This window comes from Chryseobacterium sp. MHB01 (assembly GCF_034651565.1).
GTDB classification, from domain to species: domain Bacteria; phylum Bacteroidota; class Bacteroidia; order Flavobacteriales; family Weeksellaceae; genus Chryseobacterium; species Chryseobacterium nepalense.
The window spans coordinates 57,672-115,342 of sequence record NZ_JAYEDA010000011.1; the positions used below are offsets into that span (position 1 = coordinate 57,672).

Below are 57,671 nucleotides of genomic sequence, written 5' to 3' on the forward strand. Positions count from 1 at the left end.
TAAATTTATCGATATTGTTCTGGTATTCTTTTTCAATATTCCTGAAAAGATCAACGATGATTTTCTCTTCCTTATCTGATAGAAAAAGTGCTTCATTGATTTGGTAGCTGAAAAATTCGTACGATTTGATTTTTTTGATCAGGGAAGTTCCCCAAAGGAAATCAGGGTGAATGAGCAATAAATAGCCCGTCGGTTCCGCTACCACATCAGGTTTCATTTCCAGGCTCAGGAACTGAAGCGGCGAAACAAAACACAGTACACCGGAGTCAAAATCGTATTCCTGCTGTCCGTAATTGAATTTTGCATTCACGTTACGTTTCAGACCTACCGAGTAGAAATTCTGGATCCATTTCAGCTCCGTATCGTTTACCGGATACTGTACTTTGCTGTAATCAATAAGGCTGATCAGCGGATGTTCCGGATTCGGAAGATTACAAAACGCATGAAAATCTGAAATCGAATTAAATCTGAAAGTCTGTTTCATACCGCTAAATTATTAATTATTTTGAATCGTTAACCATCAGATATTTACCATATTTGAAAATCTAATGAAATTTTTAATAATAATATTTAAATCGATTATTTTTCAACCGACTATCAACCATCAAATATATTATCTTTCAGACAGGGCTTCGACAAGCTCAGCCTGACAATGTGTGCCTATAGCGAGTAGTATTAGCGATGTCATCCTGAGCCTGTTGAAGGATCTTCAATTACTTAACAAAATAAACTTTGTTTATACCTCGTCAAAAAATAATTAAAACAGCGTCGATCTAAAAAACTTAACTACTTAATGTTGTTTGCGTTTTTCCGGGAAAGTTTGTCGCAGGGGTGCAACAACCTTTCCCGGTTACCGGAAAAGCCTTTGCAGGGGTGTGTGGAGGTTTCCCGGTGTTCCGGAAAACTTCGCGCGAGGGTGCGGCAAACTTTCCTGAAGATTAGATGTTAAAAAAATGTTATTCAAATACTCATTTTTCAAAATCTAAAAATTTATCTTCATCAGTTCCCGCAAAAATTCTATTTTTAAACCACAAAAAACAGTTACCTGATGATTAGTAAGGCCCTCGAAATATGCTATGATTTCCCGTTTTTCTTACCGGAAGAACTTCTGGAAATATTCAATGCCCATGAGAAAATTACCTTCCATAAAGGAGATTTTATCCTGGAAGAAGGCAAAATAGCCAATGAATATTATATCGTGGAAAAAGGCCTCGCAAGATCATTTGTTACAGACTTCAACGGTAACGATGTTACGACTAATTTTTTTGTTGAAAACGAAATCATTATTGAGGTTTCATCACTTTTCCAGAGAATTCCTACGCAGGAAAACATCGTCTGCATTACCGACTGCGAATGCTGGAAGTTCGATTTTGAAACTTTTCAGGAGCTTTTTCATAAAATCCCGAATCTCAGGGAGTGGGGAAGGGCATGGATGTCGCAGCAATTGTTCATTTGCAAGCAGCGTTCCGTGGAAATGTTTACCCTGTCTGCCACCAGACGCTACCTTAATCTTCTGGAGCAGAAGCCTTACGTCATTCAATTTGCGCCACTCAAGCAGATCGCGTCTTATCTCGGCGTTACAGATACTTCTTTAAGCCGAATCCGCAAAGAATTGGTTTCACATCCCAGGAAAATATAAATCTTGCCTTATGACAAGTTGATTTTCACGGCAACTTGATAATTTTGGTTATAGGTTAAACAAAATAAAATCACACTATGAAAATCAATCAGATCTTTGTCAATCTTCCCGTAAAAGATATTCGGGAAACAAAAGAATTCTGGACGAACCTGGGTTTCTCCGTCAACGAGCAGATTTCCGATGAAAGAGCAGTCTGTATCATGATGAATGATACGATTTCCATCATGTTCTTAACGGAAGAATTTTTCGAAACCTTTTCAGAAAGACCTGTTCCGAAAGGCGATACTACCCAGGTATTGGTTGCCATCGGATTAGACAGCCGTGAAGAAGTAGACCAGGTTGTGAATGCGGCTGTCGCCAACGGCGCAACACAGCACGAAGAACCGCAGGATCATGGCTGGATGTATCAAAATTCTTTCTGGGACATCAATGGTCATGGATGGAATGTCATTTTTGCCGATCCTTCTCAGATCCCATCATAATTAATACATCAGAAACATAACATTATGGACACGCCAACATCAAAAAAATTAGAAATTATTATTCCTGCATTCCGTGGTCACAGTCAGAATTTCCTGATGGTGCTGGATGGAATTTCCGAGCAGGACGCTCTGAAAAGAGTAGAAGGCAAAACCAATCATATCATCTGGATGGCCGGAAACTTTTTGGATATGAGGTATGCTTTAGGATCGGTGCTCGGAATTCAGGAAGAATTTGAATTTAAAGATCTTTTTTTTCAGGGGAAAAGTTTAAATGAAAGTTTTGCCTACCCTTCTTTGGAGCAGTTAAAGGATACTTTTCACAAAATATCGCCTCTGGTGTATCAGAAATTACTGGAAGCTTCAGACGAAGAATTGGACAAAGCTTTTCCCATGGGAATGAATATCGAATTTTTTCCGGAAACCGTGCTGAATTTCATCGGAATGTGCATCGGTCGGGAAGATTATCTGTGCGGGCAAATCGGACTGATGCGGAGAATTCTCGGTTATGAAGGCTTAAAATATGAATTCGATAAAGATTTAAAATATTAAAAATGACTCCGGCTGAAAAAGGGTATCAGGAAATTAACGGAATTAAGATGTATTACGAAATCTACGGTTCCGGAAAACCTTTGGTGTTGATTCATGGCGGCGGAGGTTCCATTCTGTTTGATTATAAAGAAGTTATTGCAAGGCTTGAAAATAAGTTTCAGCTTATCGGCATTGATCTTCAGAATCACGGAAGGTCCGGTCATCGTGATATTGCGGAAACTTTTGAACAGGATGCGCATGATGTTGCTGCACTTCTGAAAAGTATCAACATAGAAAAAGCTTCATTCTGGGGATTCAGTAATGGTGGAAATACGGTAATGCAGGTTGCTCATCGGTATCCTGAAATGGTGGAAAAACTGATCGTTGCATCTGCATTCTACAAAAAAAACGGAATGCTGGACGGTTTCTTCGAAAGCATGAACAATGCTACTCTCGATTCAATGCCCGAACCGCTTAAAATTAATTTTTTGAGCCTGAATCCGGACTTTTCTGCCCTGGAAAATATGTTCGATAAAGACAGCAAAAGGATGCAGACTTTCGAAGACTGGAGTGAAGAAATTTTGAAAGGCATATCTTCTCCCGTATTATTTATTTCCGGGGATAAAGATGTAATGAAACCGGAACATACGGTGGAAATGTGGCGGCTTGTCGAAGATTCAAATCTCTTGATTCTTCCTGCAACCCACGGTTCCTACATGATGGCTGATTTTAATGGCAATACTGATGACAGGCTTATTGATTTTACTGTTAGCGAGGCAGAAAAGTTTTTAAATAATTAAAATTTTTCAAGATCGATAGCTCATTTAAATCTAACTCTCTTTGCTGAGTAGAACGCCTTTGCGAACTTAAAAAAGTATACTAGTAAAAAAATCTTTTGCGGTCTTTGCGTTAAAAAAAATAAACATTAAATAAAAAAATACTTAAATCAAGGCCAATTAAATTCTTAGAAACGATTGTTCATGTAACTCTTATGCTTTTGCTGAATAGAACGCCCTTGCGAACTTAAAAAAGTATAGTAGTAAAAAAATCTTTGCGGTCTTTGCGTTAAAAAAAATAAACATTAAATAAAAAAATACTTAAATCAAGACCAATTAAATTCTTAGAAACGATTGTTCATGTAACTCTTATCCTTTTGCAGAGTAGAACGCCCTTGCGAACTTAAAAAAGTATAGTAGTAAAAAAATCTTTGCGGTCCTTGCGTTAAAAAAATAAACATTAAAATAAAAAATCATGGCTAAATTAAATTCTTATTTAAACTTTGACGGGAAAGCAGAAGAAGCTTTCAACTTTTACAAATCTGTTTTCGGGGGAGAATTTCTGGGAGAGATTTACAGAATGGGAAATGCACCCGGAACCGAAAATTTATCGGACGAAGAAAAAAACAGGGTAATGCATATTGCGCTTCCTATCGGTAATGATCTTTTGATGGCTTCTGATATCGTTCCGAGTTTTGGGCAGACCCTCAAGGTAGGAAATAATAATTATGTCTCTATTTTTCCCGATTCCAGAGAAGAGGCGGAAAGACTTTTTAAAGGACTTTCTGAGGGCGGCAATATTGAAATGCCTCTTGAAGACCAGTTTTGGGGAGATTATTTCGGAAGTTTCCAGGATAAATATGGTATCCATTGGATGATCAATTATAATGAAGAATATATAAAATAGTGTACCTTAGTATTGAAAAGTGAAGAGCAATTATTTCAAAACACCAAATAGATATTGATATGGAACCAATAAAAATTGAAATTACAATTCTGGAGCCCGTTGAGAAAGTATGGACGTATTTCAACAGCCCTGAACACATTACCCAATGGAATTTTGCCAGCGATACATGGGAGTGTCCTTCTGCTGAAGTAGACTTAAAAGAAGGAGGACAATTTACCACAAGAATGCAGGCAAAGGATGGAAGTTTCGGGTTTGATCTTGTCGGAATTTATGACGAAATTATTCCTGAGAAAAGCATCACTTATCACATGGAAGATCAAAGAAAAGTAAAAGTGATTTTCGATAAAATTGATGAAAACACGACAAAAGTTACTGAGATATTCGATCCTGAAAAGCAAAATCCTGTTGAAATGCAGCGGGACGGCTGGTACGCAATTCTTAATAACTTTCATAAATATGTTGAAAATCATTAAGCAATACTTTTTTCGGTCATGATCAATTTGGTAATAATGGCAAAGTGCCTGAACTCAATTTGCGCCGTGAGCCATACTGTAACAAGCGATTTCCTGCAGGGAATTATTCCTATGCCGGCCAGAAGAGCTTTAGGAAAAGAAAAAATAGATTCCCTTGAAAAACTTTCGGAATATTCCGAGAAGGAAATCCTGCAAATGCATGGTTTCGGTAAAAATGCTCTGGAAAAACTGAAAATCTACATGACGGAAAATAATATGTATTTTAAAAATAGTGACGCCTAGCATCCGGTAAATAATAATTAAATAAATTCAGGAATATTTAATAGAATACCTGAAAAAATTTAAACCACTATCCTTTGCTGAATGAAATACCTTGCGCCTTTGCGTTAAAATAATACAGAACGATTAAGCTTATTATTTCAATATTAAATTAAAACAATGAACAATAATATCTTTCCGTGCCTCTGGTACGATGAAAACGCCAAAGAATCTGCCGAATTTTACTGTAAAATATTCGGCGGAAAAATTACCGCAGATACACCGGTGGTGATGAACATTGAACTTTTCGGCCAGAAAATAATGCTTCTCAATGGCGGTCCTCAGTTTAAAAAAAATGCTTCGGTTTCTTTTATGGTTATCTGTGAAACGGAAGATGAAGTGCAACAGTACTGGGATCAGCTGATGGAAGGCGGGATGGCCTTAATGCCACTGGATTCCTATTCATGGAGCAAAAAATACGGATGGCTGAAAGATCAATATGATGTTACCTGGCAAATATTCCTCGGAAATAAACAGGAATCACAAAAAATAATTCCTACCCTGATGTTTATGCATGAAAACAATGGCAAAGCAATGCAGGCTATGGAATTGTATACTTCAACATTTCCTGATTCTAAGATCGGCAGTATTTTGAAATACGGAGAGGGAAGCGAGGGACACCCAATTGCAGAACCGGGAGAAAATATTCAGCATGCGCATTTTGTGATTGATGGTTACAGCTTTTTCTGTATGGACAGCTCTTATAATCATCAGTTTGATTTTAACGAAGCAATTTCAATGGTGGTGATGACAGAAGATCAGGAACAGACCGATCACTATTGGAAAAGCCTGACCTCAGACGGAGGAAAGGAAAGCATGTGCGGATGGCTAAAAGATAAGTTCGGATTCAGCTGGCAGATTGTTCCTAAAAAATTAATAGAACTGATGAGTGATCCGGATCCTGCAAAAGCCCAGAAAGTAGTGCAGGCGATGATGAGAATGCAGAAAATCATTATAGAAGATCTGGAAAAAGCCTATCATTCTTAGAATCAATTTAAATGTTATGATTGTCCGTAATTTGTCATAATTGAAAAGCTTTGACTTTTTTGCTGAGTATAAACTGAAGGTTTACGAATGTAGTTCAGCCTTTGCGAAATTAAAAGCATTTAGTAATAAAGAAATCTTTGCGAACCTTTGCGTTCAATAGATCAAAAACTGCTCTGATTATTTTAAATAATCAATTTTATACATAATCTGAAAAACTAAAAATTAAAATGTAATTCATATTTATAAGATACCATATTTTCGGCTTCGGCTTGCTGTTTGATGCTGTAAAGGAAATATCTTTTATGAAAACACACAACAAGTCACAATCTAAATCAAAAGTACAGGAAGAAGGTATCCTGCCGGAGATTATCCGCGAGAGCTACAGAGGAAGCGAGAAACTGTTGGATAAAAAAGCGGTTATTTCAGGAGGGGACAGCGGAATAGGACAGGCTGTTGCCGTGCATTTTGCCCGCGAAGGAGCAGATGTTGCCATCATCTATAAAGAAAGTGATGACGATGCGGAAGAAACAAAAAAATTGGTAGAAAAGGAAGGCAGGAAATGCGTTTTGCTGAAAGGTGATATTTCAAAAAAGAATTTTCAGAAAAAATGCATTGAAAAAATAAAAAAAGATTGGGAGACCTTAGATATTCTCGTCAATAATGCAGGAATACAGTTCCCGAAAGATGATATTGAAAACATCACAGACGAACAGATTCATGAAACGTTCAATACCAATATCATCTCAATGATTTCATTTACCAGAGACTGCCTGCAGCTGATGAAAAACGGATCACGGATTATCTGTACCACTTCTGTAACAGCGTATCGCGGAAGTGATCACCTCATTGACTATTCGTCCACGAAAGGTGCAATAGCAACCTTTATCCGCTCTCTGGCAACCAATATTGCAGAAAAAAATATTCTGGTAAATGGCGTTGCGCCTGGTCCTATCTGGACACCTCTGGTTAAAGAAACCTTCGATGATGTATCAGATTTCGGGAAAGATAACCCAATGAAAAGAGCGGGGCAGCCATCGGAAGTTGCACCGGCCTACGTGTTTTTAGCATCACAGGATTCAAGTTTCATTACCGGCGAAATCATCCATATCAATGGCGGAGATTATGTCGGAGGATAAAATAATATAATACACAAATAACATAATAACAGCTACTTATACAATTTATGGAAATATTACATTTTGATATTCAGATTAATGCGGAAGCGGTAAAAGTCTGGACTGTACTTTGGGACGATTTCTCTTTCAGACAATGGACATCAGCTTTTACAGAAGGTTCTTTTTATCAGGGAAGTTTGGAAAAAGGAAATATTATAAAATTCCTAGACCCTAAAAATAACGGAATGTACAGTAAGATCGTTCAATTGATTCCCAGTGAGGAAATAACTTTTCTTCATCTTGGAGAAATTTATGAAGGAGTAGAAACACCACGCGATTTGGGAGAAGCTACAGAACGATACATCCTCAAGGAATATGAAAATACCACGCATCTTTACGTTGAAGTGGCAACCACAGAAGAGTTCAAATCATTCTTTGAAGAAAAATTTCCAGTTGCATTATCCAATGTTAAAAATCTTTCTGAAAATCAACTTTAAATAATAAGTCTGTTTAAACTTTTACCCGCAAAAGTCACAAAAATGAACTAAACTTTTATTTAAAGTTGATAGTTATAAACGAAAAAGTTCACAATAGTTTTTAAAAATCTTTGATTTTATTCTTTTGAGCACTTTGATTATTCTGGAAATTCGCTTTAACATTATCTTTTGTATCTTTTGCGGTTAATTCTGAAGTTATTTTAAACAAGTTAATACATAAAATTTCAGCTATGGAAACATTATCTTATGAAATCATCATCAGCGCTCCCAAACAAAAAGTCTGGGACGTACTGTGGAATGAAAAAACATATCGTGAATGGACAAAATTTTTCAATCCGGCTTCTGCATCTGTAATGAAATCAGACTGGCAAGTTGGCGGAAAAACATACTTCCTGAATAGTGAAGGTGAGGGAATGGTTTCAACCATAGACAATATGGAAGAACCGGATCAGATTATTTTCAAACATCTCGGGATGGTAAATAAAGAAGGAAATGAAGACACTGAAAGCATGGAAGTGAAGCAGTGGAGCGGATGTTTCGAGAAGTATTTTTTGATTGATTTTGAAGGAAGAACCAAACTTCATGCTGAGGTTCAGGTGGATAAAAACTGGGAAGAGCACATGAACAAAGGGTTCACACAGGGACTTGAAATAGTTAAAAATCTCGCGGAAGATACTTTAACACTTTAAGGGGAAATTATAGCAATATGAAACTATTAACAATTCTCTTTGCAACATTCTTTCTTGCTTTAGCAGGAACGAAAATTTTTGAGGGTGACTGGAACTTTTTGTTTTCCGGAAATCTTGGAATGGCTGTCTTCATTATATTTACGGGATTTTCACATTTTAAATTTCAGAAAGGAATGGCAATGATGATCCCGGAACTTATACCTGCCAAAATGTTTTGGGTATATATTACCGGAGTTATAGAAATTGCTGCAGGAATTGGTCTCATGATACCCTCCATTCGTGAGCTGACTGCTGTTTTACTGATAATTTTTTACGTATTGGTATTTATTGCCAACATCAATTCGTCAAAAAAAAATATCAATATTTTTAAAGCGGATTTTACTGGCCCGGGAATGAGTTACCTTTATAAAGAAAGAATTCCGATGCAGATTATTTTGATTGCCTGGACCTGGTATTTCGGGATTTATCTGAATTAATTTATTTAAATAAGATTTCTTTAAAACATATTTAGCATTTGATGTAACAATTCTTCAGGGTAGGGCGTCTTATTATATATTAGACATTTTTAACCAAACCATGAAATATGAATATCACTGCTAAAATTTTCGGGATATCACAAGTGGTAATAACCGCCCTCATGATGAATGCACAGACCAATACCGCGAAATTGCCGGGAGATCCTTCCCTGGTTTCTACAAAAACAACGTTCGACCAGCTTATTTCTTATGATAAAGGAAACTTCAAATATAAAGTGGAGGATTACTTTGCAAGGCCGAAAGCTTCACAATTTAAAATTTCGCCGGACGGCCAGTATCTTTCCTATAAGGAAAAAGACAAAGACAGCAAAAACCACGTCTATGTAAAAGACCTGAAAACAGGAAAAGTAACCAAAGCACTGGAAGAAAAAGACGATCTGATCAGAAGCTACGGCTGGCTGGATAAAAAACGCTTATTCTACACACAGGACCGTGGTGGAAACGAAAATCTGCATTTATATGCTGCAGATATTGATGGTAAAAATCTAAAAGATCTCACTCCTTTCGAAGGAATTACACTGGGAACCGTAAGGGTTATCAAAGATACTCCGTTTGTAGTAGTTACTATGAACAAAAACAACAAGCAGATTTTTGAGCCGTATAAGATCAATTTCAATACCGGGGAAATTACGCAGCTGTATGAGAACAAAGATGTTAAAAGCCCGATTGATGATTATATTTTTGATAAAGACGGAAACCTGCGCGGATATGTTGTTCTTGAAAACGGTCTCACTTCAAAGCTGTACTACAAAGACCTGCAGACTGGGAAATTCAATCTTCTGAAATCTACAGACTGGAAAAATACCTTCTACATCGTAAGTTTTAACGAAAATTCCAAAAATAAGGATGAAGCGTACATCGTAACTAATCTTGACGGTGACAAATCAAGAATTGTCCTGTACGATTTAAAAAAAGATGCAATCATTAAGGAAATATATTCAAATCCTGATTTTGATGTCAGTTCGATCAGTCTGGCAGGGAAAAACAGAAATTACGAACTCGATTACATCAGCTATAACGGAATTAAAAATGAAACGATTCCCGTAAGTAAATTCTATAAAGAAGTTCATGATAAACTGGCTTCTGAATTCGGAGACAAACAATTCTATGTTGTTTCTTCTGATGATAAAGATAATAAGCTGCTTGTCATTACAGACAGCGATAAGGTTTATGGAAAATATTATGAATACGATACCAAATCCAAAACCATCAAGCTTCTTTTTGATCTCATGCCTCAGCTGAAAGAACAAGATATGGCGGAAATGCGCCCAATTGAATTTAAAAGCAGTGACGGATTAACCATTCGTGGGTATATCACATTGCCAAAGGAAGCGCTGCAGGGTAAAAAAGTTCCTTTAATTGTTAATCCCCACGGCGGTCCGCAGGGAATTCGCGACGACTGGGGCTTTAATCCGGAAACACAATTATTTGCCAGCAGAGGATATGCGACATTACAGGTAAATTTCAGAATTTCCGGCGGATATGGCAAGGAATTCCAGCAGGCGGGTTATAAACAAATCGGAAGAAAAGCAATGGATGATGTGGAAGACGGCGTAAAATACGTCATTGAACAAGGCTGGATTGATAAAAATAAAGTTGCCATCTACGGCGGCAGCCACGGCGGATACGCCACTTTAATGGGATTGATTAAAACTCCGGATCTTTATTCCTGCGGAGTTGATTATGTCGGGGTATCCAATATCTTTACCTTTTTCGATTCCTTCCCGGAATACTGGAAGCCGTACAAAGAAATGGTGAAGCAGATCTGGTACGATCTTGATAATCCTGAAGAAGCCAAAATTGCCAAAGAAGTTTCGCCGGTTTTCCAGATTGATAAAATTAAAAAACCTTTGTTTGTGGTTCAGGGAGCGAATGACCCGAGAGTGAACATCAATGAATCTGACCAGATTGTAAAAGGTTTAAGGGCTAAAGGTTTTGAAGTTCCGTATATGGTAAAATATGATGAAGGCCACGGATTCGGAAAAGAACCCAACCGTATTGAATTTTACAAAACCATGATGGGCTTCTTTGCTAAAAATTTTAATCAGTAAATCCAATACATTTTTATAATTAAACTACGGAAAGTTCCTTGAGCTTTCCGTTTTTGTTTTTAATAACTACATTTTTACCGATAGACTATAGCCTAGCCCCGATAGAAACGGCATCCTTTTTTGTTTGCTGAAGCTTTGGAATGGAAAACAAAAAAGATACAGTGGATAGCGGGAAAAAGCTCCTAAAAAAAATGATACAAGTTCTACAAATAAAAACTATATCTAAAAAAATACGATTAATAAAAGAAAATCCTGAGTTCCCGAAAAATATTTTAAATTTATTAAAGTAAAACAAAAATTTCAATCGTCATAGCAATATGGAGGTTGTCGAAAAAATAACAATGCCACAGAAGGAGAAGGACAATATCATCTCGCAAACCGTTTCAAAGTACGGAGGAAAGCTGATGTCTTATATTCGTCCCAAAGTGAAAAATGCGGAAGATGCGGAAGATATTCTGCAGGAGGTGTGGTATCAGTTCAGTAGTCTTACGAATCTCTCTGAGATTGTAAACGTGGGTGGCTGGCTGTACAGGGTTACGGCCAATAAAATCACCGACAAATACCGGAAGAAAAAAACCGAAAACCTTGAAGATTTCGTGTATGAGGATGAAGACGGCGATTTCTCCATTAAAGATATTCTCCTGATGGATGAAAGCGCCGGTCCGGAAATAAAAATGTTTCAGGATGAAATCTGGAAAAAATTATTTGAAGCACTGGAAGAACTTCCTGAAAAACAAAGAATTGTCTATGTTGAAAACGAACTCAATGATAAAACCCTTCAGGAAATAGCCGATGAACACGGTGAAAATATCAAAACCATCATCAGCCGAAAAAATTACGCGGTAAAACACTTGAGAAACCGGTTGAGAAAATTATACGAAGATTTAAATAGTTAGTAAAAAGAAAAATATGAATCATAAACATAAAAAAGGCTGGATTTTTTTAATACTGTGTCCGCCATTGATTTTTTTAGGAGTTACCTGGATTGTGATGGCCCTCTGGAATCATCTTCTTCCCGAAATATTGGGCATAAAATCCATTACGTATTGGCAGGCCATGGGAATTCTTGTCTTAAGTAAGATTCTTTTCGGAGGCTTCCATTTCGGAAAAGGAATGAGAGATTTTAAGGAAAGAAAAATGAGAGAGAAAATGATGCATCTTTCTCCTGAAGAAAGAGAAAAATTTAAGGAAGTCTGGAAAAACAGATGCGAAAGCGGTTTTTTCGGAAGAAATAAAAAAACAAACGAATAATTGAAATTTAAGAAGTAGTAAAGTAAAGTTCAATACGATTCGTCTTTATAAAAAGAAGTAGTAAAATTTAAAATTTAAGAAAATGAAAAATTCAGTATTAAAAGGTGCTCTTGGAGCATTAGCTATTGCAGGTGTTGCCATGATCGTTAAAAAAGCAGCCCAAAGAAAAAGATTTGTCAAAGGTATTTTTGAGGAATACGGAATCAAGGAAAAATCACCTTTCGGACTAGCCGATAAAATCAGGGAAATGAATGACGAGCAATATCAGGAAATGAAGGGAAAGTTCAAAAAGGAATTCGCATCAAGATGCCACAGCAGATTTGAAAAGAAAGAAAATATTGCGGAAGCATAATAGAAAGTAACTAAATTGAGATTGTTTATTCCGGCTCGGGAAGCGAAGCTTCCCGAGCCGGAATTTTTATAGTCATTGCGTGAGCAAAGCGAAGAAGCAGTCTAAAAAAGTATCAATTCATGACAAGCTTTCCACTTGCGGCAATTTCTAATGAGCTTTTTCCAGCTTTCCGCACTCGCTATTTCTTTGTTTCCGGCTCGGCGGCTTTGCCGCCGAGCCGGAAACAAAGAAATGAGCTCAGACAATTGCTGCAATCTGGGCTAGGGTGGCAGTCGTTCCTTTCAATATTTAGAAATGTCGACAAAAGTTGCCATATTGAAAGCATAATGCAACTAACGCATTCAGTATTGCTAAGAGAAACGCCTTTGCCTCAATTTTATGATTTATTATTAGAATCGGCGAAACTTCGTTTTGCGAACAAAAAAATATTCTCAGCCACTTAAAAAAAATCTTCGTGTACTTCGCATTTAAAATGCTTGTTGAGATGCTTCAGCACGACAACATTAGATTGAATTAAAACTTTTATAAAAAAATCTTCGTAATCTGTGAAATCCGCGGGATAAATAAAACTCTGCATTTAATTTCACGAGCCTATTTACGAATTTTGCTGAGTGGAACGCCTTTGCGAACAAAAAAAATATTCTCAGCTATTTAAAAAAATCTTTGTGTCTTCGCGTTTAAAATGCTTTTTGAGATGCTTCCAGCATGACAACATTAGATTGAATTAAAACTTTTATAAAAATCTTCGTAATCTGTGAAATCCGCGGGATAAATAAAACCCTGCATTTAATTTCATGAGTCTATTTATGAACTTTGCTGATTGGAACGCCTTTGTGAACGAAACGATATTCTCAAGTATTAAAAAAAAATCTTTGTGTACTTCGCGTTTAAAATGCTTGTTGAGATGCTTCCAGCATGACAACATTAGATTAAATTAAAAACATTAAAAAAACTTCGCGAACCTCACGTTAAAAAGAATTTACCCTTTGCCCGCCAACACAAATTCCTTACTTTTGTATCATTCAATGAAAGATTATTACTATTTTCTAGGGATTCCGCACGATGCTTCAGAAGAAGACATCAAAAAAGCATATCGTAAACTTTCTTTAAAATACCATCCCGACAAAAATCAGAATGATGATTTCTTTGCAGACCGCTTCAGGGAAATACAGGAAGCTTATGAAACGCTGAGCGATAAAAGCAGGAGACATTCTTATGATCAGAATTTAGAAAGTCAGCAGAAAAGCTTTCGGTATACGGTTCCGCCATCCATCAAGACGTTTTCAGCCAATAAAATCCATGCAAAAAAAGGGGAGGAAATTATCGTGACCTGGCAGACACAAAATGCGGATGTAGTGAAGGTTTTGCCTTTCGGGCTGGAAAAAGCGTATGGAGAAAGAGTATTTAAAATTACGGAATTTAAAGACGGAAAATTTCAGATTTTGCTGCATGCTACCAATTCATTGCTGCATAAAACGGCGGTACAAGGCATTACCATTACCGAAGTTTTTGAAAGCGATACAGAAAAATTCAAAGAAAAAGCAGAAGAATTATTCAGATCGCAGCCGAGAACAGCTGCAAACCCGCACGGTCAGCCAAAAATCATGAAAATTATTGTGGCTGTTGGTTTACTTATCCTGGCCCTGTATTTTTTAATAAAAAGCTTCGGGCATTAGGCCATCTTCTTTCTTCCGGGGCATTTCTTGCACCGTTTTCCTTTTTTAAATTTCTTGCAGCAGGATTTCTTATCACCACAATACATTTCTTCAGAATTTGCAGAATATACAGGTGCTAAAGGCGGTACTTTAAATGGGAGAATCATGTTCATGATGCAAATATATTAATTTAGAATAAATACAGATAATAAAATTTCATGAAATTTATTAGGTTGAATAATAAATCGTTAGTGCATAAATGAAAAATTCATCCCTTGTAATAATTTTATAATAAAATTGTATTCATTTGTCCATGTTTTTAGGTTAGTTTTTAAAGAATTAAAAAAAATAAAGCCTGAAATAATTTATGCAAAATTGAGTATTTGCCTTATTTTTATTTCAAAATGACAATAAAAACCTCTTAATTTTGAATAGGATAATATACTTTTTGTAATTTCTGTACGTTCTTAATTTACTTGTACAATTTTCTAAAAAATCGTAATTTTACGAATCTTTTTTACAACAAAATCTAATAAATAAAAATGAATACAGAACAGTTTGTGAGCCGCCACATTTCAGTAAATGAAGCCGATAAACAGGCAATGCTGGAAAAAATTGGCGTTTCAAGTGTTGAAGAGCTCATCTCTCAAACCATTCCTTCTTCTATCCGCTTAGAGAAAGATCTTGACATTTCAGAACCGCTTTCAGAATACGAAATGCTGAATCATTCGAAAGAGCTGGCATCGAAAAATACGGATTACACCAGCTATATCGGTTTTGGATATCATAATACGCTGTTGCCTTCGGCTATTCAGAGAAATATCTTTGAAAACCCGAGCTGGTATACTGCATATACTCCTTATCAGGCGGAAATAGCACAGGGAAGGCTGGAAGCGCTTCTTAATTTCCAGACTGTTGTATGTGATCTTACAGGTTTTGCCCTGGCAAATGCATCATTGCTGGACGAATCCACCGCAGCAGCAGAAGCCATGCACATGTTCTTCAATAACAGAACAAAAGATCAGAAAAAGGCAGGAGCTAATAAATTCTTCGTTTCAGATCTTGTATTACCGCAGACTGTATCCGTTTTAAAAACAAAAGCAGAAGGACTGGAAATTGAAATCGTTGAAGGAGATCATGCTTCTCATGAATTCGACGGTTCTTACTTCGGTGTGTTATTGCAATATCCTGGTAAAAACGGAATCGTTTTAGACTATACTCAAAATATCGCTGAATATAAAAAATCAGATCTACAGGTAGTAGTTGCCTGCGATCCGATGGCTTTGGTTAAGCTAAAATCTCCTGCATCAATGGGTGCCGACTGTGCTGTAGGGACAACGCAGAGATTTGGTATTCCGTTGGGATACGGAGGACCTCACGCGGCATTCTTCTCTTGTAAGGAAGATTATAAAAGAGATATCCCGGGAAGAATTATCGGGGTTTCTCAGGATGCTTACGGAAAACGTGCCCTCAGAATGGCATTACAGACCAGAGAGCAGCACATTAAAAGAGAGAGAGCAACATCAAACATCTGTACAGCCCAGGTTCTTCTGGCAGTAATGGCTGGAATGTATGCTGTTTACCATGGTCCGAAAGGATTGAACTATATCGCAGATCAGATTCACTTTAAAGCAAATGCTCTTAAAAACGGGCTTAAAGCATTAGGATATGACATCGTTGAAGAACCGATTTTCGATACGGTAAAAATCAACCTTAGTGAAGATGAAAAAGGAAGACTGATGAGAATGATGCTTGATCATAAACTCAACCTGAATTATTTCACGGAAGGTGTGGTAAGTATTGCGATCAACGAAAGTACAACGTTGGATAAACTGAATTATCTGATGGCATCTTTTGCTCAGTTTAAAGATAAGCAAAGTTTCAAATTAGAAATAAAAGAAGGATACAGTATTCCTGATGAGAATTTAAGAAAAGACGAAATTCTTACGGAAGAAGTATTTAATAAATACCATACGGAAACAGAACTGATGCGTTACATCAAGCGCCTGGAAAGAAAAGATTTATCATTGACACACTCTATGATTTCTTTAGGTTCTTGTACAATGAAGCTTAACGCAGCAACGCAGATGCTACCGCTTTCATGGGAAAACTGGGGAGCAATTCACCCATTTGTACCGGTGAATCAGGCAGCAGGTTATCAGGAAATGATCAGCGAACTGGAAAAAGATTTAGCTGAAATCACAGGTTTTGCAGGAACTTCTTTACAGCCGAATTCCGGTGCACAGGGAGAATACGCAGGTTTAATGGTGATCAGAGAATATCATATCTCTAGAGGTGAAGGCCATAGAAATGTTGTTTTAATTCCGCAATCAGCGCATGGAACAAACCCGGCGTCTGCAGCAATGGCAGGAATGAAGATCGTGGTAGTGAAAAACCTTGAAAACGGTGAAATCGACTTCGATGATTTAAAAGCTAAAGCAGAACAGCATTCTGAAAATCTTTCCTGTGTAATGATCACATATCCTTCAACTTACGGATTCTTCGATGCCAACATTAAAGAAATTACTTCTTTGATCCATGAGCATGGCGGACAGGTATATATGGACGGAGCTAACATGAACGCACAGGTAGGATACACAAGTCCTGGGAATATCGGGGCAGACGTTTGTCACTTAAACTTACATAAAACTTTCGCAATTCCTCACGGTGGAGGAGGCCCTGGCGTTGGCCCGATCTGTGTGGCTAAACATTTGGTGCCTTTCTTACCTTCCAATGCGAACATTAAAATCGGTTCTAAAGAATCAATAGACGGTATTTCCGCAGCACCTTACGGTTCAGGATTAATTCTGAATATTTCTTATGCATACATCAAAATGTTGGGAACTTCAGGATTGAAAAAAGCAACAGAGCATGCTATTTTAAATGCTAATTACCTAAAAGAAATTTTAGCCGAGCATTTCCCGATCTTATATTCCAACGTAAACGGAAAAGTAGCACACGAATGTATCGTAGATTTCAGACAGTTCAAATCGTTAGGAATTGAAGTGGCAGATGTTGCGAAAAGACTTATGGATTACGGATTCCACGCGCCGACCGTTTCTTTCCCTGTGGCGGGAACATTGATGATTGAGCCTACAGAATCTGAAAGCAAAGCTGAAATCGATCGTTTTGCAGAAGCATTAATCGCGATCAAGCATGAAATTGATGAGATTGCAAACGGTGATGCAGATCCGGCAAACAACGTGTTGAAAAATGCACCTCACACGGAACAATTGGTAATCTCTGATTCATGGGATAAACCTTACAGCAGAGAGAAAGCAGCATATCCGCTGGAGTGGGTGAGAGATCATAAATTCTTTGCTTCTGTTTCAAGAGTAGACGAAGCCTACGGAGACAGAAACTTAGTATGTACTTGTGAGCCTATTGAAGCTTATATGTAATTAAACTTTTTTAAATACAAAATCCCTTTCAGTGATGAGAGGGATTTTTTTATAAGCCTAATAAACTATTGAAATGTAGTGAATTGTACTTGATTGCCCATTCGGAACGCTTGATTTCCTCTTCGTAACGGTTGGTTATTTATTCTAAGTGCTTGATTGCCTCTTCGAAGTTGTTGATTTCTCCTTCGTAACGGTTGATTGTTTATTCTAAGTGCTTGATTTCCTCTTCGGAATTGTTGATTTCCTCTTCGAAACGGTTGATTGTTTATTCTAAGTGCTTGACCGCCCATTTGAAGCCGTTGACCGCCTCTTTGAAATACCTGATCGCTTCATTGAAATGATTGATTACCTGTTCGAAACCCTTGAAGGAAACTATAAAAGCAATTGAATGATCTCTTATGATGCTTGCTGTAAGGATTTGATAAATTTTTCTCAGAATAATTAATTCTATTACATACTAATTTAATCCGCAATCATTTGATTTTTAGGTTTCAGCAGGACGCAACAGGATGCCTGTATTCACGTTTGTGTTTAGATTAGTTAACACAAAATTAATCATATGATAAAATCATTACTACCTAAACACACCCTTACGGCCTTACTGTTTTGCGGATTAACCTATTCTACATTTGACTTACAGGCACAGACATTAGCCTTTCCGGAAGCTACCGGTTTTGGAAGATTTACGACAGGAGCGAGAGGTGCTGCCAATCCCCAGGTTTATTTAGTTACCAACTTAAATGACAGTGGACCGGGCTCATTCCGTGATGCAGTGAGCCAGCCGGGAAGATTTGTCATCTTCAAAGTGGGAGGTATTGTGAATTTACAGTCCATTGTTGCTGTTGCAGCCAATACAACGATTGCCGGACAGACCGCTCCCGGAGAGGGAATTGTGTTTTTGGGACCGAGAGTTTCCTTTACAGGAGCCAATAATACCATTGCAAGATATCTCAGAATCCGTTACGGAGGTACTTCTCAAAACCAGGATGCCTCAGGAATTGCCAACGGAGCAAATATCATTTTAGATCACATGACTTTTACCTGGGGTACGGACGAAGTTTTCTCGGTGAACTGGGATAATAACGGCACAGCGCCTGATAATATAACGATTCAGAATTCTATTATCGGTCAGGGAATGCACCGTCACAATCATTCTGCCGGCGGACTGATGCAGCCTCCACCGGGAGGTAAAATAAGCCTGATCGGAAATTTATACATCTGCAACAAGACGCGTAATAATAAAATAAAAGGCATTAATGAGTTTGTAAACAATGTGGTGTACAACTGGGGCAATTACGGAAATACCTATGGGCATACCCAATCCGGAGAAGCTTACATCATGGGCGGGGATTCTGCGGGAAGTTCTTTCGCGAATATCATCAACAATTATTTTATTGGAGGACCTAACACAAGCAATACAGTGACTACCCCTTTCAGCGTCGGGAATGCTAATTTTAACCTCTATGGTTCCGGAAATTATTTCGATAATAATAAGAATGGATTACTCGATGGTTCCCTGGTTCCTCAGGATTTAACGGGCTATCCGGTCGGTGATCCTGCAGCGATATTAAGTGCTCCATATGATTATCCGGTGAAAAATCCTGCATTAAGTGCCCAGGAAGCATACGACAATATTGTTTCAAGAGTGGGAGCATCTTATCCAAGACGTGACCAGGTGGATAATTTAATGATTTCAGACTTGCAGTCGAAAGGAACTACCGCTACCTATGTTTATGTGCAGACTGATTTAGCCAACCAATTTGGTTTTACCAATGGAGGGGCAGGACACGTTTATGGTGCACCGGCTCCTTTGGATACCGATAATGACGGAATGCCAGATGCGTGGGAAGATGCCCATGGAACTGATAAAAATGTTTTCGACGCTCTGGAAGTAAGTGCTACCAATGCACCGTATCTGAATATTGAAGTTTACATTAACGGTTTACCCACTACAACGGCTCCGGATTTTATTATTCCGCCAACCAATCTGAATTTCACCAATGCAGTGACAACAGGAAATCCTGCTGTAAGCTCTCTAACGGTTAACTGGAATGATAATGCCACGAACGAAACAGGTTATGTTTTGGAACGTTCAGACAATGGGACAAATTTTTCGGTGATTGCGACATTAGGTGCGAATACGACAACATATAACGAAACTGGGTTAACCCCAGATACGCAGTATTACTACAGGGTAAAAGCAGTCAATGCTTCAGAGTCTTCTGTATACACTTCAAATGCTTCAGTAACAACACCGCCAATTCCTTCACCTCCGACAAAAGCAATCAATCCCGTTCCTGCAAATGGAAATACCGGTGCAGAATTAAACAGCGGAAATCTGCTTTTAAAATGGAATGGAAGCACAAATACAACAACATATTCCGTTTATTTCGGAACAGATCCGGGAAATTTAAGTAATATCGGAACGGTCTCTTACAGCGCTTCACCTTCTTATCAGTTAAACAACCTTAACCCTGCAACGAATTATTATTGGAGAGTAGATGCTACGAATACTTTGGGTACTGCGACAGGTGATGTATGGTCTTTTCGTGCATTAACACAGACACTGGTCGGAAGCTGGCCTTTTACAGAAGCACCTTCGTCAGGGACGCAGATTGCAGATGTGACATCTTTTGCCAATCATGGAACGTTAAATACTTCCTATGATAATGCCAATGTACGGGTTCCCGGAAAAGAAAATTATGCCCTGGATCTTGCTACAGCTCCAAACAATATCTACATTGCAAGCATTCCTCACCAGGATCAGATTTTATTTAATGCTAATTCTTTTACGGTTTCTTACTGGATGAAAGCACCGGCGAGCATGATACCGTCTTCTTCCTCTACAAGTTTATACGTTCTTTGCAAAGGTTCTATAACGGCTAATGCTTCTACAGGAGCTACCGGAAAACGCTTTAATGTAGAAATCAAAGGGGGCCAGCTCCGTTTTGCAATTGACGATAATGTGACTAAAAAAGAGATTACCTCACCCATCGCTAATTATTTTACCAATAATTGGGTGCATGTTGTGATCCAGCGTGATGTTATTGCTCATAAAATAAGAATTTATACCAATGGTGTTTTAAGTTCCGAAGGAGATGAAACGGCTGTTACAGGAATTGGTGAGTCTAGTGATTTTATCATCGGAAATATCGGCGAGCTGGAATTTCAGGTGACAGCCAATGCTTCTGCTCCATATAAAGGTGCCTTTGATGAGCTTAAAATGTACAACTATGCATTAACGGCGGCGGAAGTTTATTCACTTTATAACCAGGCTGTATTGAGTAATGATGAATTCAGCATTAGCAAGAATATGGGAACAGTATATCCGAATCCTGTAAAAGACCAGCTGTCCATCAAACTTCCTGAGTATAAGAAATCCAGCCTTACCGCGACCGTTGTTGATATGACGGGAAAAATCATCTTTAAAGAAAAGATTAATGCTAATGGAAATGGAATTTTTAGTCTGAATATTGCAGGCAGAAAGGTTGCAGGAAATTATATTCTGAACGTTTCCGGGGAGAACTTAAATAGCAATTTTAAAATTGTTGTTCAATAAAAAAGAACATACTTAGTTTATTCATATTATATTAGAAGAAGTCCCTTTCAGTGATGAAAGGGCTTTTTTTGTGGATTAACTTTGTGTTCGTCACTTTGAGTAGATTTTGAAAAAATCATATCGAAAAGTTACTCCTACAAGCCTTTTTCATTCGCTGGTTCTCGATACATTTTTCTACGCTTTGCTCCGAAAAAGACTCGAACTGACGGTGTAACAATTACTTAAAGTTTTGTATTTTCTCACCTTCAAGCTTTTTGATGAGGTTCCCTTTCACCACCGTAAAAGCATAATCCTTAGCTTCGGCAAAAGAAATATTGTACTTTCTAACAATATCTTGAAGATCTTCCGGGAATTTATCGAGAATATTATCATAAAACAGATCAAGATATTCTTCGGAAGGCATTTCATAATTAATTTTCAGCTGAAAGCGGCGAAGTAAAGCAGTGTCAATAATTTCAGGATGGTTGGTAGCGCAGATCAGCAATGCATTTTCCGGATAATAGTCGATCAACTGAATCAGGGTATTCACCAGTCTTCTCATTTCGCCTACGTCTTTGTCATCACTGCCTCTTGCTTTGCCGATCTGATCCAGCTCATCAAGAAACAGAACCGATCTTTCTCTTGCTGCCTTATCAAAAATCATTTTGATATTCTGTGAAGTTTCCCCGATTCTTGAAGAAACAATATTGCTTAAATTAAGAATAATAATGCTTTTACCCAATTCATGGGCAATCGCTTTTGCGGTCATGGTTTTTCCGCAGCCTGAACTTCCCTGAAGCAGTACTTTATTATTTACCGGAAGTCCGTACTCATGTAATTCCGGAGCATAGGTGTTTTCTTTGATAAGCTGTGTGATCAGTTCCTTATTATATGCATCAAGGAATACATCTGTGAGCGCTATTTCTTCTTTATCCTGAATAATAAGGTTGTAGAGGTTCATCGGGAGATTTTACCGGCAAATATAAAGGTTATTCAACAAAAAAGCCGAACAAATACATGTTCGACATTATCGGCTATTATAAAAATTAAAAATTGTCCTTAGTGTAAGTTGCCTTATGTTTTGGTTGCCCTTTTACTCCGCTGAGTAAAAGAGCAGTCAACCATTAAAAGTTGAAAACATAAACAATATAATTCATTTGTGAGTTCTTAGGCTTCCTAGCCACAGAATTTAAATTAGTTTCTTTCTTCTCTCTTAACTGTTGCGAAATAAGAAGAAAAAACTACTAAACATGTTGCGATTCCGATGTAAGCGATCATTTTATTGTATTTTTAATTATTTGATTAATTATTGTTGATTTGATATTGCAATATTACGACAATAAAATGATATCTGAAAGTAAAAATTATGATGTATATCAGTGTTTTAAGTGTGTTAAATTAACTTTTAGGCTAAAATTAGTTTACGTATATTTAATATATAACTGAAAATTAATTTATGAATTTGTTAATTTTTATTTAATTTTTTGTGATTCTTTCAAAAGAAGATGTTGAAGCTTCAAAACTTAATAATCGAAATGCGTCGCATAGCTTCAAATAAAACCTGATTTAAATCACCTAAATTTGAGTAAAATACTTTAATATGAACAAAATTTAATTTTTAAATCCTTTAGAGGTGAAAATTATTTCAAAATATGAGAATGAAATATTGCTGTAAATGTGTTATTTACATGGCTCAATAAAAAACAAATCATATAATTTTTAAAATGTGTAAGATAGAAAGTAAGTAGAAATTAATGATATAATTGCTGATCGGTTTCACAGAAAAAACTTCTTCTTTTTCCTTTACCTGTCTGCTTTTTGATGAATTTTTGTCCGCATTTCGGGCATGTTTTCTTAGTGTGGGCCAGCCAGTGTTTCTTAAGCGTAAATTCTCTCTTCCACTCCAGAAAATCGAAGCTATAATTTCGGGCTTCTTTCATTAGTTCCTTTAATTTTTTATCCGGCATTTTGCCTAAAAGGCTTTCGGGCTGTACCTCAATTCGGAATAAAACTTCATTTTTAATAATATTTCCGACTCCGGAAAAAATATCCTGATCCATCAAAGCATCACAAACCATCATCTCGGGATTTGCTTTAAGTTTCTTTAATGCTTTTGTAGGATTCCAACTGTCACTCATGACGTCAGCTTCCCAATCAATACCGGCTAAGAATTCAGAATCCACCATTTTTACATGGCAGGTATAGAAATAAATGCTTCCGCCGGAAAATAGTAAAGACAGCCTTAGCTGCCGGTCGGGTTTCGTCTGTTCATCCACACTGTGAGAACCGAACATCAGCAGGTGAATCCTTACCGCGACATCATCAAATATAAGATACGTTTGTTTTCCGAAGGTTTTTATTTCTTTCAGCGTTTTTCCAACCAGGATTTCTTTATCGATTTTGGCATTTCCGGAAACTTCAAGAACTTTTCCGCCTTCAAATTTCTGAATGCTTTCTTTCATTAAAATTATGGAAGGACCTTCGGGCATGATCTTATTTTATATTCGAGATAACAATAATTTTGCCACAACAAGCTTTAGCAGCTGTAAGAATATAAACAGATGATAAAAAATGATGAGGATGTGTCGGAAAAAAAATAAATTTGAGCTAATTTTGGCACATGATGAACTTAAACCAGATTTTCACAAATCAGCGTACAGGTAACAATCCGAACACAAAAGCTTCAAGAACGGATTTCCAGAGAGACTTTGACCGAATTATATTTTCATCGGCATTCAGGAGACTTCAGAATAAGACTCAGGTTTTTCCGTTGCCGGGAAGTGTTTTTGTACATAACCGCCTTACGCATTCACTGGAAGTTTCTTCTGTGGGCCGAAGTCTGGGAAGCGTAATGGGGGAGTTCATTCATGATCAGTATAAAAATGATCTTACAGAAGATGCTAAAAATTTTTATCTCCATAATTTAGGAAATGTAATTGCTGCGGCGTGCCTTTGCCATGATGTTGGAAATCCTGCATTCGGGCATTCCGGGGAAGATGCTATTGCAAGCTATTTTGAGAGAAATGAGACAGACCTAAAGCCTAAATTCAATGAAAAAGAATGGGCAGATCTGATGAATTTTGAAGGAAATGCCAATGCCATAAGAGTTTTGGCGCAGCAACAGCAGGGAAAAGATGCCGGAGGAATACAGCTTACGTTTTCAACTTTGGCAAGTATCGCTAAGTATCCCTGTGAAGCCATTGCCAAAAAGAAAGGGTTTATTCATCGTAAAAAATTCGGCTTCTTTCAGAATGAAAAAGATATTTTTCTTGAAATTGCTAAAGAAACCAATCTGATTTCAGAAAGTGAAGATCCTCATATTTTCAAAAGACACCCTTTTGTATGGCTGGTAGAAGCGGCTGACGATATCTGCTACAATATTATTGATATGGAAGACGCACACCGCCTCGGAATTGTTTCTACCGCCGATTGCAAAAATCTTTTTTTTGAACTGGTAAAGTCCGAATCAGATGATGTAAAGCGCATTGAGACCAAACTGAGCTCTATTTCCAATGAAAATGAACAGATCTCATACCTTCGTGCCAAGGTTATTAACGCACTGATCAACCAATCGCTGGAAATGTATAAACAAAACTTTGATAAAATTCTGGAAGGAAATCTTGATACAGCGCTTTTGGATCTTTATAAATCCGAGAATAAAACATTACAGGATATTGAAAGTTTTTCTATTGAGAAAATATACAATCATAAAGCCGTAGTTGAAATCGAAAATGCAGGTTATAACGTAATGTATGAACTTTTGGATCACTTTATTCCTTCTATTCTGAAGCATGAGGACGAAAGAAAGTCCTATGACAAAAAAGCATTAAAACTCCTTCCGCAGCAATTTGTTTATCAAAACGGAACCGATTACCAAAAGGTTTTGGGAATAATAGATTTTGTTTCCGGAATGACGGATAATTTTGCCACGGATCTCTACCGTAAAATAAAAGGAATTGATATTGGTATGACGATGTAATCTTATTATAACGACTGTAGAGAGGATATATTAAAACCGGATGCAATAGAGTGTCCGGTTTTCTTTTTAAATCTAAAAACCATATCTTTATGAAGAATACAAATTTATATCAAAAATTATAACTATGAGTCTTTTTTTAGTACCTATTATTTTTATCGGATTAATTATTTTATTTGCTTCCTTCTTTGTGGTGAAACAGGAAACTGCAGCCATCATCGAACGCTTTGGAAAATTCCAGGCCGTGAAGCATTCGGGGCTTCATCTTAAGCTGCCGATTATTGATCAGATTGCCAAAAGACTGAACCTTAGAATTCAGCAGCTGGATGTGATGATTGATACCAAAACATTAGACAATGTTTTTATCAAAATGAAAATTTCAGTACAATATCAGGTGATCAGAACACAGGTGGGAGATGCGTATTATCGCCTCGAAAATCCGGAAAACCAGATTACTTCCTATGTTTTTGATGTGGTAAGGGCGGAAGTTCCCAAGCTGAAGCTGGACGATGTTTTCGTAAAAAAAGATGATATTGCTATTGCTGTAAAAGGAGAATTACAGGAAGCCATGCAAAGTTATGGTTACGATATTATTAAAGCATTAGTAACAGATATTGATCCGGATGAACAGGTAAAACACGCGATGAACAGAATCAACGCGGCAGAAAGAGAGAAAACCGCGGCAGAATACGAATCTGAAGCCCAGAGAATCCGCATTGTTGCCGTAGCAAGAGCAGAAGCGGAATCCAAAAAACTTCAGGGACAAGGGATTGCAGACCAGAGAAGGGAAATTGCCAAGGGGCTTGAAGAATCCGTAAGAATGTTGAATAATGTGGAAATTAATTCCCACGAAGCTTCTGCTTTGATTGTTGTTACCCAGCATTATGACACCTTACATTCCGTAGGTTCCAGCAACAGAAGTAATCTTGTGCTTCTGCCTAATTCTCCAACTGCAGCCAGCAACATGCTGAATGATCTTGTCGTAGCGATGACTGCAGCAAACACAGTGGGAGAGGTTACCAAAGGAAATTATCCTAAACCGCCAAAGGATCATAATCACAACAATACCAATAACGATCTTTAAAATAAAACCTCAGTTTTGCTGAGGTTATTTTTTTGTTTTTGAAATCTGCCTGATGAGACTGTGTTGAATTTTCAAAGCAGAGAAGTCAATTTTTATGCCTCATTTTTAAATTATCTTAACATTTTCCGGTCTTGTTTTTAAGATTTTAAATACCTAATTTAACCTTTTATTATTTATACACCAAGACACAATTAGTAAAATATAATATGGATAATCAGATCGAAATTGAAAATTACAGAATCCGGAAACCGGAAGAATGGGCTGGAAATATTGATGATCAGGAACTCATAAACAGAATACAGGATTCCGATTTTGCCCGACAGCAAAACAATGAAGGAAAGGATTTTTGTTATTTTTTAGATAAAAAGTATTACACCAGCAATACGGAAAACAGTGAATATGTCTGTATGGCCTACACTTTAAATGAGCCCGCCAATCTTGAAAGAGCTTCTGTTTCAGATGTCGTTGTTGAGGAAAATGAAGTCTACCATATTCACCGCATCAGTGTTTTAAGAGATGGTGTTCTGATTGATAAGATCCCGGATACGAAAATTAAAGTTCTGGACAGCGAGAATCACAGCAGCGGAGGGATTCTGAGCAGCAACAAGAAAATCAATATTACCATAAAAGATCTCCGGCTCTATGATATTCTTATTATGGAAGATTCAAGAGTGAAGCCTTTTACCGAACGCGATTTTCTGAGAAAAGAATTTTCAAAATACGTTTGGGTAAGTCCTGATAATTACTGGGCCTACGGCAGCTATAAATTTACCTTCATCAATGAACGCAGTGAAAAAATTGCTTATAAGAAAACATTTTTCAGGGATGAAAGCGGCAATGTACAGGAGCCGGAAGTACATTACCTTGAAAAAGGGGAAAAATTCGTTTTTGAAGAGACTGATTATATCAATCCCGTAGATGCTAACCGTGAAATTTTCCCATTCATAGATTTTGCAACGGACAACACCTGGAAAGAGCTTTCCAATTATATTGCACCGATTTATCAGGAAATCTTTAACAATGCTTCTTTAAAGGATTTTGCACCGAACCTTATTGAGAAACTTGATGCTTTACAGGATCTTGATGAGAAAATCCAGTTTGCGATTGAATATGTACAGAACAATATCTATTACATTTTTAATGCTGATGAGATGAATGGCCACAAGCCACAGGAACCTGCTGTAACTTATGATAATAAACAAGGCGATTGCAAGGCCAAATCTGTTCTCTTAAAGGTAATTCTGGATTACATCGGAGTGGAGGCCTCTATTGTTCTGGTAAATTTTCACACAGATTTTTACATTAAATATTATCTGCCTTCTTTGCTGACATTCAATCATGCGATTGTGAAAATTAATTATAAAGGTGAAGAGTTTTTTATAGACGCTACGATTCGTGATGAATTCGGAACACTTGAAAACCGCGGATTCATTTATTTCATGCATTATTTGGAAGTGAAACCCGATCAGGAACTGAAGCAAAGAAAACCGTACCGCTATCCTTATTTCTGTGTAGATGAAAAAGTAGATTTCCGGGTTCAGAATACAATAGGAAAACTCACCCTTACCACAACTTATAAAGGTAACCGTGCCAATGCCATGAGAAGGTATTTTAAAAACACAAATAGGAGAGAAGTGATCGACAGCTGGAATAATTTCCTTTTTTACAGCCTTAATTATTCGGGAGACAGAAACGGAACGGATATCAGAAATATTTTTAAAGATGCTGTAATAGATATCGTAAGTGATGACAAAAAACAGAATGAATTTAAAATTCAGTATCAGTCCATTATAGAAAATCCATATTATGTGGATCCTAAAAATAACCGTTTTCTGATGTATTTCGACCGGAATTTGGTGAAAGCCAGCGCCCGGGATTATATGCATAAAGATCTTCCTTTCTGGCATAATTTTGACAGTGAGAAATATGAAATCAACTTGTACACCGACCAAAAGATTGATACGGAAGAAAAATACACGGTTCAGGAAAGTAGCATCAGTAATCCGTATTTTGATTTTAAAAGCCGAAAGAAAGTAATTAAGAACGGGGCAACAGCCTACATAGAATACAGTCCTCTTGTGAATCTTGAAATTCCGAAAGATGAATTTGAAAAATTCAGAACAGATCATCACACGGTAGCGGACAGTAATTTTGGTTTGGGAATTGATATTATTGAACCGGGGCTGATGAATATGCTGAAGTTTAACTTTAAGAAAAGATTTAAATAAGGTTAAGGAAAATTTCGGGCGGGTTTGCAAAGCAAACCCGCCCGAAATTTTTTTGATTATAAAAGCTCTAAATCTCTTCCGTTTTCTTCGGAACCGGAATTCCAGTGAATTTCTGTTTGCCGATCAGGAGTTCAAAAAAAAGTCTGAAATCTGAAATCAATGACCACAGCGGATAACGGAATGTTGCCGGTTTATTCTTTTCAATCACAGCATGACTAAACCATGCAAAGCCGTATCCAAATATTGGAACATACCATAAAAACCTTTCTTTTCCTGAACTTATCACGTATCCTATTACAAAAAATACCAATAAAATTCCTACAAAATGGAAAATTCGCGTTCCCATTTTACGGTGTTCGGTAAGGTAAAACTGGTAAAATTCCTTGAATGTTTTTATTCTTTCAGACATGGCATTTGTATTTTAATTAATAGAATCTAAGCAATAAGTTCGCCAAATTTTAAAGTTTCCAAAAAATAAAAGCCGGATTCTTTTAAAGAATCCGGCTCCGTATTTGTTATATGTTAAGCTTTTCTGAGCTTGCTGTTTCTGTATCCGTAGCAGAAATAAATAATCAGTCCTATTGCAAACCATAGCCCGAACCAAAACCAGTTGTCATGGCTCATCCCGGTTAAAAGATATAAGCATGAGCTTAACCCGACTAATGGAATCAATGAAAAGTTCTTTATAAAAGTAAAGATGCAAAGAACAAGATTAATCAATATAAAGAAAAATATAGAAGCTCTGAATTCTCCTTCTTTAGGATCATTCCAATCCATCAGCGTGTTAAAAAATTCAGGCTGCCAGAAATAGAAACCGATCAGGCTACCGATAAAAATAACCGGGAAAATGATTTTACCATTAATATAAGGAAGATGGAATCTGCCTTTCAGTTTCTCTTTTGCAGGAAGCATCAGAACACCTGCGCAAACCAGTACAAATGCGAAAATAGTTCCGATACTTGTAAAATCAAGAATGAAGCTTTTATCGGTAAATAATATAGGAATACCAACTACAATTCCGGTAACTACGGTTGCATAAGAAGGGGTTTTATATTTTGGATGTACCGTCTGGAATTTTGGAGACATCAGTCCGTCACGGCTCATCGCATACCATATTCTCGGCTGCCCCATCTGAAATACCAGTAAAACCGTCGTAATAGCAACAATAGCAACAAAAGAAACCACGAGTTCCATCCATGCAACATTGGCATTGGATTTTTCAAAGATGAAAGAAAGCGGATCTCCAACACCGTCGAATTTCCTGTAATCTACCATTCCTGTCAGCACCAGAGTCAAAGCGATATAAATAACAGTACACAGCACCAGGGAAATGATCATTCCTTTAGGTAATGTACGCTGCGGATCTTTTGTCTCTTCGGAAAGTACACTTAAAGCATCAAAACCGATGTAGGCAAAGAATACTCCTGAAACTGCACTCATGACGCCTGCAAAGCCGTTCGGCATAAAAGAAGCGACCTGTGTTTCAGGATTTACAGGGGTCCAGTTATCTGTATTAATGTAAGCGAAACCTACCAAAATTATCAGAACAATAACGGCAAGTTTCAGAATTACTAAAACGTTATTAAAGTTTTTACTTTCTTTAACGCCGACATAGCACAGCCACGTGATTAGTCCGTTGATAACCAATGCCGGAAAGTCAACAATGAATTTTAAATTTCCCAACAACGGTGCATTTTTCCATGCACTGATGAGCTCTTTGTTTTCTGAGCCGTTCATAAAGGCTTTTTTAGCTTCCGTATAACTGCAGGTAAGATAGTCCGGAATGTGCATTCCCAATCTTTCTAAAAAGCTGGTAAAATAATCCGACCACGAAAAGGCGACATAGATATTTCCGAAGGAATACTCCATAATCAATGCCCAGCCGATAACCCAGGCAATAAGTTCACCAAAACTCGCATAGGCATAAGTATAAGCCGATCCTGCAGTAGGAATTCTGCTGGCAAATTCAGCATAACAAAGTGCCGTAAATCCGCAGGCAAAACCACAAATCAGATACAGTAAAATAACTCCGGGACCTCCTCTGAAAACCGCTTCTCCCAAACTGCTGAAACTTCCCGCACCAATAATCGCTGCAATACCAAAGAACACAATATCCCAAACACCCAAAACCCTATGAAGGCTTGTGGATGTATCTGACTCTGAATAGATTTTCCTTCTAAAAAGCTGACTCATTCAATTCTAAAATTTGATTTGAAAAAAGCAAATGTAATTATTTATCTGAAATAATTCGGGTTTTCTTAAGGTTTCTTACCGAAAAGTTAAGAAGTCTTAAAAATTTATCCACTTATTAACAATGTGTTAAAACACTTGTATATACAATATCTTTTCAATATTTTCGTTGATGGATTGTGGATAATTTTTCCGCAGAATTTTAAATATAGTAAAGCTGATTACCAGCCTTAAACATTTTAAAATTTAAAATTAATGAAATCAAAAAAAATACTCTTAGCGGCTGCGGTGTTCTATTTCGGAATCTCCGATGCACAGCAGTCTCAATACTTTAGCCAAAAAGAAAATTACCGCTTCAACCTTGCTGAAAATCTTTATCAGACCAAAATATACAATGCTTCTCAATATGAATATGCCCGGCAATATTTCTACAACCAGAATTTGTCAAGGTCAAGACAGGAAGCGGCGCAGTTTTTTGATAATGTGATTGGAGTTATTCTTCAGAAAAATCATGCGGAAGAAGGTTTAACGGCTTTTATTAAAGAATATCCGAACTCGGCGTATTTTGCACAGGCCAATTTACCTTTAGCCGATTATTATCTTGCTAAAAAGGATTTTCCGAAAGCCCTGGAAACACTTAAAAAAGTAAATCAATATCAGCTTTCAAAAGAAGAAAATACGCAATATGTTCTGAAATTAGGATATGCCAAATTCATGATGGGAGATTCTAAAGGGGCAACTGATGCTCTTGAAGAAGCCTACAAAACAGCAGACGAATCCCAAAAAGGGGATATTGCCTACATGTTAGGACATTTATATTATTCCGACCGGCAGAATGAAAAGGCATTCCGATATTTCGATTCGGTAAAAGATCAGCCTAAATATTCAAAACTCGTTCGTCCTTATTATGTTCAGATGTATTATAATGATAAGGACTATGATAAGGCAATTTCAGAAGGTACAGCTTTATTGAATGAAGATATTTCTGAAGCTTATAAAGCGGAAGTTCATAAAATCATCGGAGAAAGTTACTTCATGAAGGGCGATTATACGTCAGCATATCCCCACCTTAAAGATTATCTGAGCGTTCAGCAGAATCCTTCGGAAAATGATCTGTATGAAATGGGATTTGTGGCAGCTCAGCTTAAAAAATATGATGAAGCGGTTTCCTATTACAACCAATTATTAAACAGCAATTCAGCGTTGGCTCAAAATGCTTATTATCAGCTTGGAAATGCTTATCTCGCGGTTGATAAAAAACAGGAAGCGCTTTCGGCTTTCCGTTCTTCGTACCAGATGAGCTATGATCCGAAAGTGAAGAAGCTGGCCCACGAGCAGTATGCAAAATTAAGTTATGATATCGGGAATCCTTTTGAAAGCGCTTCCACGGTAATTCAGAATTATATTACCGAAAATCCGGAAACCAATGCTTCAGAGATGAGATCACTTTTGGTGAAATCTTACCTCTATTCGGGAAATTATAAAGAAACACTGAATGCAATCGACAGGCTTAAGAATTCATCTCCGGAAATTGATAAAATTGACCAGGAAGTTTCATACTTACTGGGAACGGAAGAATTCAACAAGGGAAATTATGATGAAGCGGAACAGTATTTCCTCAGAAGTTTAGGGTTTAATATCAATAAAGAGTTTAACAACAGGGCATTATACTGGCTGGGACAGGTGTATTACCAGAAAGGAAACTATCCTTCTGCCATTGTACGCTATGAAAAGCTTTTAAATGAAAATTTCCCTGAAAAGCAGCAGCTTCCTTACGATTTGGGATATGCCTATTTCAAGTCTAAAAAGTTTGATCAGGCAGAACAGTATTTTACCCAATATTTAAAAAATCCGAAACCTGAATTTAAAAATGATGCTGAACTTCGTTTGGCAGACATCAATTACGCCAATAATAATCTGAATGAAGCGATCGCCATCTATGAGAAAAATGAAGATGCCACAGATTATATATTGTATCAGAAGGCAATGGCCTTAGGGTTTAAAGGCGATACACAGGCTAAAATTTCCAATCTGAAAAACCTGTTGTCAAAATATCCGGATTCGGAGTATTATGATGATGCTCAGTATGAAATAGGAACAGCCTATGCGGCGCAGGATGATTTTGCCAACTCGAATGATTTCTTTGCCAAAGTAATCAGAAACTCATCGGATAAAGATCTGGTTGCGAATGCTTCAATTTACAGGGCACAAAATTATATTGATTTAAACCAGAATGATAAAGCATTATCTGAATTAAAATCTCTTGGTGAGCAGTACAGAAATACAGCTTATGCTGAAAAAATAGCGCAGGCTGCGAAGCCAATTTTCACTAAAAACGGAGATGTTGCCGGCTATCAGAATTTTGCTAAAAATATCGGAGTCAACATCGATGCTGCTGAAATTGACGAGATCAACCTTTCCACGGCAAAACAGTATTTTGCTAAAAAAGATTATCAGAGTGCTATTTCGTACTACGAAAAATATTTAACCCAAAATCCTACAGGAGAAGGTCTTTACCAGGCAAAATATGAGCTTGGAGAAAGTTACTACCAGACAAAAAATACAACAAAAGCATTGCTGGTTTTACAGGAAATTGCCAATGTGCAAAACGATTATCAGGATGATGCGCAAACCCGTCTGGCCCAGATCTATATTGCACAGGGTGATTCGGCAGAAGCCAGAAAATATTTAGAAAACATCAAAAATTCTTCAAATGTAAATGTTAAAAACTATGCAAATGTAGAATTAATGAAATTATACGCTGAAGAAAAGAATTTTGCTGAAGCTGAAAAGCTTGCCGATGCGGTAATTGCCAACGGTAAAAACTCGGCGGCCGTTATTGAGACTGCAAAAGTGATTAAAGCAAGAAGCCTGATGAATGCCGGAAAAGATAAGGATGCACAGGCTGCATATGCTTCTTTGGAAAAATCTTCTAATACGGAAGTTGCGGCAGAATCGCTTTATGCAAAAGCATTTTATCAGAGTAAAGCAAAGGCCTTTAAACCTTCCAATGAAACGATTTTTAAACTGGCCAATAATTATTCTTCGGAGGAATATTGGGGAGCAAAAGCTCTTGTATTAATGGCGAAAAACTATGTTGGTTTAAAAGACAATTACCAGGCGAGCTATACATGCGATCAGATTATCGAAAATTATAAAGATTTTCCGGAGATCGTAGCGGAAGCAAAAGAGGTTAAAAAGCAGATTAAAAAATAAAAGTATAAAATGTAAAACGTAGAGTGTAAAAAGTAAAATGTAGCGTTCAGATACATTATACATCCGACATTATACATTAATACCTATTGTAAAAAATGAATAAAAGAATTCAATTATTATCCATCATATTTTTAGGGTTTTCATCGGTGGCGTTTTCCCAGATCAAAGAAGAAAAACTGATTCTTAATAAAAAAAGAGAACCGGAAGTAAAGAAGATCGAAAAAAAGAAAACTTCGGTAGAAACCATTAAAAATTATCCGCCGGAAGAAAAATCCCAAAATCCTGTACAATACAGAATAACGGATGTTCCCGCAGTTTCGGATTTTAAAACTTCTACCATCCAGGGCCAGGATGTTACACCAAAATTTGAAGGTTCTGCGCAAAATAATTATATCCAGTTCGGAATGGGAAATTACGGGAAAATTCTCGGAGATGCCAATATTTCCAAAACACTGGAAAACAAAATTGAGGTGGGTGTTGATGCCCATTTTCTTTCAACACAAGGCCTTAAAAAAGAATATGACTGGGATTCCAAGCAGAGTTCCACTACTTTGGGAGCCTTTCTCAATTCTTACGGAGATAAAGGGAAATTCAATCTGAATGCTGAATATGGCTTAAACAGTTATAACTACTACGGAATTTATGCACTGCAGCCTGGAGATGTTGATCTGGATCAGAGAGTTAATCAATTTAAAGTAAACGGATATTATGATTTTTATTCCAATGAAATTCTGAATGATGTGCGTGTAAAGTCATCTTTTTTGAAAGACCATTTTGATGCTCAGGAAAACCAGGTCTCCATTTTAGCCAATTTGTCAAAACATGCGGTTGAAATCGGGAAGTCAGGTTTTAACCTTAACGCTGATCTGGGAGTAGGTGTAGAAGCTGTAAAAAGCGAATTTGCCATTCTTGATCAGAATTCATCCAATTTTGTTAATCTGAATCTTGCTCCTAAAGTTACCTTTAGAAAAGGAGATTCATATTTAATGTTAGGTTCTTCGTTTGCATTTCTGAATTCGAAAAATCAGAATATGATGATGGCTGAACAGATGAAAAATAATAAAACGTATTGGTTTCCACAGGCTGAATTCCAGTATGCAGCCGCTGATGAGTTTAAATTCTACGGTGGGGTAGACGGAGGTCTTAAACTGAATACATATGCTGATCTTTTACAGCAAAACCCTTTTATCGTTTCCAATCAGTACTTAAGACCTACTGAAACAAAATATCATTTTTATGTAGGTTTAAGAGGAGATATTGATGAAATGTTCAAATATGATGTTTCTGCAGGGTACGGAAAAATGAATGATATCATGTTCTTCAGAGCAAATGATTTGTTCGATTATACTTCGGTTAATCGTTCCGCTTATAATTATGCCAATACTTTTTCTGCTGTTTATGATAATGGTAATGTGGGCGATATTAAAGGTAGCCTTCAATATTTCCCGCTGGCAAATCTTATCCTGGATACAGAAGTAAAATTTACCAAATTTGACCTCGATAATTACTCGGATATCTATAATGTACCGCTCGTAACGGCGTCAATCGGAGCAAAATATACCATGCTTGATCAAAAATTAATGCTTGGTTTTAAAGGGATTTTTGCAAGCGACAGAACGACGAATTCATTTGTGCTTGAGGGAGTTGGCAATCCGGTAACCTACCTGTCTACAGAGGATACAAATGATAAAGTTGGAGGCTATGCTGATTTAAACTTATCAGCAGAGTATAAAATTCACAAAAATTTCAGTATTTTCGCACTCGGAAATAATCTTCTGAACTCAAAATACCAAACGTACAAAGGCTACAAAGTTCTTGGTGCACAAATTTTGGGAGGCGTAAAGATTACATTCTAAATATAATTGATAGATGATAATTGATGAATGATTAATCATTTATAATTCATCAGTTATCATTTATAAATGGCTCCGTAGTTCAACTGGATAGAATAACGGATTTCGGCTCCGTCGGTTGGGGGTTCGAATCCCTCCGGGGTCACCTGTAAGGAAAAAGCATTTTAAGAGTGCTTTTTCCTTTTTTTATTTTATAATTGGTATAATACATCTGGTCGGTGACCCTGTTTGTCATATTCCTAATCTATATTCTAATCATCCTTAGTTATTTTGCAGATCGGTTGAGAATCACATATCCTATAATTCCACCGATAAGTGATGCCGCAAATATACCTATTTTTGCCTGAGTCTGGTATTCTTCATGGCTGAAGGCCAGTGAGGTTACAAAAAGTGACATGGTGAATCCTATGGAAGCTAAAAATCCAAGTCCGAAAAGGTTTTTAATTGTCATTCCCGTAGGAACTTTGGCAATTTTCAGTTTTATAAACAAAATACTGAATCCTGCAATGCCGATTACTTTACCCAATAACAGACCTAAAGCAGTACCTACTGCAATATTATTGTTAAAAAGACTCTCTATATCAATAGTTAGCGAGACACCGGCATTCGCTATAGCGAAAATAGGGATAATCAGGAATGAAACGGCAGGATGCATGGCATGTTCCAGTCTTTGCAATGGGGGAGTGGCAGCCAGGGTTGCCTCGTTCATTTTTTCCAGGACATGTAGCTGTTCATTGGTGAGGGTGGGTGTATTCTGGTCAGGATCAATATTTTTAAATCGTTCCAGATAGGAATTAATCTTGGCAATAAAAACACTTTCCCGGATCTTCACATCGGCCGGGATCGTAAATGCAGCCAGTACGGCGGCGATCGTAGCATGAACTCCCGACACGAGAAAACAGGTCCAGACTCCGCCGATTCCCAAAACTGCATAGAAAATAATGGATCGTATGCCAAGCTTGTTTCCCAAATACATTAAAGCAAGAATGAAAAACCCGGCCAGTAAAAATACCATATTGATTTCAGCGGTGTAGAAAAATGCGATAACGAGCACTGCTCCAAGATCATCGACAATAGCAAGTGCTGTTAAAAAAACCTTAAGTGCCAACGGTATTTTATTTCCCAGCAGGTAAAGAACTCCCAATGCAAAAGCAATATCTGTAGCCATCGGGATTCCCCAGCCTTTGTGTGGCTCACCTGAAGGATTAAAAAGAAGATAAATAAGGGCAGGCATTACCATGCCTCCAACAGCAGCTACAATAGGTAAAACAGCCTTTCTGACATTAGAAAGCTCTCCCCCGATAATCTCCCGTTTCAGCTCCAAACCGACCACAAAGAAAAATATGGACATCAGACCGTCATTAATCCAGTGGTGAATGGTATAATTAAAATAGGTTTCATTGTTCCACTGGAAGCCAAAAGATTGTTCCAAAACTTCATGATAGGCATGAGACAAAGGTGTATTTGCCAAAATAAGGGCCAATATAACGCTGATTCCCAACAACAGTCCTCCAGACTTTTCCTGTTGAATAAATCTTTGCATAGGCTGCACGATCTTGTCTATCGGTTTGTAATTGTAATCATTGCTCATCGTTTCTTTTTTAATAGATTGTAAATTTACGATTTTTGGCGTTTATCTCCCGTCATTATGCCCCGACGGTCAATTTTACCAGGTCTGTTTAATACCCCAAGGATTCAGTGAATAATTTGATTTTTAAAACATTGGATATTAAAATTTAAACAAAAATTTCGAAATAAAAAATAGTAGTGGCAATAAATGTAGATTTGAATACTGTAGTAAAAGATATTTGATGGCTTACAAAAATAATAAACTACAGCTGAAAAGATGTGTTTCTTAAATAAAGATAAATCCTTTTTAAGAAATGTTTAAGAAAAAGATCACTTCTATAATGAGTACCAATATACAATACATAGCTTTTAATATTGCAAAAAAATGATTTAGCTTATTTAAAATTGTTCTTAACGAAACATTTTATAATTTTGCATAAGTGAAAAAACTGATCTCAATACTATTGCTTAGTTTATACTTGGTTTCTACAACCGAGCTGTATCAGTTTTTGAAAGTACCGGTTCTTGTTGAACATTATCTGGAGCATAAGGAGCAAAATCCTGCTATCACAATCGGTTCGTTCTTTAAAATCCATTACGAAAACCCGGTAAAAGATTCAGATTATAACAAAGATCAGCAACTGCCATTCGTTTCGCACGCTGCGCATCTTGTGATCGTTTGTACACCGGCGATACCTTTTACTTTTCATTTGTCCGACAAAGAATCCAACCCGATTATTAAATCCAAACAGACTTTTTACAAAAGCATCTTTTACAATAAAGATATTCTCAATTCTATCTGGCAACCGCCGAAATTTTGTTGATTTTTTTCTGAATTCTTCTCAAAAATATTTTTGAGAACGTTTTGATATTAAGTTGATCAACGATAGGTTCATTAATTTTTTATCAGGCGATCAAACTTATTTATTCATAAGCATTTGCTGGAATAGTAAATTCAAATAGAGATATTTATCTATAGCATAGTTATCTATCATCTGTTATCTATTATCTATCATCTGCTAATAAGCTCAACAAATCATTATGCTTACAAAAATCATTGAGTTTTCTGTAAAGAATAAACTCATCATTGCGCTGTTGGTTTTGGGATTGATAGGCGTGGGTTCCTATCAGGTCACCAAACTGCCGATCGACGCTGTTCCGGACATTACCAACAACCAGGTTCAGGTCATTACGATTGCCCCTTCATTTGGGGCAACAGACATTGAAAGACTGGTGACATTTCCCATAGAACAGGCAAACAATAATATTTCAGGATTAAAAGAAATCCGCAGTTTTTCACGGTTCGGTTTATCGCTCGTTACCATCGTCTTTGAGGATGATGTCGATATTTACTGGGCAAGACAGCAGGTTGCAGAACGGCTGCAACAGGTTCAGACCCAGATTCCGCAGGGAATCGGAACCCCCGAATTAGGTCCTATTTCCACGGGGTTAGGAGAAATTTTCCAGTACGTGATTCGTCCCGAAAAAGGCTACGAGAAAAAATACGATATTACAGAACTCCGCACCATTCAGGACTGGATCGTGAGAAGACAGCTGCTCGGTGTAAAAGGCGTTGCCGAAGTCAGCAGTTTCGGAGGAAAACTGAAACAATACGAAATTGCCGTCAATCCCGACAGATTAAACGCTTACGGAATCACCATCAACGATGTTTTCGATGCATTAAACACCAATAACCAAAACACAGGAGGAGCTTATATTGAAAAAGGTCCCACCGTTTTATACATCCGAAGCGAAGGTTTGATTGGCAATATCGAAGACATCAAAAATATAGCGATTGCTTCCAAAACCAATGAAATTCCATTGTTTATAAGAGACGTTGCAGAGGTGAAAACCAGCTTTGCAACAAGATACGGCGCCATGACATTCAACGATCAGGGAGAAGTTTCCGGAGCAGTAGTGATGATGCTGAAAGGCGAAAACAGCAATCAGGTCATTAAAAACGTAAAAGAAAAAATTGCCCAGATTCAGAAAACACTTCCGAAAGGAGTGGTGATAGAACCGTTTCTGGATCGTACCAAAATGGTAAACAATGCCATCGGAACCGTTGAGAAAAATCTTACAGAAGGCGCATTGATCGTTGTTTTTGTACTGGTTCTGTTCCTCGGAAATGTACGCGCCGGATTGCTCGTGGCTTCCGTAATTCCGCTCGCAATGCTTTTTGCCATCTGTATGATGAATCTTTTCGGAGTCAGCGGAAACCTGATGAGTCTCGGCGCATTGGATTTCGGATTGATTATTGACGGTGCGGTGATTATTGTAGAATCCGTTCTGCATCAGTTCAGCCATAATTCAAAATTCAAAAAAATATTCTCCGTCGGAAAAGAAGAAATGGACACCATTGTCATCGATTCAGCCGGAAAGATGATGAACAGTGCCGTTTTTGGACAGATCATCATTCTCATTGTTTATCTTCCGATTCTTACCTTACAGGGAATTGAGGGGAAAATGTTCAAACCGATGGCTCAGACGGTCGCTTTCGCTTTATTAGGCGCATTTTTATTGTCATTAACCTACATTCCGATGATGAGTTCTTTGCTGTTAAGAAAAAGAAGCTCAAAGCCGAGTTTATCTGACCGAATGATGAAAAAAGTGGAGAAAATCTATCTGAAAACACTGCTTAAAATCTTAAGAGTCCCGAAAATAGTATTCTCCATCGTGGCTATACTTTTCGTGTTGGCGATTTTCATTCTCAGCAGAATGGGAGGTGAATTTATTCCTTCGCTTGAAGAAGGGGATTTTGCCGTTGAAACCAGGGTTTTGCCGGGAAGCAATCTCAACACAACTATTGAAAGTACACAGAAAGCTGCTCACATCCTGAAATCAAGATTTCCCGAAGTACAAAAAGTCGTGACAAAAATCGGAAGCGGGGAGGTTCCTACAGACCCGATGCCGATGGATGCCGCGGATATAATGTTGATTCTGAAGGATAAAAAAGAATGGACTTCCGCTTCCACATTCCCGGAACTGGCAGATAAAATGACCAAAGAACTGCAGGATGTTCCCGGGGTAACGGTAAGTTTCCAGTTTCCGGTGCAGATGCGTTTCAATGAACTGATGACGGGAGCAAGACAGGATGTCGTGGTTAAAATTTTTGGAGATGATCTGGACGTGCTTTCAAAAAATGCCCAGAAACTCGGGAAAATTATTGAAACTGTAGACGGAGCCCAAAACCTTTACATCGAACCGATTGCCGGAATGCCGCAGGTAACGATAGAGTACAACCGTCCGGTAATCGCACAGTATCATTTATCCATTTCCGACATCAACCGGATTGTGAATGCTGCATTCGCAGGTCAGAGTACAGGTCTCGTTTTCGAAGGCGAAAAGCGTTTCGATATGGTTGTCCGTCTCGATTCCAAAGTCCGTAAAAATGTGGATGATATTAAAAACCTGTTGGTTCCGACCCCTTTCGGAAACCAAATTCCGCTTTCCCAGCTCGCAAAAGTTGAAGTGAAAAACGGACCAAACCAGATTCAGAGAGAAAATGCACAGCGCAGAATTGTCGTTGGATTCAACATCAAAGGAAGAGACGTTCAGAGCATCGTGGAAGAACTTCAGACTAAAGTCAACAAAGAGATAAAACTTCCGACAGGTTATTATATGACTTACGGAGGTTCTTTTGAAAACCTGAACAATGCAAAACAGCGTCTGATGATTGCTGTTCCGGTTGCTTTGGCGCTTATTTTTGTGATGTTGTTTTTAGCATTCGGCTCGGTAAAAGAAAGTCTGCTGATTTACACCGCTATTCCACTGTCAATTATTGGCGGCGTATTTCTTCTGGCTTTGAGAGGAATGCCTTTCAGCATCAGTGCAGGTGTTGGATTCATCGCCCTTTTCGGAGTGGCAGTTCTCAACGGAATCGTTCTCATCTCAGAATTCAACAGATTATACAAAAGCGGAATCCGTAATATCGTAAGAATTGTAATTGATGGTGGAGAATCCAGACTTCGTCCGGTTTTGATGACGGCTTTCGTGGCATCTTTAGGATTTATTCCGATGGCGCTCAGCAACGGAGCAGGAGCCGAAGTTCAGCGTCCGTTGGCAACCGTGGTGATCGGAGGTTTGCTCGTGGCAACCTTCCTTACCCTTTTTGTACTGCCGCTTCTTTATGTAACCATTGAAAAAGGATTTAAAATGAAATCGCCATCATTTGGAAAACGCAAACGCATTTGAAGAAAACGCGATTACATATGACCTTTAAAAAACAATAAATATCTACATATGAAAAATAATCATAAAAATATAACAGCTGTATTCATTTTGCTATTCAGCTTTGCAGGATTTGGACTGAAGGCACAAACGCCGATCAATCTTCGGACTGCGATCAATACCGCACTGGAAAACAACAGAAATCTTAAAAACGAAAAGCTGAAATCGGAATATTCCAAAGCTTTGATAAAATCGGCTAATGATATTCCACAGACTGGTGTAACGTTCGATTACGGACAGATCAACAGTGCGTACAACGATATGAAATTTGGCGTATCTCAGAACATTGCTTTTCCGACAGTGTATAAAAAACAGAAAAATGTATACACCGAAGAATGGAAAAAATCTTTGCTGAATGTTTCCCTGAAAGAATATGAACTTAAAAAGGCAGTCAGTCTTACCTTTTACAATATGCTGTACTGGAAGGAAAAAGAAAAACTGCTGAATGAAATCCTGAAACTGTACACCGACTTTTCAGACAAAGCAAATCTTAGACTGAAAGCAGGAGAGAGCAATATTCTGGAAAAAACAACCGCTTCCAGCCAGAAATTGGCGATAGAAATTCAATTGAAACAATTGCAGCAGGAATTAGCCGTTTTAAAGATTCAGTTTCAGTGGCTTTTGAATACGGAAACCGATTTCATTCCTGAAGATTCAAAATCTTTTGCCAATTCTTTAAACGAAAAACCGGCGGATCATCCTTTGCTCAAAATCTGGGAACAGCAGAAAAATATTTCCGCAGAACAGATCGCACTGGAAAAAGCGAAAATGCTTCCCGGTCTGCAGTTGGCATATAACCTGAACAGCTTTAAAGGATTGGGACCGGATGATAAATTGTATAATGCAACGCCTCAGTTCCATTCGGTTCAGGTCGGTGTTTCGCTTCCGATATTTTCCGGAGGTCAAAAAGCGAGAATTGAAGCTGCAAAAGTGGCGCAGTCTGTCGCAGAAAGTGAGCTGAAAAATGCGCAATTCAATCTGCAGAATCAGCTTAAAAAAGCAAGAGAAATCTATCAGTCCAGTCTGGAAATTGTTTCAAAATATGAAAGTTCCGATCTGAAAAATGCAGAGGTCATTACCGAAACGGCGAAAAGACAATTCATCGGCGGTGAAATCAATTACCTTGAATTTGTGATCCTCGTGAACCAGGCGGTACAGCTTAAAAACAATTACACCGATGCCGTCTGGAAACTTAACCAAAGTGCCATTGAACTGGAATACCTTACTTTAAATCCGTAAAAAAATGAAATCAATTTCAATATATGCCTTATTAATCAGCTTTTTTGTCTTCATCCAATGCAAAAAAGAAGAAGCTCCAAAGCAGGAAAAAAGTCTCCCGAAAGATGAAAATGTAGTTACCTTAACCGATGCTCAGCTCAAAAATGCACCGATAGTAACAACAACACTTTCGCTTCAAAATATTGCTTCAACCCTAAAATTAAACGGAATGATCGATGTTCCGCCGCAAAATCTCGTTTCTGTAAGCATTCCGCTTGGCGGCTATCTGAAATCCAGCAATCTGCTTCCGGGAATGCCGGTTTCCAGAGGGCAGGTGATTGCCGTGATCGAAAATCCGCAATTCATTCAGCTTCAGCAGGATTATTTAATGGCAAGATCCAAAGCACATTTTGCAGAACTGGATTACAACCGTCAGAAAACCCTGAACCAAAGTCAGGCAAGCAGTGACAAAGCGATGCAGCTTGCTCAATCCGAAATGAACAGCCAGAGAATTCTGATGAATTCATTGGCACAACAGCTCAAACTCATCAATATCAATCCTGAATCTTTAAAATCGGGAAGCATTACGAAAAGTGTTCCGGTGTACAGCTCCATCAATGGTTTTGTAAGCAAAGTGAATGTGAATATCGGGAAATATGTAAATCCTTCGGATGTACTTTTTGAGCTCATCAATCCGGATGACATCCATCTGAATCTTAAAGTGTACGAAAAAGATCTGGAAAACCTGAAAAAAGGACAGCGTTTCGCAGCGTACACCAATGCAGATCCGGGCAAAAAATATTATGGCGAAATTCTTTTGATCAGCAAGGATATCAGTCAGGGCGGTCTGGCAGAAGTTCACTGTCATTTCGACAAATACGATCAAACCTTGGTTCCGGGAATGTATATGAATGCCGAAATTGAAACCAACACCTCTTTTTCCAATGCGGTTCCGGAGGAAAGCATCGTGAATTTTGAAGGCAAAGACTTCGTTTTTGTTGAAGTTAAAAAACAGACCTATCGATTAATGCCGGTTACTTTAGGAGAAACGGAAAACGGTTTTGTTCAGATTCTCAATTTTGATGATTTTAAAAATAAAAAGATCGTTACCAAAAATGCCTATACGCTTTTGATGAAACTGAAAAATACGGAGGAGGAAGAGTAAAACGAATCATATAATAATATGTTTAACGGAATTAAAAGCATTCACTAATAAAAGAAGAAATGAAAAGTATAGCTGTAAAATGATTTCGGCCCATTTTCTATTTGATAGATAAAATTTGTACCTTTATTTACAATTGTTATAAATTATGAAAGCGCATCTGTTATCAGGTACATCGGTAAAGCAGATAGAAATCGTTAAGGTAAAGGATAGCACCTGTCTTCGTTATACAGATGATGTCTCTGTGGAAGAACCTTTGGAAATAAGGATTATATATTATTTAGCGGGTAAAAAAGAATCTAAAAATATATCGGTCACCATGAGAACCCCCGGAAATGACCCGGAACTGGCGGTCGGGTTTTTATTTACAGAAGGAATTATTACCGGTAACGAACAGATAAAAACCATCTGTTATCCGGAGAATGCCTGTTCAAAGAACAGCGAAAATAGCATCATTGTCGAACTGAATGAATCTTTCGTTCCTGAACTTATGAAAGTGGAAAGAAATTTTTATACTACTTCCAGCTGTGGTGTTTGTGGAAAGGCTTCTATAGAATCCATTAAAACAGTGAGCATTTTTAAAGAACATAAAAAAGAAAATACGGAAGTTTCTCTGGAAATACTGTATCAGCTGTCTGAAAAGCTGCAGTCGTTTCAGAATAATTTTAGTATTACCGGTGGTATACACGCTGCCGGTATTTTTGATTTGGAAGGTAACCTTCTTGCCTTACGCGAAGATGTGGGAAGGCATAATGCTTTGGATAAACTTATAGGATATGTGCTGTCTGCAAATTTACTTCCACTGGATAATAAAATTTTGCTTCTCAGCGGGAGAGCAAGCTTTGAGCTGATTCAGAAAGCCGCAATGGCGGGAATTACAACTGTTGCTGCAATAGGAGCCCCATCAAGTCTGGCAATAGAACTTGCAAAAGAATTCGATATGACTTTATTAGGCTTTCTGCGCAACAACCGATTTAATATTTACCACTGCGGAAGCCATTTTAAAATTGAAAATTTATTATGAAAATAAGAATTAAAGACCATTCAGTAAGATACCGTTTAACTCAGTCCGAAGTAGCAGAATTAGGAAAAAGCGGAAAGATTTCAAACACCACAGCATTCATCAACCGCTCTTTTGTCTATGCTATTGAAAAAACAGAAGATTCGGAACTTTCAACAGTTTTCATTGAAAATAAAATTATTCTGAAAATGCCTGAAACCATGATTGATGAGTGGATTTCTACCGATAGAGTAGGTTTTGAAGGACAATCCGGTTTGGTAAAGATTTTGGTGGAAAAAGATTTTGTCTGTATTGATAACACCCTGGAAGATCAAAGCGACAATTATCCTAATCCGAATATTAAATGTTAAGTCTTTCATTTTTTTAAATGTAGAAAATCATGGAAAACAAAGATCTGTTCAGTAAAAAAGAAGAAAGCAGCAAAACACCTTCTGCGGAATCTCCATATCAGTTAGCGGACCTTAAAATAAAGTCTCCGAAAAATTGGGCAGCGGGAGTTCCCGCCGTTATCCATTCCATAGATCAGCTTGTTCTTAATGCTTCTGTTCTTCGGGGTGGGAGAGCTCTTTTCAGCATGAATCAGTTTAACGGATTCGATTGTCCCAGTTGTGCCTGGCCCGATCCGGATGATGAGCGTTCTAAATTAGGAGAATATTGCGAAAACGGAGCCAAAGCTTTGGCAGAAGAAGCTACTTCAAAAAAAATCGGTGCAGGTTTTTTTAAAGAAAATTCTGTATATGATTTAGCAAAAATGACAGATTTTGAAATCAGCCAGCTGGGAAGGATTGCAGAACCGATGTATCTTCCGCAAGGAGGAACACATTATCAGCCGATAAGCTGGAATGATGCCTTTGCAAAAATTTCAGAAAAATTAAACGCACTGGATTCGCCGGATGAAGCCATATTTTACACCTCAGGAAGAACGAGTAATGAGGCAACGTGGGTGTATCAGCTATTTGCCAGGGAATTCGGGACCAATAATTTTCCGGACTGCTCCAATATGTGTCATGAAACTTCAGGCTATGCACTTTCCAGAAGTATCGGAATAGGAAAGGGAACTGTAAAACTGGAAGACTTTTATGATACTGATTTAATTATTATTATCGGACAAAATCCGGGAACCAACTCACCGAGAATGCTTTCTGCCCTTACAAAAGGAAAGAAAAACGGAGCGAAAATTATAGGAATTAATCCGCTGCCGGAAGCCGGTCTGAAAGGTTTCAAAGATCCTCAGAATGTCCGTGCATTACTGAATAAGCCTTTTGAATTATCAGATTTACATCTTCCCGTAAAGATCAACGGAGATATGGCACTTTTAAAAGCGCTTCAAATCCTTGTTTTGGAAGAAGAAGCGAAAAATCCGGGAAAAGTTCTTGATCATGATTTTATAACGAATAAAACAGCCGGTTTTGAAGCCCTGACTGAAGAATTAAAACGCTATGACATAAATTTTTTGTCGGAACAATGCGGAATTGCGGTAGAAAATTTGAAGGAAGCAGCACATATGATTGCTTCAAAAAAACGCATCATTATTTGTTGGGGAATGGGAATTACGCAGCAGCATAACGGTGTAGAAATGATCTATAATATTGTAAACCTTTTATTAATGAAGGGGAGCATCGGGATTCGCGGGGGAGGAGTCTGCCCGGTCCGTGGTCACAGCAATGTTCAGGGAAACAGGACCTTACTTATCAATCACCATCCCACAAAAGAACAGTTAGACAAGCTGCAGGAATATTATGGTTTTAACGTTCCGAGAAAAGGAGGATATGATGTAGTAAATGCGCTGAAAGCAATGCACGAAGGAAAAGTGAAATTTATGTTCTGCATGGGAGGAAATTTTCTTTCTGCGGCACCTGATACCGCTTTTACTGCAGAAGCCATGCGTAATCTCGAAATGTCGGTCATGGTTTCTATTAAACTCAACAGAAATCATCTCATTCATGGAAAAGAAGCGCTCATCCTGCCGGTAATTTCCAGAAGTGAAAAAGATATAGTGAATGGAGAAATTCAGCATGTAAGTACGGAAAATTCAATGGGAGTAATACAGGCTTCAAAAGGAGTTTTAGATCCCGTTTCGGAACATCTTATTAACGAAATCCATGTTGCGTGCAGAATGGCAAAAGCTGTTTTGGGAGACCGTTCCGTAGTTGACTGGGATAAATTCATCAACAGTTATGATGCTATCCGTCATGATGTGGAGCAATGCATCCCGGGATTTGAAAATTACAATGAAAGAGTAGTACAGAAAGGTGGTTTTTATCTTCCGAATGCTGCAAGAGACGGCATATTCAACAGCGAATTTTTTCCTGGAAAAGCAGCCTTCAACATTACATCGGTACCGGATAATTTGCTTGACGAAGATGAATATCTGATGGGAACCACAAGAACACACGATCAGTTCAATACCGTTGTATACGGTTTAAATGATCGCTACCGTGGAATTTTCAACGAAAGGAGAGTGGTTATGATGAACGAAAAAGATATCGAAAAAGCTGGATTAAAAGAAGGAGATCATGTAGATCTGTTCAATTATGATGATGGTAAAGAAAGGATTGCACCACTTTTCATTGTCGTAAAATATCCTATTCCGCAGAAAAGTACCATGACCTATTTCCCGGAAACCAATGTTTTGGTCTCCATTAATAATGTGGTGAACGGAGCCAATATGCCCGCTTCGAAATATGTCCGGATTAAAATCAAAAAACATAATCCCGATATTTTTAAAAAGATCGACGAACACATCATTGCAGCAGCAGGAACAGGTATAGAATAAAATTGTTTGGTTAAAAAATTAAAATTTTAATATTTTCTGTGCTTTCTCCAGATCTTCGGGAGTATTCACGTTCATCATAAAATCCGGGTGGCCTGGTTTCAGGATTGTTGTATCACTGTTAATTAAAATTTTTCGGAGTGAGGTGTTTCCTTTTGAAAGAAAATGATGAAGCAAAGGATAGCTTTTAGGTTCCCATATAGCGATCAGAGGTTCCGGTAAACCATCAGAAGGACTTTCATAAGCCGTTGCCACTTTTTCCGGATCTCTGGATTGGATAAGAAATTCTATCGGGTTTTTGTCTAAAAGAGGAAGATCACAGGCAATGACCAGCCACGCTTTGTCTCTCTGAAAATCCAACGCAGAAAGCAATCCGCCAAAAGGCCCCATGTTTGAAAAAGTATCGGTAATAGCCTGGTACTCATTATTGAAATTTTCAAGCTGATCCGCTCTGCAGGAAATAAATACCTGCTCGCACAATGGAGACAACAGATCAGCGATATAATACCGCTGTTCTTTGCCGTGCCAGTTGATTTTATCTTTGGGATTTCCCATTCGCAGACTTTTCCCTCCGGCGAGTACCAGTCCGTTTATTTTTGGAAAATCAGTCTTGGAATGCATATTGTGAATCTAAATACAAATATAATGAATGTTTTTCGGCAAAAAGATTACTTTAAAACATACAAATATTCGGCAGTACACAAGCTCTGGCTAAATTTAAAACTAATCTAAAAAAGTTCGCTATTTTTATAAATGAATTAAAATGTTATGATGGATAATGATTTCGTTTACCTGGATTATAACGCTACAACTCCGGTTGATCAGCGAGTTTTAGATACCATGTTGCCTTACTTTAATCAATTATATGCAAACTCAGGAAGTTCTCATCTTTTCGGACTTACTGTAAGAGAAGCGGTTGAAAATGCCACGGAAGAAGTAGCAGAACTTATCGGGGCCGACTCCAGAGAAATTATTTTCACATCGGGAGCTACAGAATCCGTAAACCTTGCTTTAAAAGGATTTAAAAAAGATCAGAATAAAAACCATATTATTACGGTTACCACAGAACATAAAGCTGTTTTGGATACTTGCGCGCAACTTGAAAAAGACGGATTCAGGGTTGATTATCTCCTTGTTGATCATTTGGGAAATATCAATCTTACAGAACTGGAATCTTTGATTACCGAAAAAACATTAATGGTCTGTATCATGTTGATTAACAACGAAACAGGAGTCATTCATCCCATCAAAGAAATTGGCGAAATTGTTCACCGGAATGGCTGTTATATTTTTTGTGATGCAACGCAGGCCGTAGGGAAAATACCAGTTGACGCAAAAAAACTCAATATCGATTTGATGGCTTTCTCCGCCCACAAATTTTACGGACCTAAAGGTGTAGGAGCGCTCTATATTTCTTCTTCCGTTAAAAATAAAATACATTCACAGATTCAGGGAGGGGGCCAACAAAATAATCTGAGAAGCGGAACTTTAAATGTCTCGGGAATTGTGGGTATGGGAAAGGCTGCGCAGATCGCTCTTGAGGAAATGCATGAAGATGCACAAAAAATAAAAGAACTAAGAAATCATCTTGAAAATGTATTGCTGAAAATTCCTCAAACATTTATCAATGGAAATCATTCTGCACGGATTTTCAATACCACCAATATCTGTTTTGAAGGGATCAATTCCGAAGAACTAATCCTTTCTTTAGGAAATATATGTGTTTCCAGCGGTTCTGCCTGTAATGCTGTCACTACAAAGCCTTCACATGTTCTTCAGGCAATGGGAATGAATGATCGTGATGCATTATCTTCCATAAGATTCAGCATAGGGAAATATACCACAATTTCAGAGATTGAAAAAGCTGTGGAAAAAATAGAGAAAACAGTTCTAAAGTTGAGAAGCAGAAATTAATGTCCGTCTCCTTTTTTTACGGAAAATACATGTAAAACCTGCGGAAAAAGAGCCTGAACATATTCTTTTACCGCACCGTGAGATCCTGGAAATGTCAAAATCAGCATATCGTCGGAAAATCCGGCAATTCCCCGCGAAAGCATGGAAGTTTTAACACGATCCTGTCCGTAGTTTCTGGCGGTCTCCATAATCCCCGGAATTTCTTTGGTAATAAACGGTAAAACCGCTTCCGGAGTAACATCCCGTTCAGAAAGCCCGGTTCCGCCTGTAAAAACAAGAAGATGACAGCCTTTATTTTTAAAGAATTCTATCTTTTGCTGAATAACAGAAATCTCATCCGGAATCACTGAATAATCAACATTGATAATTCCTTGATTTTTAAGAGATTCTACCAAGAATTTTCCGGAAGTGTCATTTTTAAGTCCCTGAGCAACAGAATCACTGCAAACTACTACTGCAGCGGTAAGGTTTTCAGTTTCTATACTTTTCTGACCGCTTTTTCCGCCCTGTTTTTGCAAAAGCCTGATATTGGAGATCTCTACATTTTTATCAATAGGCTTCAGCATATCATAAATCACCAAAGCGGCTACAGAAGCGCCATGCATTGCCTCCACCTCAACGCCGGTTTTATAAATGGTGTGAACCTCAACAGTGATATTAATATGTAAGTCACTCATTTCATAATTAATGGCAGCAAATTCAACTGGCAAAGGATGACAGTCAGGAATAACATCGCTGGTCTTTTTAATCGCCAGTAGAGCGGAAGCTCTTGCAAATTCGAGCACATTTCCTTTCGGAACCGTTCCGTTTTGTACGGCCTCTACCGTTGAAATGTCTGAAGTTTTTATAGTTGCCGCTGCAATTGCTTTTCGCAGGGTGAAGGTTTTAAAAGTAATATCTACCATGGTTTATTGGTTTATTTTCCATTGATGCGTTTCATCCTCAAAAATTTCTCTTCCCCAGATCGGAAGTTCATTTTTGATGCGTTCAACGACTTCATTGCAGGCTAAGGTTGCTTCTTTCCGATGTTTTGATGAGGTAAATACAAAAAGACAGATTTCTCCTGCATTCACGATACCTAAACTGTGATGAATATGCATACAGGCAAGATTATATTTTGCAAAAATCTCTTCGCGGATCGTTTCCATTTGAGTGAGTGCTAAATCTTCGTAAGCTGTATATTCGATTGCTTTGACGGTTTTATCTTCAATTTTGTCTGCCCGGATTTGTCCCAGAAATATCTGATGCGCACCAATTTCCGTTTTCGTGGAATGTTTCGTAATGCTTTCCGCGATAAATAGAGGTGAAATAGGACTATTCTGGAATATATTTTTAACCTTGCTCATGAGTTTCTTTATTTAAATGATTAATGCCGCCTTCCAGATGACTGATATTGTATTCCGTGCCTAAAATTTCCTGTAAAATTTTTGCTCCGGTTATACTCCTTTTACCGGATTGGCAGACAATAATAATATTGCGGTCACTGATCTGGTCTGTATTTTCCTTTAATTGGGATAAAGGAATGGAAATATATGGAAGATTGAGTTTTGGTTGTTCCTCAGTTTCGCGAATATCAATAACAATTGTGTCGGGAAGTTTTACTGTTTTTGTAAATTCTAAAGGAGAAATATTTTTAATTCCGGCAAATTCAATTCCACAGTGAAGCTGATAATTCATATTCTCAAATTCTTCGATGCTGTAAGGAATATTTTTATCCGTTAAATCTAACGAAGGAATTTCAAAAACAGCAGTCTGATAATTGAGGATATTGATCGTCATTAATTTGTTGATTAATGCTTCGCCGGTTCCTGTGAGTAATTTAATCGCTTCTGTAGCTTGTAAAGTTCCTATCACTCCGGGTAAAACGCCCAGAACACCTGCGTCGTTGCAATCCGGAACTTCTCCCGGCTCTGGCGGTTCAGGAAAAAGATGCCTGTAATGCGTAACATCACCTTCATTGCTTTTAACATTGAAAATGGCAATCTGCCCTTCATACTGATAAATTGCCCCGAAAATTAAGGATTTACCCAAAATTCTGCACACATCATCAAGCAGGTAGCGCGTAGGGAAATTATCGCTGCAGTCTATAATTACATCGTATTCGGAAATTATTCTGACCGCATTTTCAGTGGTGATCCGCTCAGGAATAATGCTTAATTGTACTTCGGGATTCATCGCATTCAGCCGGTCGAGAGCAGCTTCTGTTTTCAGTTTTCCGATGTCATTCGAGGTGTAAAGAATCTGCCGGTGCAAATTACTTAATGAAACCTGATCATCATCCACAATACCAATATTGCCGACTCCGGCTGCGGTGAGATATTGGAGAACCGGACAGCCTAAACCACCGGCTCCGATCACCAGAACTTTCGCTGAAGCAAGTTTATCCTGAGCTTCGATGCCGAAACCCTGTAATTTAATTTGTCTGTCGTATCGTTCTGAATTCAACATAATTTATCCTCCTGAATAAGGTGGCATTAAGGCTGCCACATCGTTGTTTTGTAATTCCGTATTTTCTGAAATGATTTTTTGGTTAACCGCAATTCTCAGTTTTAGATCTTTCAACTGTGGAAACTTTTCATTGAGCTGACTGAGCAGTTCATCGGTGTTTTCTGCTTCAGCTTCAAAATCCGGACCTAAAATCTCTTTCAGTCTGCCAAAGCTAATTATTTTTATATTGCTCATTCATTTACTTTTTTTAGCCGTATTGTTTTCAGCATTTTTACATATCGTCTCCCGGTCGCAAAATCGGTCGGGGAGAGGGTAGAAATACCATCTTTAGGTCTGTTTTCGGTTTCTGGAATTATTAAAATATGATCACCAACCGTCGTGTTAAAGATTTCGTTCCACGAAAAAGCAACTTTATAACCGTCTTCTGCAATGCAGGTAATATAATATTCGCTTAAAACTTTTGGTGATTTTTCTTTAAATGAAATTTTTGAAAGAATATCTCTTAGCAAAACGCCTTTGATATTTTTAAGGGTAGATTTATATTCTTTTAAATGATTGGTAATTTGTATGCTGTCTATTGTATGTTGTGGATATTTTAAAAGTTCAGCGGATGTAACAATTGTTTTCTGGTTATCCGGAGCGACAATCTCAATGCTTTTTGCAGATTGGGCAAAAGCAAGAGAAGTACAGAAAACCGTAAGAAGTAGAATAAAATTTTTCATTTAATAATCTTAAATAGTGCTTGATATTAATTTATAGGAAGCCATTAAAAGTACAACGGCAAGAACATATTTCAAACCGTTCTGATTCAGTTTTTTTGAAGCTAAATATGCTCCGAGCAATCCTCCGGCAAATGCACAGATGATATACATCCACATATCATTAGTGAAGGAAATTTCTTTGGTGAACATTCCTCCCAAACCTGCTATGGAATTGACAAAAATAAAGGCTGCGCTGATCGCGGCGGTCTGTTTCTGGTTGGTCCATTTCAGTAAAATAAGAACCGGAGATAACAAAATTCCTCCGCCAATGCCGATCATTCCCGATAATAAACCGATCACTCCTCCGAAAAGTAAAGATAAATAGATTTTGGGATCTTTCAGTTCACTGTCATCCGGACTTTTAAAAAAGAAAAAACGGACAACGGGAAAAAGCAGTAAAATACCTAAAATGCGTTTGTACAAAGTATCTTCAATATGGATCATCCCGCCCACGAAAGCGAGAGGAATGGATGCTAAGGCAATCGGAATAAAGATCCTGAGTTTAAAATGTCCTCCACGATAATATTGTATGAAAGAAGTAAGTGAAACGAACAGATTAAGCACCAAAGCGGTCGGCTTCATTTCTTTGGGAGCTATTCCGTATAAAGCCATTAACGCCAGATAACCGCTTGCGCCACCGTGCCCGACTGCTGCATATAAAGCCGCAATCACAAATAAAATCAGATAAAAAAATTCTACGTTCATTGCGTGATTTCTATTTTAGCAGTATAATTTCAACCACGTCATCTTTTTTACAGCCTTCAGAATCTTCCGGTAAAATCATCAGGCAATTGGCTTCTGCAAAAGACTGAAGACGATACGATTCCTGTGCGTGAAGCGGCGTTACTTTTCCGTTTTCATAGGTTGCTTTCAGGAAATGGGTAAGACCGGTTTTCTTTCCATACGAAGAAGTGGAAGTTGCATTGGTTTTCTCCGTAATCGCCGGACGTTTCATCATTTCTGAAAGTAAAGGCGCAATGTATAAATAAAAACAGGTCAATGCCGATGACGGATTTCCGGGTAATCCGAAAACGAGTTTTTCTCCTTTGGTTCCAAAATAAAATGGTTTACCGGGTTTTTGTTTTATTTTATGAAATTTCTGTTCAACACCACATTGTTTTGTGGCATCAATCACAAAATCGTAATCGCCTACACTAACGCCACCTACCAAAATCACAATATCGGTTTTGGAAATGGCCAGATCCAGCGTTTTTTCAACTTCTGAAGGATCGTCTTTTACCCAAAAGCTTTTAACAGTAGTAATTCCACATTGTTTTAAAACGCTTTCAAGCTGATAAGAATTAGATTCGTAAACCTGCCCGAAATTTAAATTTTCTCCCGGTTGTACGAGTTCGTTTCCCGTAAGAATTAACGAAACCGATGGAGCAGCAAAAACCTTGACTTCCGTACATCCGATTCCGGCAAGATATCCGATCGCGGCGGCTGAAAGACAACTTCCTGAACTGATCGCAACGGTATTTTTTTTAGCATCGCTTCCGGCATTTCGTACATGCAAACCTTTTTCGAGTTCGGTGTCATTTACCGTGAGATATTCGTTTTCAATGAGGGCTTTTTCCTGCATAACAATGGTATCTGCGCCGATAGGAAGCGGAGCACCCGTAAAAATACGACAGGCATTGCCTTTTTCGAGATGAAACTGTTCCGTGGATCCCGCCTGCATTTCGCCTGAAACTTTTAGTTTTAGATCTTTATCCTCAAAACGGATCGCGTAGCCGTCCATTGAGGATTGTGAAAAATTCGGGATATCATATTTTGAATAAATATCTTCTGCAGTTGTATGTCCGAAGGCTTCTTTCAAAGGAAGAATCCGGGTTTTTCTTTCCGGAATATTTTGTTCGATTATTTTTTTTGCTTCTTCTACGCTTATCATGGTTGGTTTTTTAAATGATTATAATCTGATGGAGTATCAATGTCAACAGCACCTTTTTCAAACTCAAAAGATTCCACATCGTTCATATTCTGCTGAATGATCTTTTTGGCACCCTGTTCACCGGTAAGTTCCATTAATGATTTAAAATATTTTTTTGAAAATAAAGCCGGAACGCCTAATGTATCGGCATATTTTGCGACAACAATTTCCTTTTCTGAAGTCTCCTTCAACTGAAGCATTTTTGAAAATAAATCATCCGTAAGATGAGGCTGATCACAAACTGAAATGAAACATCTTTCCATTTCCGGAAAAAGCTCGGAGATTGTTTTCATTCCTGCTTGTATGGAGGAAGCCATTCCTGATTTCCAATTTTCATTGATAACAATGTGTATATTTTTATTTTTAATGACAGAAGATATTTCATGATGATGGGCTCCAAGAACCAAAAAAATGTGATTCGGATCAAATATTTCTGAAGCAGTATCAATTATTTTTTCTAAAAATGTTTTTCCATGATACATCAAAAGCTGTTTCGGAGATCCCATTCTCGAAGAATTTCCTGCTGCCAGTAATATAATGCCTGTATTTTTCATTATCCGCCAATATTGATCATACTTCTATTCTGAATGATGGAAGCATTTATTTTTTCGAATTGTTCATTCAGTTGTCCGCCTTGCGTTTTTGCTTTCGACCAGATCGCAGATTCTATAATCGGTAAAATATCTTCACCGTTTCGTAAAGGTGTGAGAAGATCGGTTTCTTTTTTTGAAAACAGGCAGTTTTTTAATTTTCCATCTGCGGTAAGTCTGATTCTATTGCAGCCACTGCAAAATGGCTCGCTCATTGTACTGATAATTGAAAAGCTTCCTTTGTGACCATTAATGCTAAATTGCTTCGCGGTATCATGAAAACCCATTGGCTGAGGAATAAAATCATATTTTTCCCTGATGATATCCAGAATGTCTTTCTGAGTCATGACCTGATTGCTGGTCCATCTGTTTCCGCTAAAAGGCATAAACTCGATAAACCGCATTTCTACAGGATGATCTTTTGTAAAAGCGATAAAATCTGAAATTTCATCGTCATTAATCTCTTTCATGGCAACAACATTGATTTTGGTTTTGATGTTGTGCTGCAGCAACAGATCAATATTTCTGAGGACGCGGTCAAAGTAATCGCGACGGGTAATCTTAAGGAATTTTTCCTTTTGTAAAGTATCAAGGCTGATATTAATGCTGTGAAAATTAGACTGAATAATTTCGGGAAGCATATCATCAATACGAATTCCGTTGGTGGTACACGTCAATTGTACAGGCAGTTTGCCCAGATTTCTAATGATCTTTGAAGCATCCTTTCTCACAAACGGCTCCCCACCGGTAAGTCTGATTTTATTGACACCGTGCTGTACAAATAATCGGGCAATGGTATCAATTTCATCAGCCTGCATCAGTTTTGAATGCGGTGTAAAATCATAATTTTCTTCCGGCATACAGTAAAAGCAACGCAGGTTACAATTATCCGTTAAAGATATCCGAAGATAATTATGGGTTCTTCCGAATTGATCTGTTATCATAATTTTTTTATATACTGAGAATATCAGTATGCATTTTTTCCGGTTTATCCCGTAGCGATGAACCTTTTTTTCCGCTTAAGACCGCTTTGATCTCTGCAATGACGGAAATCGCAATTTCTTCCGACGTTTCAGCACCAATATCTATTCCAACCGGACCAAAAAGTTTATTTAATTCTTTTTCACCTAATTCAATTCCTGAATTTTTAAGATCGTCCATCATTCTGTTGAACCTTGTTTTTGGTCCTAATAATCCGATGTATTGTACAGGTTGATGAATAATGAGCTTCAGCAAATTGAGATCATAGTTATAATTATGGGTCATCAGAACAAAAACCGTTGCTTCATGAATCTCTATGTTTTTGATAATTTCTTCGGGTGTTGCAAGCAATACTTCATCGGCGAGTGGAAATCTCTTTTTCAGGGCATGCGTTGCTCTTCTGTCGGCGATTACTGTTTTCCAGCCTAAAATAGAAGCGGTTTCCACCAAAGGTTTGACGTCGTTTCCGGCTCCTGCAATGATCAATGTTGTCTGCGGAGGAATATATTGCAGTAAAATTTCATTCGATGAAAGTTTGGCAAGTAGGTTTTGTTTTTTTTCTAAAACTTCTGAATAAAAATGATTCAGCTCACTTTCTGAAATACAACCAGAGTCTGATATCATCGTACTTTCCTTTTTTATCAATCCGATAGTTCCCGTCTGCTTATTTCTCTTTTCCAGTGAAAATAGGGTTGCGATGACAGATTCATTTCTATTTTCGGTTGTTTTTTCTAAAAGGGAGATAGAATTTTGAGAGGAGTTTTCATCAATATATTCGAAAAGAATATGGACAATCCCATTACAGCCCAACTGAACTCCAAATTCGACATCATCCGGATTACTGGTATCATAAGTGATGAGTTTGTTGTCTTTCTGATGAATGGCGAGCAATGCTTTTCTCAGGGCATCTCCTTCCAGGCATCCGCCACTGATGGCACCGGTAAGTTTTCCATCTTCAGTAACCAACATTCTTGCTCCGGCTTGCCGGTAAGAGGAACCTTCCACTTTTACAACTGTTGCCAGAGCTGCTTTTAACCCATTAATCTGTGCTTTTTTATAAGCTTTTACAATATCATTGATCTCTTTCATCAGAATACATTTTATGGATTAATCATTATTTTAAAACTTGAGTATGATTTTTGTTGAGGTAAAATCATTAAAAAGTTATTATATATTCAAATTTACATAAATAATATCTGTTTTTTTAGAACCCTTAATTAAAAACTGTAATATTGGTATATGAAACTGTAATGTGTATCATTGATTTGTAATAATATTTAATGATATTTGTTAAAACCTAATCCACATACAATTTATACTATATTGAAAAAA

General features: G+C 37.7%; 48 protein-coding genes, 1 tRNA gene and 1 pseudogene (1 of these 50 only partly in view). 33 read left to right on the top strand and 17 right to left on the bottom strand.

Annotated features, from left to right (window positions below):
- Positions 1 to 484, bottom strand: the 5' portion of a protein-coding gene (locus U9K52_RS16740) for a helix-turn-helix transcriptional regulator (RefSeq protein WP_322927436.1). 431 nt of this gene lie to the left of the window's left edge; 484 of the gene's 915 nt are visible here — the first part of the coding sequence; its start codon is at positions 482 to 484; its stop codon lies off the left edge, out of view.
- Positions 485 to 1,048: 564 nt separating this feature from the next.
- Between U9K52_RS16740 and U9K52_RS16745 the strand changes: the two genes are divergently transcribed.
- The 20 genes from U9K52_RS16745 to U9K52_RS16840 all read left to right on the top strand — a co-directional run bounded on the left by U9K52_RS16745 (position 1,049) and on the right by U9K52_RS16840 (position 21,216).
- Complete coding sequence (locus U9K52_RS16745) at positions 1,049 to 1,639, top strand: Crp/Fnr family transcriptional regulator (RefSeq protein ID WP_322927437.1); 591 nt, start codon at positions 1,049 to 1,051, stop codon at positions 1,637 to 1,639.
- Between the two features lie 77 nt (positions 1,640 to 1,716).
- Entirely contained in the window at positions 1,717 to 2,121 is a 405-nt protein-coding gene (locus U9K52_RS16750; protein ID WP_248393869.1) for a VOC family protein, read from the top strand.
- 24 nt (positions 2,122 to 2,145) lie between these two features.
- The gene (locus U9K52_RS16755; protein ID WP_322927438.1) at positions 2,146 to 2,670 is read left to right on the top strand and encodes a hypothetical protein; all 525 of its coding nucleotides are present in this window, start codon (positions 2,146 to 2,148) and stop codon (positions 2,668 to 2,670) included.
- 2 nt (positions 2,671 to 2,672) lie between these two features.
- Positions 2,673 to 3,449: an alpha/beta hydrolase gene (locus U9K52_RS16760; protein ID WP_322927439.1), complete on the top strand. Its 777-nt coding sequence runs from the start codon at positions 2,673 to 2,675 to the stop codon at positions 3,447 to 3,449.
- 451 nt (positions 3,450 to 3,900) lie between these two features.
- Positions 3,901 to 4,332 (top strand): VOC family protein, encoded by a 432-nt coding sequence (locus tag U9K52_RS16765; RefSeq protein ID WP_263602809.1) that lies wholly within the window; start codon positions 3,901 to 3,903, stop codon positions 4,330 to 4,332.
- Positions 4,333 to 4,391: 59 nt separating this feature from the next.
- Positions 4,392 to 4,805, top strand: coding sequence for an SRPBCC family protein (locus U9K52_RS16770; protein WP_322927441.1), 414 nt, complete (start codon positions 4,392 to 4,394; stop codon positions 4,803 to 4,805).
- A gap of 36 nt (positions 4,806 to 4,841) precedes the next feature.
- Complete coding sequence (locus U9K52_RS16775; RefSeq protein ID WP_322927442.1) at positions 4,842 to 5,087, top strand: hypothetical protein; 246 nt, start codon at positions 4,842 to 4,844, stop codon at positions 5,085 to 5,087.
- 156 nt (positions 5,088 to 5,243) lie between these two features.
- Complete coding sequence (locus tag U9K52_RS16780; protein WP_322927443.1) at positions 5,244 to 6,110, top strand: VOC family protein; 867 nt, start codon at positions 5,244 to 5,246, stop codon at positions 6,108 to 6,110.
- Positions 6,111 to 6,412: 302 nt separating this feature from the next.
- Positions 6,413 to 7,246 carry an SDR family oxidoreductase gene (locus U9K52_RS16785; protein WP_322927444.1) on the top strand — a complete coding sequence of 278 codons (834 nt, stop codon included), beginning with the start codon at positions 6,413 to 6,415 and terminating at the stop codon, positions 7,244 to 7,246.
- Positions 7,247 to 7,293: 47 nt separating this feature from the next.
- Entirely contained in the window at positions 7,294 to 7,722 is a 429-nt protein-coding gene (locus tag U9K52_RS16790) for a hypothetical protein (protein ID WP_322927445.1), read from the top strand.
- 230 nt (positions 7,723 to 7,952) lie between these two features.
- Positions 7,953 to 8,411: an SRPBCC domain-containing protein gene (locus U9K52_RS16795; RefSeq protein WP_322927446.1), complete on the top strand. Its 459-nt coding sequence runs from the start codon at positions 7,953 to 7,955 to the stop codon at positions 8,409 to 8,411.
- Between the two features lie 17 nt (positions 8,412 to 8,428).
- Complete coding sequence (locus U9K52_RS16800) at positions 8,429 to 8,887, top strand: DoxX family protein (protein WP_322927447.1); 459 nt, start codon at positions 8,429 to 8,431, stop codon at positions 8,885 to 8,887.
- A gap of 107 nt (positions 8,888 to 8,994) precedes the next feature.
- Positions 8,995 to 10,998, top strand: coding sequence for a S9 family peptidase (locus U9K52_RS16805; RefSeq protein WP_322927448.1), 2,004 nt, complete (start codon positions 8,995 to 8,997; stop codon positions 10,996 to 10,998).
- 341 nt (positions 10,999 to 11,339) lie between these two features.
- Positions 11,340 to 11,894: a sigma-70 family RNA polymerase sigma factor gene (locus U9K52_RS16810; RefSeq protein WP_312177568.1), complete on the top strand. Its 555-nt coding sequence runs from the start codon at positions 11,340 to 11,342 to the stop codon at positions 11,892 to 11,894.
- Between the two features lie 13 nt (positions 11,895 to 11,907).
- A complete protein-coding gene (locus U9K52_RS16815; protein ID WP_248393847.1) occupies positions 11,908 to 12,249 on the top strand; it encodes a hypothetical protein in 342 nt (113 codons plus the stop codon).
- Between the two features lie 82 nt (positions 12,250 to 12,331).
- Positions 12,332 to 12,601 carry a hypothetical protein gene (locus U9K52_RS16820; RefSeq protein WP_248393846.1) on the top strand — a complete coding sequence of 90 codons (270 nt, stop codon included), beginning with the start codon at positions 12,332 to 12,334 and terminating at the stop codon, positions 12,599 to 12,601.
- A 119-nt stretch (positions 12,602 to 12,720) separates the two neighbouring features.
- The gene (locus tag U9K52_RS16825) at positions 12,721 to 13,044 is read left to right on the top strand and encodes a hypothetical protein (RefSeq protein WP_322927449.1); all 324 of its coding nucleotides are present in this window, start codon (positions 12,721 to 12,723) and stop codon (positions 13,042 to 13,044) included.
- Between the two features lie 582 nt (positions 13,045 to 13,626).
- A complete protein-coding gene (locus U9K52_RS16830) occupies positions 13,627 to 14,277 on the top strand; it encodes a J domain-containing protein (RefSeq protein ID WP_248393845.1) in 651 nt (216 codons plus the stop codon).
- Between the two features lie 521 nt (positions 14,278 to 14,798).
- Complete coding sequence (gcvP, locus tag U9K52_RS16835) at positions 14,799 to 17,657, top strand: aminomethyl-transferring glycine dehydrogenase (protein WP_322927450.1); 2,859 nt, start codon at positions 14,799 to 14,801, stop codon at positions 17,655 to 17,657.
- Positions 17,658 to 18,216: 559 nt separating this feature from the next.
- Complete coding sequence (locus tag U9K52_RS16840; RefSeq protein WP_322927451.1) at positions 18,217 to 21,216, top strand: LamG-like jellyroll fold domain-containing protein; 3,000 nt, start codon at positions 18,217 to 18,219, stop codon at positions 21,214 to 21,216.
- A 217-nt stretch (positions 21,217 to 21,433) separates the two neighbouring features.
- Here the strand turns inward: U9K52_RS16840 and U9K52_RS16845 are convergent, their stop codons facing one another.
- Positions 21,434 to 22,156, bottom strand: a complete 723-nt coding sequence (locus U9K52_RS16845; RefSeq protein WP_248393837.1) for an AAA family ATPase — start codon at positions 22,154 to 22,156, stop codon at positions 21,434 to 21,436.
- Positions 22,157 to 22,946: 790 nt separating this feature from the next.
- Entirely contained in the window at positions 22,947 to 23,684 is a 738-nt protein-coding gene (locus tag U9K52_RS16850) for a DNA-formamidopyrimidine glycosylase family protein (protein ID WP_322927452.1), read from the bottom strand.
- Positions 23,685 to 23,818: 134 nt separating this feature from the next.
- On the opposite strand from U9K52_RS16850, the gene U9K52_RS16855 reads away from it, so the two are divergent.
- The 3 genes from U9K52_RS16855 (at position 23,819) to U9K52_RS16865 (ending at position 28,483) form a co-directional block, all read left to right on the top strand.
- The gene (locus U9K52_RS16855) at positions 23,819 to 25,174 is read left to right on the top strand and encodes a deoxyguanosinetriphosphate triphosphohydrolase (protein WP_248394954.1); all 1,356 of its coding nucleotides are present in this window, start codon (positions 23,819 to 23,821) and stop codon (positions 25,172 to 25,174) included.
- 124 nt (positions 25,175 to 25,298) lie between these two features.
- Positions 25,299 to 26,255, top strand: a complete 957-nt coding sequence (locus U9K52_RS16860) for an SPFH domain-containing protein (RefSeq protein ID WP_312174847.1) — start codon at positions 25,299 to 25,301, stop codon at positions 26,253 to 26,255.
- A 206-nt stretch (positions 26,256 to 26,461) separates the two neighbouring features.
- Complete coding sequence (locus U9K52_RS16865; protein WP_322927455.1) at positions 26,462 to 28,483, top strand: DUF3857 domain-containing protein; 2,022 nt, start codon at positions 26,462 to 26,464, stop codon at positions 28,481 to 28,483.
- 67 nt (positions 28,484 to 28,550) lie between these two features.
- On the opposite strand, the gene U9K52_RS16870 is transcribed toward U9K52_RS16865, so the two are convergent.
- Together U9K52_RS16870 and U9K52_RS16875 are read right to left on the bottom strand one after the other, a co-directional pair.
- Positions 28,551 to 28,892 carry a DUF962 domain-containing protein gene (locus U9K52_RS16870; RefSeq protein ID WP_248393830.1) on the bottom strand — a complete coding sequence of 114 codons (342 nt, stop codon included), beginning with the start codon at positions 28,890 to 28,892 and terminating at the stop codon, positions 28,551 to 28,553.
- Between the two features lie 113 nt (positions 28,893 to 29,005).
- Positions 29,006 to 30,676, bottom strand: a complete 1,671-nt coding sequence (locus U9K52_RS16875; protein WP_322927456.1) for an APC family permease — start codon at positions 30,674 to 30,676, stop codon at positions 29,006 to 29,008.
- Positions 30,677 to 30,928: 252 nt separating this feature from the next.
- Between U9K52_RS16875 and U9K52_RS16880 the strand changes: the two genes are divergently transcribed.
- From U9K52_RS16880 to U9K52_RS16890, 3 genes are all read left to right on the top strand, one after another.
- Positions 30,929 to 33,889, top strand: a complete 2,961-nt coding sequence (locus tag U9K52_RS16880; RefSeq protein ID WP_322927457.1) for a tetratricopeptide repeat protein — start codon at positions 30,929 to 30,931, stop codon at positions 33,887 to 33,889.
- A 95-nt stretch (positions 33,890 to 33,984) separates the two neighbouring features.
- Complete coding sequence (locus U9K52_RS16885; RefSeq protein ID WP_322927459.1) at positions 33,985 to 35,745, top strand: hypothetical protein; 1,761 nt, start codon at positions 33,985 to 33,987, stop codon at positions 35,743 to 35,745.
- Between the two features lie 68 nt (positions 35,746 to 35,813).
- Positions 35,814 to 35,887 (top strand) — tRNA-Arg (locus U9K52_RS16890).
- 120 nt (positions 35,888 to 36,007) lie between these two features.
- On the opposite strand, the gene nhaA is transcribed toward U9K52_RS16890, so the two are convergent.
- Positions 36,008 to 37,333, bottom strand: coding sequence for a Na+/H+ antiporter NhaA (nhaA, locus tag U9K52_RS16895; protein ID WP_322927460.1), 1,326 nt, complete (start codon positions 37,331 to 37,333; stop codon positions 36,008 to 36,010).
- Positions 37,334 to 37,751: 418 nt separating this feature from the next.
- On the opposite strand from nhaA, the gene U9K52_RS16900 reads away from it, so the two are divergent.
- From U9K52_RS16900 to U9K52_RS16930, 6 genes and pseudogenes are all read left to right on the top strand, one after another.
- Positions 37,752 to 38,135 carry a hypothetical protein gene (locus tag U9K52_RS16900; protein ID WP_322927461.1) on the top strand — a complete coding sequence of 128 codons (384 nt, stop codon included), beginning with the start codon at positions 37,752 to 37,754 and terminating at the stop codon, positions 38,133 to 38,135.
- A gap of 217 nt (positions 38,136 to 38,352) precedes the next feature.
- Positions 38,353 to 42,780 (top strand): annotated as a pseudogene (locus U9K52_RS16905) (CusA/CzcA family heavy metal efflux RND transporter).
- A 4-nt stretch (positions 42,781 to 42,784) separates the two neighbouring features.
- Complete coding sequence (locus U9K52_RS16915; protein WP_322927465.1) at positions 42,785 to 43,924, top strand: efflux RND transporter periplasmic adaptor subunit; 1,140 nt, start codon at positions 42,785 to 42,787, stop codon at positions 43,922 to 43,924.
- A 145-nt stretch (positions 43,925 to 44,069) separates the two neighbouring features.
- Positions 44,070 to 44,945, top strand: a complete 876-nt coding sequence (gene fdhD / locus U9K52_RS16920) for a formate dehydrogenase accessory sulfurtransferase FdhD (RefSeq protein WP_322927466.1) — start codon at positions 44,070 to 44,072, stop codon at positions 44,943 to 44,945.
- Positions 44,942 to 45,292: a DUF7009 family protein gene (locus tag U9K52_RS16925; protein WP_248393811.1), complete on the top strand. Its 351-nt coding sequence runs from the start codon at positions 44,942 to 44,944 to the stop codon at positions 45,290 to 45,292. The genes fdhD and U9K52_RS16925 overlap by 4 nt, the downstream gene beginning before the upstream one ends.
- 29 nt (positions 45,293 to 45,321) lie before the next feature.
- The gene (locus tag U9K52_RS16930; protein WP_322927468.1) at positions 45,322 to 47,718 is read left to right on the top strand and encodes an FdhF/YdeP family oxidoreductase; all 2,397 of its coding nucleotides are present in this window, start codon (positions 45,322 to 45,324) and stop codon (positions 47,716 to 47,718) included.
- Positions 47,719 to 47,736: 18 nt separating this feature from the next.
- Here the strand turns inward: U9K52_RS16930 and U9K52_RS16935 are convergent, their stop codons facing one another.
- Positions 47,737 to 48,336, bottom strand: coding sequence for an NTP transferase domain-containing protein (locus tag U9K52_RS16935; protein ID WP_322927469.1), 600 nt, complete (start codon positions 48,334 to 48,336; stop codon positions 47,737 to 47,739).
- A gap of 147 nt (positions 48,337 to 48,483) precedes the next feature.
- Between U9K52_RS16935 and U9K52_RS16940 the strand changes: the two genes are divergently transcribed.
- A complete protein-coding gene (locus U9K52_RS16940; protein ID WP_322927470.1) occupies positions 48,484 to 49,629 on the top strand; it encodes a cysteine desulfurase family protein in 1,146 nt (381 codons plus the stop codon).
- Here U9K52_RS16940 and moaCB read toward each other — a convergent pair.
- The 10 genes from moaCB to U9K52_RS16990 are packed head-to-tail and all read right to left on the bottom strand — an operon-like array spanning position 49,626 to position 57,428.
- A complete protein-coding gene (moaCB, locus tag U9K52_RS16945; protein ID WP_322927471.1) occupies positions 49,626 to 50,534 on the bottom strand; it encodes a bifunctional molybdenum cofactor biosynthesis protein MoaC/MoaB in 909 nt (302 codons plus the stop codon). The two genes, U9K52_RS16940 and moaCB, sit on opposite strands and share 4 nt — an antisense overlap.
- A gap of 3 nt (positions 50,535 to 50,537) precedes the next feature.
- Entirely contained in the window at positions 50,538 to 50,975 is a 438-nt protein-coding gene (locus tag U9K52_RS16950) for a molybdenum cofactor biosynthesis protein MoaE (RefSeq protein ID WP_248393801.1), read from the bottom strand.
- A complete protein-coding gene (locus U9K52_RS16955) occupies positions 50,962 to 52,077 on the bottom strand; it encodes a HesA/MoeB/ThiF family protein (protein WP_322927472.1) in 1,116 nt (371 codons plus the stop codon). The genes U9K52_RS16950 and U9K52_RS16955 overlap by 14 nt, the downstream gene beginning before the upstream one ends.
- 3 nt (positions 52,078 to 52,080) lie before the next feature.
- Positions 52,081 to 52,311, bottom strand: a complete 231-nt coding sequence (locus U9K52_RS16960; RefSeq protein ID WP_322927473.1) for a MoaD/ThiS family protein — start codon at positions 52,309 to 52,311, stop codon at positions 52,081 to 52,083.
- On the bottom strand, positions 52,308 to 52,799 hold the full coding sequence (locus U9K52_RS16965; RefSeq protein ID WP_322927474.1) for a hypothetical protein: 492 nt from the start codon (positions 52,797 to 52,799) through the stop codon (positions 52,308 to 52,310). Before U9K52_RS16965 ends, U9K52_RS16960 begins: the two co-directional genes overlap by 4 nt.
- 9 nt (positions 52,800 to 52,808) lie before the next feature.
- Entirely contained in the window at positions 52,809 to 53,543 is a 735-nt protein-coding gene (locus U9K52_RS16970; protein ID WP_322927475.1) for a sulfite exporter TauE/SafE family protein, read from the bottom strand.
- A 10-nt stretch (positions 53,544 to 53,553) separates the two neighbouring features.
- Positions 53,554 to 54,729, bottom strand: a complete 1,176-nt coding sequence (glp, locus tag U9K52_RS16975) for a gephyrin-like molybdotransferase Glp (protein ID WP_322927477.1) — start codon at positions 54,727 to 54,729, stop codon at positions 53,554 to 53,556.
- Positions 54,726 to 55,322, bottom strand: a complete 597-nt coding sequence (locus tag U9K52_RS16980; protein WP_322927479.1) for a nucleotidyltransferase family protein — start codon at positions 55,320 to 55,322, stop codon at positions 54,726 to 54,728. The genes glp and U9K52_RS16980 overlap by 4 nt, the downstream gene beginning before the upstream one ends.
- A complete protein-coding gene (gene moaA / locus U9K52_RS16985; RefSeq protein ID WP_248393793.1) occupies positions 55,322 to 56,302 on the bottom strand; it encodes a GTP 3',8-cyclase MoaA in 981 nt (326 codons plus the stop codon). Before moaA ends, U9K52_RS16980 begins: the two co-directional genes overlap by 1 nt.
- Positions 56,303 to 56,309: 7 nt before the next feature.
- A complete protein-coding gene (locus U9K52_RS16990) occupies positions 56,310 to 57,428 on the bottom strand; it encodes an XdhC family protein (protein WP_322927480.1) in 1,119 nt (372 codons plus the stop codon).
- Between the last annotated feature and the right edge of the window lie 243 nt (positions 57,429 to 57,671).

Coding starts and splice junctions, on each gene's coding strand:
- U9K52_RS16755 (WP_322927438.1), top strand. CDS start 2,146: ATGGACACGCCAACATCAAAAAAATTAGAAATTATTATTCCTGCATTC.
- U9K52_RS16870 (WP_248393830.1), bottom strand. CDS start 28,892: ATGTCTGAAAGAATAAAAACATTCAAGGAATTTTACCAGTTTTACCTT.
- U9K52_RS16790 (WP_322927445.1), top strand. CDS start 7,294: ATGGAAATATTACATTTTGATATTCAGATTAATGCGGAAGCGGTAAAA.
- U9K52_RS16925 (WP_248393811.1), top strand. CDS start 44,942: ATGAAAATAAGAATTAAAGACCATTCAGTAAGATACCGTTTAACTCAG.
- U9K52_RS16815 (WP_248393847.1), top strand. CDS start 11,908: ATGAATCATAAACATAAAAAAGGCTGGATTTTTTTAATACTGTGTCCG.
- U9K52_RS16875 (WP_322927456.1), bottom strand. CDS start 30,676: ATGAGTCAGCTTTTTAGAAGGAAAATCTATTCAGAGTCAGATACATCC.
- U9K52_RS16760 (WP_322927439.1), top strand. CDS start 2,673: ATGACTCCGGCTGAAAAAGGGTATCAGGAAATTAACGGAATTAAGATG.
- U9K52_RS16845 (WP_248393837.1), bottom strand. CDS start 22,156: ATGAACCTCTACAACCTTATTATTCAGGATAAAGAAGAAATAGCGCTC.
- U9K52_RS16915 (WP_322927465.1), top strand. CDS start 42,785: ATGAAATCAATTTCAATATATGCCTTATTAATCAGCTTTTTTGTCTTC.
- U9K52_RS16970 (WP_322927475.1), bottom strand. CDS start 53,543: ATGAACGTAGAATTTTTTTATCTGATTTTATTTGTGATTGCGGCTTTA.
- gcvP (WP_322927450.1), top strand. CDS start 14,799: ATGAATACAGAACAGTTTGTGAGCCGCCACATTTCAGTAAATGAAGCC.
- U9K52_RS16960 (WP_322927473.1), bottom strand. CDS start 52,311: ATGAGCAATATAAAAATAATTAGCTTTGGCAGACTGAAAGAGATTTTA.
- U9K52_RS16825 (WP_322927449.1), top strand. CDS start 12,721: ATGACAAGCTTTCCACTTGCGGCAATTTCTAATGAGCTTTTTCCAGCT.
- moaCB (WP_322927471.1), bottom strand. CDS start 50,534: ATGGTAGATATTACTTTTAAAACCTTCACCCTGCGAAAAGCAATTGCA.
- U9K52_RS16810 (WP_312177568.1), top strand. CDS start 11,340: ATGCCACAGAAGGAGAAGGACAATATCATCTCGCAAACCGTTTCAAAG.
- U9K52_RS16965 (WP_322927474.1), bottom strand. CDS start 52,799: ATGAAAAATTTTATTCTACTTCTTACGGTTTTCTGTACTTCTCTTGCT.
- U9K52_RS16860 (WP_312174847.1), top strand. CDS start 25,299: ATGAGTCTTTTTTTAGTACCTATTATTTTTATCGGATTAATTATTTTA.
- U9K52_RS16770 (WP_322927441.1), top strand. CDS start 4,392: ATGGAACCAATAAAAATTGAAATTACAATTCTGGAGCCCGTTGAGAAA.
- U9K52_RS16980 (WP_322927479.1), bottom strand. CDS start 55,322: ATGAAAAATACAGGCATTATATTACTGGCAGCAGGAAATTCTTCGAGA.
- U9K52_RS16990 (WP_322927480.1), bottom strand. CDS start 57,428: ATGAAAGAGATCAATGATATTGTAAAAGCTTATAAAAAAGCACAGATT.
- glp (WP_322927477.1), bottom strand. CDS start 54,729: ATGATAAGCGTAGAAGAAGCAAAAAAAATAATCGAACAAAATATTCCG.
- nhaA (WP_322927460.1), bottom strand. CDS start 37,333: ATGAGCAATGATTACAATTACAAACCGATAGACAAGATCGTGCAGCCT.
- U9K52_RS16930 (WP_322927468.1), top strand. CDS start 45,322: ATGGAAAACAAAGATCTGTTCAGTAAAAAAGAAGAAAGCAGCAAAACA.
- U9K52_RS16840 (WP_322927451.1), top strand. CDS start 18,217: ATGATAAAATCATTACTACCTAAACACACCCTTACGGCCTTACTGTTT.
- U9K52_RS16955 (WP_322927472.1), bottom strand. CDS start 52,077: ATGTTGAATTCAGAACGATACGACAGACAAATTAAATTACAGGGTTTC.
- U9K52_RS16880 (WP_322927457.1), top strand. CDS start 30,929: ATGAAATCAAAAAAAATACTCTTAGCGGCTGCGGTGTTCTATTTCGGA.
- U9K52_RS16820 (WP_248393846.1), top strand. CDS start 12,332: ATGAAAAATTCAGTATTAAAAGGTGCTCTTGGAGCATTAGCTATTGCA.
- U9K52_RS16855 (WP_248394954.1), top strand. CDS start 23,819: ATGAACTTAAACCAGATTTTCACAAATCAGCGTACAGGTAACAATCCG.
- U9K52_RS16865 (WP_322927455.1), top strand. CDS start 26,462: ATGGATAATCAGATCGAAATTGAAAATTACAGAATCCGGAAACCGGAA.
- U9K52_RS16850 (WP_322927452.1), bottom strand. CDS start 23,684: ATGCCCGAAGGTCCTTCCATAATTTTAATGAAAGAAAGCATTCAGAAA.
- U9K52_RS16775 (WP_322927442.1), top strand. CDS start 4,842: ATGGCAAAGTGCCTGAACTCAATTTGCGCCGTGAGCCATACTGTAACA.
- U9K52_RS16950 (WP_248393801.1), bottom strand. CDS start 50,975: ATGAGCAAGGTTAAAAATATATTCCAGAATAGTCCTATTTCACCTCTA.
- U9K52_RS16750 (WP_248393869.1), top strand. CDS start 1,717: ATGAAAATCAATCAGATCTTTGTCAATCTTCCCGTAAAAGATATTCGG.
- U9K52_RS16935 (WP_322927469.1), bottom strand. CDS start 48,336: ATGCATTCCAAGACTGATTTTCCAAAAATAAACGGACTGGTACTCGCC.
- U9K52_RS16885 (WP_322927459.1), top strand. CDS start 33,985: ATGAATAAAAGAATTCAATTATTATCCATCATATTTTTAGGGTTTTCA.
- U9K52_RS16940 (WP_322927470.1), top strand. CDS start 48,484: ATGATGGATAATGATTTCGTTTACCTGGATTATAACGCTACAACTCCG.
- U9K52_RS16785 (WP_322927444.1), top strand. CDS start 6,413: ATGAAAACACACAACAAGTCACAATCTAAATCAAAAGTACAGGAAGAA.
- fdhD (WP_322927466.1), top strand. CDS start 44,070: ATGAAAGCGCATCTGTTATCAGGTACATCGGTAAAGCAGATAGAAATC.
- U9K52_RS16795 (WP_322927446.1), top strand. CDS start 7,953: ATGGAAACATTATCTTATGAAATCATCATCAGCGCTCCCAAACAAAAA.
- U9K52_RS16745 (WP_322927437.1), top strand. CDS start 1,049: ATGATTAGTAAGGCCCTCGAAATATGCTATGATTTCCCGTTTTTCTTA.
- U9K52_RS16800 (WP_322927447.1), top strand. CDS start 8,429: ATGAAACTATTAACAATTCTCTTTGCAACATTCTTTCTTGCTTTAGCA.
- U9K52_RS16780 (WP_322927443.1), top strand. CDS start 5,244: ATGAACAATAATATCTTTCCGTGCCTCTGGTACGATGAAAACGCCAAA.
- U9K52_RS16765 (WP_263602809.1), top strand. CDS start 3,901: ATGGCTAAATTAAATTCTTATTTAAACTTTGACGGGAAAGCAGAAGAA.
- U9K52_RS16830 (WP_248393845.1), top strand. CDS start 13,627: ATGAAAGATTATTACTATTTTCTAGGGATTCCGCACGATGCTTCAGAA.
- U9K52_RS16805 (WP_322927448.1), top strand. CDS start 8,995: ATGAATATCACTGCTAAAATTTTCGGGATATCACAAGTGGTAATAACC.
- moaA (WP_248393793.1), bottom strand. CDS start 56,302: ATGATAACAGATCAATTCGGAAGAACCCATAATTATCTTCGGATATCT.